This window comes from Streptomyces gardneri (genome assembly GCF_006539185.1).
GTDB lineage: Bacteria > Actinomycetota > Actinomycetes > Streptomycetales > Streptomycetaceae > Streptomyces > Streptomyces gardneri.
On record NZ_BJMN01000028.1, the window covers coordinates 1 to 56,341 of the forward strand.

53 protein-coding genes (1 of these 53 cut by a window edge) are annotated in these 56,341 nt (G+C 72.3%); 39 read left to right on the plus strand and 14 right to left on the minus strand.

Annotated features, from left to right (window positions below):
- Positions 1 to 150: 150 nt before the first annotated feature.
- The 12 genes from fbaA (at position 151) to SGA01_RS21450 (ending at position 13,335) form a co-directional block, all read left to right on the plus strand.
- The gene (gene fbaA / locus SGA01_RS21395) at positions 151 to 1,173 is read left to right on the plus strand and encodes a class II fructose-bisphosphate aldolase (RefSeq protein WP_024758827.1); all 1,023 of its coding nucleotides are present in this window, start codon (positions 151 to 153) and stop codon (positions 1,171 to 1,173) included.
- A 77-nt stretch (positions 1,174 to 1,250) separates the two neighbouring features.
- Positions 1,251 to 2,411, plus strand: coding sequence for a MalY/PatB family protein (locus tag SGA01_RS21400; RefSeq protein WP_141298049.1), 1,161 nt, complete (start codon positions 1,251 to 1,253; stop codon positions 2,409 to 2,411).
- Between the two features lie 212 nt (positions 2,412 to 2,623).
- Positions 2,624 to 4,078 carry an MFS transporter gene (locus SGA01_RS21405; RefSeq protein WP_141298050.1) on the plus strand — a complete coding sequence of 485 codons (1,455 nt, stop codon included), beginning with the start codon at positions 2,624 to 2,626 and terminating at the stop codon, positions 4,076 to 4,078.
- Between the two features lie 239 nt (positions 4,079 to 4,317).
- On the plus strand, positions 4,318 to 4,731 hold the full coding sequence (locus SGA01_RS21410; protein ID WP_141298051.1) for a DUF3151 domain-containing protein: 414 nt from the start codon (positions 4,318 to 4,320) through the stop codon (positions 4,729 to 4,731).
- Between the two features lie 295 nt (positions 4,732 to 5,026).
- Complete coding sequence (locus tag SGA01_RS21415) at positions 5,027 to 5,842, plus strand: DUF3152 domain-containing protein (protein WP_308699068.1); 816 nt, start codon at positions 5,027 to 5,029, stop codon at positions 5,840 to 5,842.
- A gap of 124 nt (positions 5,843 to 5,966) precedes the next feature.
- Positions 5,967 to 6,818 carry a tryptophan 2,3-dioxygenase family protein gene (locus SGA01_RS21420; RefSeq protein ID WP_141298053.1) on the plus strand — a complete coding sequence of 284 codons (852 nt, stop codon included), beginning with the start codon at positions 5,967 to 5,969 and terminating at the stop codon, positions 6,816 to 6,818.
- Positions 6,811 to 8,013: a kynureninase gene (gene kynU, locus SGA01_RS21425; RefSeq protein WP_141298054.1), complete on the plus strand. Its 1,203-nt coding sequence runs from the start codon at positions 6,811 to 6,813 to the stop codon at positions 8,011 to 8,013. The genes SGA01_RS21420 and kynU overlap by 8 nt, the downstream gene beginning before the upstream one ends.
- Positions 8,014 to 8,116: 103 nt before the next feature.
- Positions 8,117 to 8,986 carry an alpha/beta hydrolase gene (locus SGA01_RS21430; protein ID WP_141298055.1) on the plus strand — a complete coding sequence of 290 codons (870 nt, stop codon included), beginning with the start codon at positions 8,117 to 8,119 and terminating at the stop codon, positions 8,984 to 8,986.
- Positions 8,987 to 9,096: 110 nt separating this feature from the next.
- Entirely contained in the window at positions 9,097 to 10,005 is a 909-nt protein-coding gene (locus tag SGA01_RS21435) for an FG-GAP repeat domain-containing protein (protein WP_229918234.1), read from the plus strand.
- 77 nt (positions 10,006 to 10,082) lie between these two features.
- Positions 10,083 to 11,417 (plus strand): sensor histidine kinase, encoded by a 1,335-nt coding sequence (locus tag SGA01_RS21440; RefSeq protein ID WP_141298057.1) that lies wholly within the window; start codon positions 10,083 to 10,085, stop codon positions 11,415 to 11,417.
- Complete coding sequence (locus SGA01_RS21445) at positions 11,414 to 12,079, plus strand: response regulator (protein ID WP_141298058.1); 666 nt, start codon at positions 11,414 to 11,416, stop codon at positions 12,077 to 12,079. The genes SGA01_RS21440 and SGA01_RS21445 overlap by 4 nt, the downstream gene beginning before the upstream one ends.
- Positions 12,080 to 12,132: 53 nt before the next feature.
- The gene (locus SGA01_RS21450; RefSeq protein ID WP_141298059.1) at positions 12,133 to 13,335 is read left to right on the plus strand and encodes a cytochrome P450; all 1,203 of its coding nucleotides are present in this window, start codon (positions 12,133 to 12,135) and stop codon (positions 13,333 to 13,335) included.
- On the opposite strand, the gene SGA01_RS21455 is transcribed toward SGA01_RS21450, so the two are convergent.
- Together SGA01_RS21455 and SGA01_RS21460 are read right to left on the minus strand one after the other, a co-directional pair.
- Complete coding sequence (locus tag SGA01_RS21455) at positions 13,293 to 14,741, minus strand: hypothetical protein (RefSeq protein WP_141298060.1); 1,449 nt, start codon at positions 14,739 to 14,741, stop codon at positions 13,293 to 13,295. The two genes, SGA01_RS21450 and SGA01_RS21455, sit on opposite strands and share 43 nt — an antisense overlap.
- Positions 14,742 to 14,853: 112 nt before the next feature.
- Entirely contained in the window at positions 14,854 to 15,711 is an 858-nt protein-coding gene (locus tag SGA01_RS21460; RefSeq protein WP_176602605.1) for a diacylglycerol kinase family protein, read from the minus strand.
- A gap of 110 nt (positions 15,712 to 15,821) precedes the next feature.
- Between SGA01_RS21460 and SGA01_RS21465 the strand changes: the two genes are divergently transcribed.
- Positions 15,822 to 17,105, plus strand: a complete 1,284-nt coding sequence (locus SGA01_RS21465) for an adenylosuccinate synthase (protein ID WP_024760101.1) — start codon at positions 15,822 to 15,824, stop codon at positions 17,103 to 17,105.
- Between the two features lie 79 nt (positions 17,106 to 17,184).
- Here the strand turns inward: SGA01_RS21465 and SGA01_RS21470 are convergent, their stop codons facing one another.
- Positions 17,185 to 18,015 (minus strand): oxidoreductase, encoded by an 831-nt coding sequence (locus tag SGA01_RS21470; RefSeq protein WP_141298062.1) that lies wholly within the window; start codon positions 18,013 to 18,015, stop codon positions 17,185 to 17,187.
- 87 nt (positions 18,016 to 18,102) lie between these two features.
- Here SGA01_RS21470 and SGA01_RS21475 point away from each other — a divergent pair, with 87 nt between their 5' ends.
- The 4 genes from SGA01_RS21475 (at position 18,103) to SGA01_RS21490 (ending at position 21,507) form a co-directional block, all read left to right on the plus strand.
- Positions 18,103 to 19,017 (plus strand): LysR family transcriptional regulator, encoded by a 915-nt coding sequence (locus tag SGA01_RS21475; protein ID WP_167534151.1) that lies wholly within the window; start codon positions 18,103 to 18,105, stop codon positions 19,015 to 19,017.
- Between the two features lie 75 nt (positions 19,018 to 19,092).
- On the plus strand, positions 19,093 to 19,662 hold the full coding sequence (locus SGA01_RS21480) for a DUF6232 family protein (RefSeq protein WP_141298064.1): 570 nt from the start codon (positions 19,093 to 19,095) through the stop codon (positions 19,660 to 19,662).
- A complete protein-coding gene (locus tag SGA01_RS21485; protein ID WP_141298065.1) occupies positions 19,659 to 20,027 on the plus strand; it encodes a hypothetical protein in 369 nt (122 codons plus the stop codon). The genes SGA01_RS21480 and SGA01_RS21485 overlap by 4 nt, the downstream gene beginning before the upstream one ends.
- A 370-nt stretch (positions 20,028 to 20,397) precedes the next feature.
- Complete coding sequence (locus tag SGA01_RS21490; protein ID WP_141298066.1) at positions 20,398 to 21,507, plus strand: hypothetical protein; 1,110 nt, start codon at positions 20,398 to 20,400, stop codon at positions 21,505 to 21,507.
- A gap of 3 nt (positions 21,508 to 21,510) precedes the next feature.
- Here SGA01_RS21490 and SGA01_RS21495 read toward each other — a convergent pair whose 3' ends face one another.
- Together SGA01_RS21495 and SGA01_RS21500 are read right to left on the minus strand one after the other, a co-directional pair.
- Positions 21,511 to 23,388, minus strand: a complete 1,878-nt coding sequence (locus SGA01_RS21495) for a serine/threonine-protein kinase (RefSeq protein WP_141298067.1) — start codon at positions 23,386 to 23,388, stop codon at positions 21,511 to 21,513.
- A gap of 38 nt (positions 23,389 to 23,426) precedes the next feature.
- A complete protein-coding gene (locus SGA01_RS21500; protein ID WP_141298068.1) occupies positions 23,427 to 24,968 on the minus strand; it encodes a substrate-binding domain-containing protein in 1,542 nt (513 codons plus the stop codon).
- Positions 24,969 to 25,174: 206 nt separating this feature from the next.
- Between SGA01_RS21500 and SGA01_RS21505 the strand changes: the two genes are divergently transcribed.
- The 5 genes from SGA01_RS21505 (at position 25,175) to SGA01_RS21525 (ending at position 29,598) form a co-directional block, all read left to right on the plus strand.
- The gene (locus SGA01_RS21505; protein WP_141298069.1) at positions 25,175 to 26,116 is read left to right on the plus strand and encodes an NADP-dependent oxidoreductase; all 942 of its coding nucleotides are present in this window, start codon (positions 25,175 to 25,177) and stop codon (positions 26,114 to 26,116) included.
- Between the two features lie 122 nt (positions 26,117 to 26,238).
- Positions 26,239 to 26,460, plus strand: coding sequence for a hypothetical protein (locus SGA01_RS21510; RefSeq protein ID WP_055642655.1), 222 nt, complete (start codon positions 26,239 to 26,241; stop codon positions 26,458 to 26,460).
- 219 nt (positions 26,461 to 26,679) lie between these two features.
- Positions 26,680 to 27,531 carry an FG-GAP repeat domain-containing protein gene (locus SGA01_RS21515; RefSeq protein WP_141298070.1) on the plus strand — a complete coding sequence of 284 codons (852 nt, stop codon included), beginning with the start codon at positions 26,680 to 26,682 and terminating at the stop codon, positions 27,529 to 27,531.
- A gap of 187 nt (positions 27,532 to 27,718) precedes the next feature.
- A complete protein-coding gene (locus tag SGA01_RS21520) occupies positions 27,719 to 28,639 on the plus strand; it encodes a glycoside hydrolase family 19 protein (protein WP_141298071.1) in 921 nt (306 codons plus the stop codon).
- A gap of 167 nt (positions 28,640 to 28,806) precedes the next feature.
- Positions 28,807 to 29,598, plus strand: coding sequence for a DUF2785 domain-containing protein (locus tag SGA01_RS21525; protein WP_141298072.1), 792 nt, complete (start codon positions 28,807 to 28,809; stop codon positions 29,596 to 29,598).
- On the opposite strand, the gene SGA01_RS21530 is transcribed toward SGA01_RS21525, so the two are convergent.
- Positions 29,599 to 30,072, minus strand: coding sequence for a MarR family winged helix-turn-helix transcriptional regulator (locus SGA01_RS21530; protein ID WP_141298073.1), 474 nt, complete (start codon positions 30,070 to 30,072; stop codon positions 29,599 to 29,601).
- A complete protein-coding gene (locus SGA01_RS21535; protein ID WP_141298074.1) occupies positions 30,069 to 30,674 on the minus strand; it encodes a DJ-1/PfpI family protein in 606 nt (201 codons plus the stop codon). The genes SGA01_RS21530 and SGA01_RS21535 overlap by 4 nt, the downstream gene beginning before the upstream one ends.
- A 166-nt stretch (positions 30,675 to 30,840) precedes the next feature.
- On the opposite strand from SGA01_RS21535, the gene SGA01_RS21540 reads away from it, so the two are divergent.
- From SGA01_RS21540 to SGA01_RS21550, 3 genes are all read left to right on the plus strand, one after another.
- The gene (locus tag SGA01_RS21540; RefSeq protein ID WP_141298075.1) at positions 30,841 to 32,205 is read left to right on the plus strand and encodes an aspartate aminotransferase family protein; all 1,365 of its coding nucleotides are present in this window, start codon (positions 30,841 to 30,843) and stop codon (positions 32,203 to 32,205) included.
- Positions 32,206 to 32,289: 84 nt separating this feature from the next.
- Positions 32,290 to 32,997, plus strand: coding sequence for a GntR family transcriptional regulator (locus tag SGA01_RS21545; protein WP_141298076.1), 708 nt, complete (start codon positions 32,290 to 32,292; stop codon positions 32,995 to 32,997).
- Positions 32,998 to 33,122: 125 nt separating this feature from the next.
- The gene (locus SGA01_RS21550; RefSeq protein WP_055642664.1) at positions 33,123 to 33,773 is read left to right on the plus strand and encodes a putative DNA-mimic protein; all 651 of its coding nucleotides are present in this window, start codon (positions 33,123 to 33,125) and stop codon (positions 33,771 to 33,773) included.
- A 215-nt stretch (positions 33,774 to 33,988) separates the two neighbouring features.
- On the opposite strand, the gene SGA01_RS21555 is transcribed toward SGA01_RS21550, so the two are convergent.
- A complete protein-coding gene (locus SGA01_RS21555) occupies positions 33,989 to 34,711 on the minus strand; it encodes an SLATT domain-containing protein (protein ID WP_229918255.1) in 723 nt (240 codons plus the stop codon).
- Between the two features lie 270 nt (positions 34,712 to 34,981).
- On the opposite strand from SGA01_RS21555, the gene SGA01_RS21560 reads away from it, so the two are divergent.
- The 10 genes from SGA01_RS21560 (at position 34,982) to SGA01_RS21605 (ending at position 45,839) form a co-directional block, all read left to right on the plus strand.
- Positions 34,982 to 35,317, plus strand: a complete 336-nt coding sequence (locus tag SGA01_RS21560) for a YbaB/EbfC family nucleoid-associated protein (RefSeq protein ID WP_079037530.1) — start codon at positions 34,982 to 34,984, stop codon at positions 35,315 to 35,317.
- 80 nt (positions 35,318 to 35,397) lie between these two features.
- Positions 35,398 to 35,997, plus strand: coding sequence for a recombination mediator RecR (gene recR / locus SGA01_RS21565; protein WP_017240166.1), 600 nt, complete (start codon positions 35,398 to 35,400; stop codon positions 35,995 to 35,997).
- A gap of 44 nt (positions 35,998 to 36,041) precedes the next feature.
- Positions 36,042 to 36,701, plus strand: a complete 660-nt coding sequence (locus SGA01_RS21570; protein WP_055642666.1) for a DUF5063 domain-containing protein — start codon at positions 36,042 to 36,044, stop codon at positions 36,699 to 36,701.
- 35 nt (positions 36,702 to 36,736) lie between these two features.
- Positions 36,737 to 38,734: an NB-ARC domain-containing protein gene (locus SGA01_RS21575; RefSeq protein WP_141298078.1), complete on the plus strand. Its 1,998-nt coding sequence runs from the start codon at positions 36,737 to 36,739 to the stop codon at positions 38,732 to 38,734.
- Positions 38,735 to 38,764: 30 nt separating this feature from the next.
- Positions 38,765 to 39,205 carry a hypothetical protein gene (locus SGA01_RS21580; RefSeq protein WP_218037845.1) on the plus strand — a complete coding sequence of 147 codons (441 nt, stop codon included), beginning with the start codon at positions 38,765 to 38,767 and terminating at the stop codon, positions 39,203 to 39,205.
- The gene (locus tag SGA01_RS21585; RefSeq protein WP_141298079.1) at positions 39,202 to 41,121 is read left to right on the plus strand and encodes a tetratricopeptide repeat protein; all 1,920 of its coding nucleotides are present in this window, start codon (positions 39,202 to 39,204) and stop codon (positions 41,119 to 41,121) included. The genes SGA01_RS21580 and SGA01_RS21585 overlap by 4 nt, the downstream gene beginning before the upstream one ends.
- 115 nt (positions 41,122 to 41,236) lie before the next feature.
- On the plus strand, positions 41,237 to 42,508 hold the full coding sequence (locus SGA01_RS21590; protein ID WP_024760130.1) for an aspartate kinase: 1,272 nt from the start codon (positions 41,237 to 41,239) through the stop codon (positions 42,506 to 42,508).
- Complete coding sequence (locus tag SGA01_RS21595; protein WP_141298080.1) at positions 42,505 to 43,572, plus strand: aspartate-semialdehyde dehydrogenase; 1,068 nt, start codon at positions 42,505 to 42,507, stop codon at positions 43,570 to 43,572. The genes SGA01_RS21590 and SGA01_RS21595 overlap by 4 nt, the downstream gene beginning before the upstream one ends.
- Positions 43,573 to 43,836: 264 nt before the next feature.
- Entirely contained in the window at positions 43,837 to 44,565 is a 729-nt protein-coding gene (locus SGA01_RS21600; RefSeq protein WP_141298081.1) for a SigE family RNA polymerase sigma factor, read from the plus strand.
- Positions 44,562 to 45,839 carry a hypothetical protein gene (locus tag SGA01_RS21605; protein WP_141298082.1) on the plus strand — a complete coding sequence of 426 codons (1,278 nt, stop codon included), beginning with the start codon at positions 44,562 to 44,564 and terminating at the stop codon, positions 45,837 to 45,839. The genes SGA01_RS21600 and SGA01_RS21605 overlap by 4 nt, the downstream gene beginning before the upstream one ends.
- Positions 45,840 to 45,980: 141 nt before the next feature.
- Here SGA01_RS21605 and SGA01_RS21610 read toward each other — a convergent pair whose 3' ends face one another.
- Together SGA01_RS21610 and SGA01_RS21615 are read right to left on the minus strand one after the other, a co-directional pair.
- A complete protein-coding gene (locus SGA01_RS21610) occupies positions 45,981 to 46,721 on the minus strand; it encodes an SURF1 family protein (protein ID WP_141298083.1) in 741 nt (246 codons plus the stop codon).
- Between the two features lie 23 nt (positions 46,722 to 46,744).
- A complete protein-coding gene (locus tag SGA01_RS21615) occupies positions 46,745 to 48,589 on the minus strand; it encodes a S9 family peptidase (RefSeq protein ID WP_371866100.1) in 1,845 nt (614 codons plus the stop codon).
- A gap of 62 nt (positions 48,590 to 48,651) precedes the next feature.
- Between SGA01_RS21615 and SGA01_RS21620 the strand changes: the two genes are divergently transcribed.
- Positions 48,652 to 49,482 (plus strand): class I SAM-dependent methyltransferase, encoded by an 831-nt coding sequence (locus SGA01_RS21620; RefSeq protein WP_141298085.1) that lies wholly within the window; start codon positions 48,652 to 48,654, stop codon positions 49,480 to 49,482.
- Positions 49,483 to 49,501: 19 nt separating this feature from the next.
- Here SGA01_RS21620 and SGA01_RS21625 read toward each other — a convergent pair whose 3' ends face one another.
- Complete coding sequence (locus tag SGA01_RS21625) at positions 49,502 to 49,801, minus strand: DUF6191 domain-containing protein (RefSeq protein ID WP_141298086.1); 300 nt, start codon at positions 49,799 to 49,801, stop codon at positions 49,502 to 49,504.
- A gap of 49 nt (positions 49,802 to 49,850) precedes the next feature.
- Positions 49,851 to 50,882 carry an Lrp/AsnC family transcriptional regulator gene (locus SGA01_RS21630; protein WP_141298087.1) on the minus strand — a complete coding sequence of 344 codons (1,032 nt, stop codon included), beginning with the start codon at positions 50,880 to 50,882 and terminating at the stop codon, positions 49,851 to 49,853.
- 312 nt (positions 50,883 to 51,194) lie between these two features.
- Here SGA01_RS21630 and SGA01_RS21635 point away from each other — a divergent pair, with 312 nt between their 5' ends.
- Together SGA01_RS21635 and SGA01_RS21640 are read left to right on the plus strand one after the other, a co-directional pair.
- The gene (locus SGA01_RS21635) at positions 51,195 to 52,592 is read left to right on the plus strand and encodes a tetratricopeptide repeat protein (RefSeq protein WP_141298088.1); all 1,398 of its coding nucleotides are present in this window, start codon (positions 51,195 to 51,197) and stop codon (positions 52,590 to 52,592) included.
- A gap of 97 nt (positions 52,593 to 52,689) precedes the next feature.
- A complete protein-coding gene (locus SGA01_RS21640) occupies positions 52,690 to 53,697 on the plus strand; it encodes a YdcF family protein (RefSeq protein WP_141298089.1) in 1,008 nt (335 codons plus the stop codon).
- 40 nt (positions 53,698 to 53,737) lie between these two features.
- Here SGA01_RS21640 and SGA01_RS21645 read toward each other — a convergent pair whose 3' ends face one another.
- Positions 53,738 to 55,579 carry an alkyl/aryl-sulfatase gene (locus SGA01_RS21645; RefSeq protein WP_141298090.1) on the minus strand — a complete coding sequence of 614 codons (1,842 nt, stop codon included), beginning with the start codon at positions 55,577 to 55,579 and terminating at the stop codon, positions 53,738 to 53,740.
- Positions 55,580 to 55,715: 136 nt separating this feature from the next.
- Here SGA01_RS21645 and SGA01_RS21650 point away from each other — a divergent pair, with 136 nt between their 5' ends.
- Positions 55,716 to 55,997, plus strand: coding sequence for a hypothetical protein (locus tag SGA01_RS21650; RefSeq protein WP_141298091.1), 282 nt, complete (start codon positions 55,716 to 55,718; stop codon positions 55,995 to 55,997).
- A 40-nt stretch (positions 55,998 to 56,037) separates the two neighbouring features.
- Here the strand turns inward: SGA01_RS21650 and SGA01_RS21655 are convergent, their stop codons facing one another.
- Positions 56,038 to 56,341, minus strand: partial view of a serine/threonine-protein kinase gene (locus SGA01_RS21655; protein ID WP_141298092.1) — the 3' portion only. 860 nt of this gene lie beyond the right edge of the window; only the last 304 of its 1,164 coding nucleotides appear in the window; its start codon lies off the right edge, out of view — the gene reads right to left on this strand; its stop codon occupies positions 56,038 to 56,040.

Sequence of the window (56,341 nt, forward strand, 5' to 3'; positions counted from 1 at the left end):
CGGGGTGTTTCACGTGAAACACCCCGCCCCTTGGTGTGCCGCGCCCGTGGGAGCCAGGACGAGAGTCTGAAAGGATGGGGGCGACGATGACGTCGCCCCCAGGTCAGGGACAGCAACGCACACACCCCGCACATCACAAGGAGCGGACGAATGCCCATCGCAACCCCCGAGGTCTACAACGAGATGCTCGACCGGGCGAAGGCAGGCAAGTTCGCCTACCCGGCCATCAATGTGACCTCGACCCAGACTCTGCACGCGGCGCTGCGAGGCTTCGCGGAGGCCGAGAGCGACGGCATCATTCAGATTTCGACCGGTGGCGCCGAGTTCCTGGGCGGCCAGTACAACAAGGACATGGTCACGGGCGCCGTTGCCCTGGCCGAGTTCGCGCACATCGTCGCCGCGAAGTACGACATCACGGTCGCTCTGCACACCGACCACTGCCCGAAGGACAAGCTGGACGGCTACGTCCGTCCGCTGCTCGCCGTCTCCGCCGAGCGCGTCGCCCGTGGTGAGAACCCGCTGTTCCAGTCGCACATGTGGGACGGCTCCGCCGAGACCCTCGCCGACAACCTGGCCATCGGCCAGGAGCTGCTCGCGCTGGCCGCCGCCGCCAAGATCATCCTTGAGGTCGAGATCACCCCGACCGGTGGCGAGGAGGACGGCGTCACCCACGAGATCAACGACGAGCTGTACACCACCGTCGACGACGCCATCCGCACCGCCGAGGCCCTCGGCCTGGGCGAGAAGGGCCGCTACCTGCTGGCCGCGTCCTTCGGCAACGTCCACGGCGTCTACAAGCCGGGCAACGTCGTGCTCCGCCCCGAGCTCCTCAAGGACCTCCAGGCGGGCGTCGCCGAGAAGTTCGGCAAGGTCAACCCGTTCGACTTCGTCTTCCACGGTGGCTCGGGCTCGACCGCCGAGGAGATCGCCACCGCGCTGGAGAACGGCGTCGTGAAGATGAACCTCGACACCGACACCCAGTACGCCTTCACCCGCCCGGTCGCGGACCACATGTTCCGCAACTACGACGGTGTCCTGAAGGTCGACGGCGAGGTCGGCAAGAAGTCCACCTACGACCCCCGCACCTGGGGCAAGCTGGCCGAGGCCGGCATGGCCGTCCGTGTGACCGAGGCGTGCGCGGCGCTGCGCTCGACCGGCACGAAGCTGAAGTAATCGTTGAACGACGGGCCCGGTACCTCCCGAGGTGCCGGGCCCTCGTGCGTCCAGGACACTTCCCAGGGGAGGGCACGATGTACGACTTCGACCGTGAGATAGACCGGCACGGGACCTGGTCGGTCCAGTGGGACGGGATCGCGGACCGCTTCGGCGTCCCCGACCTGCTCCCCTTCACCATCTCCGACATGGACTTCGCCTCCCCGCCGGAGGTCCTCGCCGCCCTGCGCGACCGCGTCGACCACGGCGTCTTCGGCTACACGGACTGGCGGCTCGGGGAGTTCCGGGACGCGATCCGGCACTGGTACGCGAGCCGGTACGCGACCGGGATCGACCCGGAGGCGCTGGTGTACGCGCCGTCCGTGCTCAACCAGCTCTCGCAGCTCCTGCGGATGTGGACGGAGCCCGGCGACGGCGTCGTCGTGCACACCCCCACCTACGACGGCTTCCGCAAGGCGGTCACCGGGCTCGGGCGCGAGCTGCGGGGCGTGCCGCTCGGGGACCTCGACGCCCTGGAGCGGGAGCTCGCCCGCCCCGACAGCCGGATGCTGCTGCTCTGCTCCCCGCACAACCCGACGGGCCGGGTGTGGACGGAGCAGGAGCTCGCCGCCTTCGCCGAGCTGGCCGAACGGCACGGCGCGGCCGTCGTCAGCGACGAGATCCACGCCGACCTCACCACCGACGGCCACCGGCACGTCCCGTGGACCCGGGTGGCCGAACAGGGCCGGGGCCGCCGCTGGGCGCTCGTCACCTCCGGCACGAAGGCCTTCAACTTCCCCGCGCTCTCCGGCTCGTACGGGATCGTCGGCGACCCCGACGCCCGCCAGACGTTCGTCCGGCGCATGGAGACCGGCGAGGGCCTCGCCTCGCCCGCCGTCCTCTCGCTGACCGCCCACATCGCCGCGTACCGGCAGGGCGCGCCGTGGCTGGACGAGCTGCGCGGCTATGTCGCGGGCACGATGGAGCTGCTCCGGGAGCGGCTGGCCACGGGGCTGCCCGGTGTCGTCTGGGAGCCCCCGCAGGCCGGCTACCTGGCCTGGATCGACCTGCGCCCGCTCGGGATCGAGGAGACCCGGCTCCAGGAGGAGCTGGTGTCCGTGGAGAAGGTCGCGATCATGCCGGGCGGGGTGTACGGGACGCCGGGTTTCGTCCGGCTGAACGTGGGCTGCCCGCGGAAGAAGGCCGAGCGGGGCGTGGACGCGCTGATCAGAGCGGCGACCCGGCTGCGGACGCGCTGATCAGAGCGGCGACCCGGCTGCGGACGGGCTGATCCGGGCGGCGACCTGGCTGCGGACGGGCTGATCCGGGCGGCGACCCGGCTGCGGACGGGCTGATCCGGGCGGCGAACCCGCTGCGGACGGGCTGACGGCGCCGGCCGGAGTCCGCCCGGCGACTGCCCCGGCGGCCGCGTCGGCGAGCGGCGCCCGCGGCTTCGCGGGACCATGCAGGCATGGGTGAGCGGGACGTGCGGATGGCCTCGGGGACAGGCCGGTGGATCCTGTTCACGACCGTCCTCGGCTCCGGGATGGCGCTGCTCGACTCCACCGTCGTCAACGTCGCCCTCCCGCACATCGGCGAGGACCTGGACGCCGACCTCGGTGCCCTCCAGTGGACCGTCAACGCCTACATGCTGACCCTCGCCGGACTGATCCTGCTCGGCGGGGCGCTCGGCGACCGGTACGGGCGGCGCCGGGTCTTCGTGATCGGGGTGGTGTGGTTCGCGCTCGCCTCGCTGCTGTGCGGACTCGCGCCGAACACCGAGGTGCTGATCGCGGCCCGCGCGCTCCAGGGCGTGGGCGGGGCGCTGCTCACCCCCGGCTCGCTCGCGCTGATCCAGGCCAGCTTCCACGAGGACGACCGGGCCAGGGCGGTCGGCCTGTGGTCCGGCTTCGGCGGCGTGGGCGCGGCGATCGGGCCGTTCGTCGGCGGCTGGCTGGTGGACGGGCCCGGCTGGCGGTGGGTGTTCCTGCTGAACGTGCCGCTCGCCGCCGTCTGCGTGCCCGTGGCCCTGCGCCATGTGCCCGAGTCGCGGGACGAGACCGCGCACGGTCGCTTCGACGTGCTCGGCGCGTTCCTGGGCGCGGCGGCGCTCGGCCTCGTGACGTACGCGCTGATCGGCGCGGCCTGGTGGGCGGGGGTGGCCGGGCTCGTGCTCGGGGCGGGGTTCGTGGTGGTGGAGCGGCGGCGCGGCGAGCGTGCGATGGCGCCGCCGTCGATCTTCGCGTCCCGGCTGTTCACGGCGGTCAACCTGGTCACCCTGTGCGTGTACGCGGCCTTCGGCGGGTTCTTCTTCCTGGCCGCGCTCCAGCTCCAGGTGGTCTCCGGCTACTCGGCGCTCGGCGCCGGTACGGCCCTGCTGCCGACGACCGTGCTCATGCTGCTGCTGTCGGCGAAGTCCGGGGAGCTGGGGGAGCGGATCGGCCCCCGGATCCCGCTCACGGTGGGGCCGCTGCTGTGCGCCGCGGGAATGCTCCTGATGCTGCGGGTCGGGGAGGACGCCTCGTACGTACAGGACGTGCTGCCGGCCATGCTGGTGCTCGGCCTCGGCATGACGGCCCTGGTCGCGCCGCTGACCGCGACCGTCCTGGCCTCGGTGGACGTGTCCAGGGCGGGCCTGGCGAGCGGGATCAACAACGCGGCGGCGCGGGCGGCCGGGCTGCTCGCGGTGGCCGCGCTGCCGCTGCTCGCCGGGATGGGCCCGGAGGCGTACCGCTCGGCGGAGGAGTTCGACGAGACCTTCCGGCGCGCGATGCCGATGTGCGCGGGGATCCTGGTGGTGGGGGCGGTGCTCGCCTGGACGACGATGCGCACCCCGGCCGAACGGCCCGGATGCCACCCGGAGTGCCGCGTCCACTGCGGGGTGACGTCACCGCCACTGGACCCGGGGGCGAACGCCTCGGGCTGAGACACCCGCTGCTTCGGGCCGGGCAGCTCGGCCCGAGGGCACCGCCCGGGCCGCCGGGGCCGCTCGGGGGCGAGGACGCAGCCCGGGCCGCCGGTCCCGCTCGGGGGCGAGGGCGCCTCCCCGGCCCCCGACCCCTCAGACCCACCGACGCCGCCGACACCGCTCGGCCCGAGGCCGACCTCAGGTCGCCCGGGCAGCGCGGCCCGAGGGCGGGGGCGGGCACCCCCTAGGCTGTGGCCATGGCCATCCACGAGAACCTTCTGGGGGGACCGGCCCCCACCCACCTGCCCGACGACCCGGGTCCGCGCGAGCTGCTCGCGAACGGCACGGCGCCGGCCGAGGTCGCCGCGCAGTACCCGACCTCTTCGCTCGCCTGGGCCCAGCTCGCCGACGACGCCTTCGAGGGCGGCCGGGTCGTCGAGTCGTACGCCTACGCCCGTACCGGCTACCACCGCGGCCTGGACGCGCTGCGCCGCAGCGGCTGGAAGGGCCACGGCCCGGTGCCGTGGGAGCACGAGCCGAACCGCGGCTTCCTGCGCGCGTTGCACGCCCTCGCCCGGGCGGCCGGCTCGATCGGCGAGAAGGAGGAGTTCGAGCGCTGCACGACCTTCCTGCGGGACTCCTCGGAGACCGCGGCGGAGACGCTCGGCTGACCTGCCGGACCGCTTCCCGGACGACCTGATCCGTCCCGGTTTCCCCCTGTCCCACCGGGCGGGCGGAAATCGGGACAGACCCTCTCGACGTGTTCGAGCGTGTTCGAGGACGGACGAAGAGGGCCGGTACGATCCCCGGGACCGCAGGACCGAAGACGCCGGTTTCCGAGGCCCCAACTCCTCTTCCCCCACACCGGCCGACACAGGGGAGAAGTCTGTCGTGGGCAAGCGTGCCGCACCCGCAGGACGGCGAGGGACACAGAGCCGCCGGCGGGCCAGAGGCAGACGCGGCCCCGTGCGCCGGCTCGCGTTGCCGGTCCTGGTCCTGATGACCCTCGCGCTCGGCGGCGGAGCCGCCCTCGCCCACTTCAACGGCCGGACGGCCGACGATGCGGCCGCCCCCGCGCCGGAGCCGACGCCCGTGACCGAGGCGCCCACGACGGACGCCCCCACACCCCGGCCGACGACGGCGAAGCCGAAGCCGAAGGCCACGACGGCGAAGCCGAAGCCCAAGCCCAAACCGACCCCGAAGAAGACGACCGTGCCGCAGTCCGGCGCGGGGACGTTCACCACCGCGCAGGCCTCCGGCGACGCGGTCGGCACCGGCGGCTCGCTGCGCCGCTACCGCGTCCAGGTCGAGGACGGCATCGAGCTGTCGGCGCACGGAGCGGCCGCCGAGATCCAGCAGATCCTGGCCCATCCGCGCAGCTGGGCGGCGCACGGCCGGGGCCGCTTCCAGCTGGTCTCGCAGAACGCCGACTTCGTCATCCGGATCGCCACCCCCGACACGGCGGACGCCCTCTGCGCCCGGCAGGGCCTGAACACCCACGGCGAGCTGAACTGCGAGACCGCCGACGGCGTCGTCGTGAACCTCAAGCGGTGGATGCTCGGCTCGCCGACCTTCGCGGGGGAGGCGGCCGAGTACCGGCACCTGATCATCAACCACGAGGTCGGCCACGAGATCGGCATCCGACAGCACATGGGCTGCCCGGGTCCGGGCAAGCCCGCGCCCGCGATGATGCAGCAGATCAAGGGCCTGAACGGCTGCCGTTCGAACGCGTTTCCGTATGACGAAGACGGTAGCTACATCACGGGGCCGATCGTGTCATGATGCCGTTGGGACGGCGCGCGACGAAGCACGCCTCCCGAGGGGACCGGGGCTCCCGTGCCGCAGGGAAGAAGGCGCGCACGGTGGAGCAGACCGCTACCCGGTAGTTCGTATCGAGGAGACAGCAATGTCACTCCCCCCGGTTTCCCCCGATGCCGGAGCCGGTTCGGTCGACCCGAACCTCGACTTCGCGGGTACCACGCCGTACGAGGACTACGTCCAGGCGGACGTCCTCACCCACCTCCAGCACCTCCGCTCGGACGACCCCGGCGAGATGGTCTTCCTGGTCACCACCCAGGTCATGGAGCTGTGGTTCACGGTCATCGTCCACGAGTGGGAGACCGCGAGCCGCGCCCTGCGCGAGGACCGCGTCCCCGTCGCGATGGACGCGCTCAAGCGCTCGGTCCGCGAGCTGGAGGCGCTCAACCACTCGTGGCGGCCGCTCGCCCAGCTCACCCCCGGCCAGTTCAACGCCTACCGGGCCGCCCTCGGCGAGGGCTCCGGCTTCCAGTCGGCGATGTACCGCCGCATGGAGTTCCTGCTCGGCGAGAAGTCCGCGTCCATGCTCGTCCCGCACCGGGGCGCGCCCCGCGTACACGCCGAGCTGGAGAAGGCGCTCCAGGAGCCGAGCCTGTACGACGAGGTCCTCGCCCTGCTGGCCCGGCGCGGGCTGCCCGTGCCGCAGTCGGTCCTCGGCCGTGACCTCGCGCAGCGGTACGAGCCGTCCCCCGAGGTCGAGGCCGTCTGGGCCGGGATCTACGCGGACGCCGACCAGAACACCGAGCTCGTCCGGCTCGGCGAGGCCCTCAGCGACGTCGCCGAGCTGATCTGGCGCTGGCGCAACGACCACCTGGTCGCGACCCGGCGCGCGATGGGCGCGAAGACCGGCACCGGCGGCTCGGCGGGCGTGGCCTGGCTGGAGAAGCGGGCCCAGAAGAACGTGTTCCCCGAGCTCTGGACGGCCCGCAGCCATGTCTGAGTCGTACGAGGAGAAGGCAGCCCGGCTCGACGCGGCCGACGAGCTGGCCAAGTACCGCGAGAAGTTCGCCCTCGACGCGGGGACCGTCTACCTCGACGGCAACTCGCTCGGCGCGCTCCCCGCGCACGTCCCGGCCCGCATGGCCGATGTGATCACCCGTGAGTGGGGCGAGCTGCGCATCCGCTCCTGGGACGAGTCCGGCTGGTGGACCGCGCCGGAGCGGATCGGCGACCGGATCGCCCCGATCGTCGGCGCCGCCCCCGGGCAGATCGTGGTCGGCGACTCGACGAGCGTGAACGTCTTCAAGGCGGTCGTCGCGGCGGCCCGGATCAACGGCGACGATCGCGACGAGATCCTCGTCGACGCGACGACCTTTCCCACGGACGGGTACATCGCACAGTCCGCGGCGCGCATGACGGGTCACGAGATCGTGGCGTGCGACCCGGCCGACATGGCGGACGCGGTGAGCGACCGCACGGCCCTCGCGCTCGTCAACCACGTCGACTACCGGACGGGCCGGCTCCAGGACCTGCCCGGCCTCACCGCCGCGCTCCACGCGGCGGGCGCGCTCGCCGTCTGGGACCTGTGCCACAGCGCGGGCGCCCTGCCCGTCGGCCTGGACGCCCACGGGGTCGACCTGGCCGTCGGCTGCACCTACAAGTACCTGAACGGCGGCCCCGGTTCGCCCGCGTACCTGTACGTCGCCGAGCGCCACCAGGCGGCCTTCGACTCGCCGCTGCCCGGCTGGAACTCGCACGCGGACCCGTTCGCGATGACCCCCGGGTACGAGGCGGCCGCGGGCGCCGTGCGGGGCCGGGTCGGGACGCCGGACATCCTCTCCATGCTGGCCCTCGAAGCGGCGCTCGACGTCTGGGACGGGGTCGCCATCGAGGACATACGGGCCAAGTCCCTGGCGCTCACGGACTTCTTCCTGGAGTGCGTGCGGGCGTACGTGCCGGCGGGCCGCGTCGTCTCCGTGACGCCGGACGCGCACGGCGAGCGGGGCAGCCAGGCCGCGCTGAGCTGCGAGAACGCGCCGGCCGTCATGGCCGAGCTGATCAAGCGCGGCGTCGTCGGCGACCTGCGCCGCCCCGACGTCCTGCGGTTCGGCTTCACCCCGCTGTACGTCGGCTTCGCGGACGCGGAGAAGGCGGCGCGGGTCCTCGCGGAGGTCCTGGCAGACCTCCCCGCCTGAGGAACGACCGTCCGATGATCGCCTGATCTGCGGGGGCTCCGGTGCTGGTACCGTCCCCGCAGGTCAGGCCAATTCGGCCGCGTCACCGAGAGGTTGGAACAGCATGCCGGACCCCGCCGCGCGCGATGCCGCCGAAGAAGCGTCGGCCTTCTCGCACCCGGCCGTCCCCCCGGACGCCTCCGCCGCGTACGGCGACCACCCGGACCAGGTGGTCGACTTCTACGCCCCGCGCGACGGCCGCACCCGGGCCCCGCTCGTCGTCGCCCTGCACGGCGGCGCCTGGCGGGCGCCGTACGACCGGCAGCACCTCACCCCGTTCGTGGACTTCCTCGCCCGCCGCGGCTTCGCCGTGGCCAGCGTCGAGTACCGGCGCGGCAGCGACATCCCCCGCCAGGGCGGTACGTCCCCGGTCGCCGGGCGCTGGCCGGAGACCTTCGACGACGTGGCGGCCGCACTCGACGCCGTACCGGACCTTGCCGCCGTCCACCTGCCCCAGGCGGACACCGCCCGGATCGTCCTCACCGGCCACTCGGCCGGCGGCCACCTCGCCCTCTGGGCCGCCGCACGGCACGTCCTGCCCGCGGACTCCCCCTGGCGACTGCCCGCCCCGCCCGCGCTGCGCGGGGTCGTCGCCCTCGCCCCGATCGCCCACTTCGGGCGGGCGGTGGAACTAGGCGTCTGCGGCGGCGCGGTCACCGAACTCCTCGGCGGCGAGACGGAGTACGAGCGCCGAGCCCCCTTCGCCGACCCGGCCGCCCTCCTCCCGACGGGCATCGCCACCACGATCGTCCAGGGCCGCGAGGACACCGACGTCCCGCACACGGTCGCCGAGGCGTACGCGGACGCGGCGGCGAAGGCCGGCGAGGAGGTCGGCCTCACACTCCTCGAAGGCGTCGGCCACTTCCCCCTGATCGACCCGGCAGCGGACGCCTGCGCGGTGGTCTCGGAGGAGATCGCCCAGCTGGCCTGGTGACCGTCTCCGGAGTCGAACGTTCAACGCATTCCTCGTACAACCACGGGCCCCGATCACGAGTCTGATCAGGCACGGCACCGCCGTGTCCGATCTTCTCGTGGGAGTCCACCTTGCAGTTCCGTTCCACCGGCATCCGCCTCGCCTCAGCCGTTCTCGCCGTCACGGCCCTGGGCGCCGGCACCCTCGCCACCGCCCCGGCTGCTTCCGCGGCCGGCTCGGCCTCGACCAACCCGCACGACTACAACGGCAACGGCTCCACCGACGTCCTCGCCCGGGACGCCGACGGCGTGCTGTGGCGCGACGACCTGAGGGACCGTCCGTACTACGGCCTGATCAGGACCGAAACGACCACCCGTGTCGGCGCGGGCTGGGGGGCGTACAAGCAGATCGAGGCGGTAGGCAACGTGGGCGGCGCCGCCCACGGCGATCTGGTCGCGGTCGACGGCTCCGGCGTGCAGTGGCTCTACCTGGCCAAGGGCGACGGCACGTTCGCCCCCCGGCTGAAGGTCGGCCCGGGCTGGCAGGGCTACAACAAGATCGCCGGAGGCTCGGACCTCGATGGAGACAACCGCTCCGACCTGGTGGCCACGGACAGCGCCGGCGTCCTGTGGTTCTACAAGGGCACCGGCAGCTACGCGAAGCCGTTCGGGACCCGGGTCCGGGTCGGCGGGGGCTGGCAGGCCTACAACCACCTCACCGCCGTCGGGAACATCGCCGGCACCGCCGCCGGGGACTTGGTCGCCCGTGACACCTCCGGCGTCCTCTGGCTGTACCAGGGCAACGGCCACGGCGGCTTCTCCACCCGCGTGAAGATCGGTGCCGGCTGGGGTGCCTACTCCCAGCTCATCGGCGCCGGCGACGTCGACAACGACGGGCGGCCGGACCTGATCGCGTACGGGACGAGCGGCGAGTACGGCGCGCACGTCTACAGCTCGACAGGCAACACCACCGCCCCCTTCACCCGTCGGACGACGGACCTCTACAAGTACCAGGGCGACAACTACAGCAGCGTCGCCTGAGGCCTGCTCTAGTCCTCAAGGGGGACCCGGAAGGATCCGCATCCAGCGGGACGACCGGGTCCCCCACCCCCCGTACCGTGGTTCGCGTGACCCAGACACAGACCTCCGAGACGAGCCGCAGCCCCGAGCTCCACCTGGTGCAGGAAGCCCTCGGCGGGCTGCGGCAGGAACTCTTCCACGACGCCTTCGCCTACCGACCGCTGCCGCGCATGGACGTGGACAGCGGGCCGACCCGCTTCCTGCCGAGGCGGATACGGGTCTACACCGGGTTTCTCCCGCACGCCTTCGTCGCGTTCTGGGCCGTGATCGTCTTCGCCCTGGGGTACGACCGGATCTACTACGGCTTCGGTGCCGCGGCGCTCGTGGCCACCTGCGTGCCGGCCGCGATCGTGCTGCTCACCCTGGTCCGGCCGGTCCTCGCCTTCTGGGCCTCGCTCGGCGCGGCCCCCTTCATCGGGTACATCGCCGGTTTCGACGGCGGTTGGCCCTGGTCGGCGGCCTGCCTCGTCGCCCATCTGGTGATCCTCGTCGTGGTCGCCGCGCGCACCCGGCCCCGTACCGCCGTGTGGATGTGGCTGGTGACGGCCGGCTACTGCCTCTTCACCGAGATGTTCCTCGGCCGGGGGCGCAGCTCCGACTCGATCCCGCTGCTGTTCGTCGCGGCGCTCGCGCTGCTCACCGTCTCCATGTTCCAGGTCCGCCGCCAGGCCACCCGCGAGGTCACCGCCCAGCAGACCGTGACCGCCCAGGAGATCTCCAAGCGGACCGTCCTGGAGGAGCGCACCACCATCGCCCGGGAGCTCCACGACGTCGTCGCCCACCACATGTCGGTGGTCGCCATCCAGGCCGAGGCCGCGCCCTACCGGGTCGAGAACCCGCCGCCGGAGCTGGAGCAGGCCTTCCTCACCATCCGTGAGAACGCGGTCGCCGCGCTGACCGAGCTGCGCCGCATCCTCGGGGTCGTCCGCGCCGAGGACTACGAGGCCCCCGACGCCCCGCAGCCGACCCTCGGCGATCTCGACTCGCTCGTCCGCAATGTCACCGAGGCCGGGCTCGTCGTCGAGAAGACGGTGACCGGCGCGGTGCGGGAGCTGCCGCAGGGCGTGGAGCTCTCCGCGTACCGGATCGTCCAGGAGGCCCTGTCGAACGTGCTGCGGCACGCGCCGGGCGCGGCGGCGAAGGTCGAGGTCAGCTATGTCCTCGGGGGGCTTGGGCTGCGCGTCGCCAACGGGCCCGCGCGCGGGCTCGTGAAGCCCTCGCCCGGGGCCGGGCACGGCATCACCGGCATGCGGGAGCGTGTGACGATGCTCGGCGGGGAGATGACCGCCGAGGTGACGGCGGACGGCGGCTACGAGGTGGCGGCCTTCATCCCTGTGAGCCGTGACGAGGTCCGCGAGGAGGCCGGGGAATGAGCATCAAGGTGCTGATCGTCGACGATCAGATGATGGTCCGCGAGGGCTTCTCCGTCCTGCTCGGCGCGATGCCCGACATCGAGGTCGTCGGCGAGGCCGTCAACGGCCGGGAGGCGATCTCCCAGGTCGCCGCCCTCCGCCCGGACGTCGTCCTCATGGACATCCGCATGCCCGAGCTGAACGGCATCGACGCCACGCGGGAGATCGTCGCCGCCGACGCGGACGCGAAGGTCCTCGTCCTGACCACCTTCGACCTGGACGAGTACGTCTACCAGGCGCTGCGCGCCGGGGCCTCCGGCTTCCTGCTCAAGGACGCCTCGGCCCGCCAGCTCGCGGAGGGCGTGCGGGTGGTCGCGGCCGGCGAGGCGCTGCTCGCGCCGACCGTCACCAAGCGGCTGATCACCGAGTTCGCGAAGGCCCCCGGCAGCTCCCCGAAGCCGCCGGCGATGGCGCAGATCGGGGAGCTCACGGAGCGGGAGACGGAGGTGCTCGTGCTCATCGCGCAGGGCCTGTCGAACGTCGAGATCGCCGAGCACCTCGTCGTCGCCGAGTCGACCATCAAGACGCACGTGAGCCGGATCCTGGTGAAGCTGGGCCTGCGCGACCGGACGCAGGCGGCGGTCTTCGCCTACGAGGCGGGTCTGGTGCGCGTCGGCGGCTAGGCCCTGTCCGGCGGATCATGGCCGGGCCCGCGGCGAAGGGGTAGCGTCCGCTCATGGAAGCTGCTGACGTCGATGCCCTGTACGACCCCTGGTCCCCCGAGTTCGTCGCCGATCCCTACCCCGCCTACGCCCGGCTGCGCGCCGCCGGCCGCGCGCACTGGCACGGTCCCACCCGCCAGTGGCTGATCCCGCACTACGAGGACGTCTCGGCGCTCCTCCGGGACCGGCGGCTCGGCCGGACGTACACGCACCGCTTCACCCACGAGGAGTTCGGGCGGGAGGCGCCGGACGCCGCGCACGAGCCCTTCCACACGCTCAACGATCACGGGCTGCTCGATCTGGAGGCCGCCGACCACACCCGGATCCGGCGGCTCGTGTCGAAGGCGTTCACCCCGAGGACGGTGGAGAACCTGGCGCCGACGGTACGGCGGCTGGCTGCCGGCCTCGTCGGGGACCTGGTGGCGGCGGGCGGCGGCGATCTGCTCGCCTCGGTCGCCGAACCCCTCCCGGTCGCGGTGATCGCCGAGATGCTGGGCGTCCCGGAGGACGACGAGGAGCGGGCGCGGCTGCGGCCCTGGTCGGCGGCGATCTGCGGGATGTTCGAGCTGAAGCCCTCGGAGGAGACGGCCCGGCGGGCGGTCGCCGCCTCGATCGAGTTCTCGGACTATCTGCGGGAGCTGATCGCGCGGCGCCGCAAGAGCCCGGGGGACGACCTGATCTCGGGTCTCGTCGCGGTGGAGGGGCTGACGGAGCAGGAGATGGTCTCCACCTGTGTGCTCCTTCTGAACGCGGGCCACGAGGCCACCGTGAACACCACGGTCAACGGTTGGTGGACGCTCCTCAAGCACGACGTCCGCCCGGATCCCGAAAAGTTGTCCACAGCTGTGGAAGAAATCCTGCGCTACGACACCCCGCTCCAGATGTTCGAGCGCTGGGTCCTCGACGACATCGAGATCGGCGGCCAGATCATCCCGCGCGGCTCCGAGGTCGCCCTCCTCTTCGGCTCCGCCAACCGCGACCCGGCCCGCTTCGGCCCGACGGCCGACGAGCTCGACCTCACCCGCGCCGACAATCCGCACATCACCTTCGGCGCGGGCATCCACTACTGCCTCGGCGCCCCGCTCGCCCGCCTCGAACTGGAGGCGGTCTTCGGCGAGCTCCTCCGTCAGGCCCCGAACCTGCGGCTCGCGGCCGAGCCGGTGTGGAAGCCGGGCTACGTGATCCGGGGCTTCGAGGAGCTGCTCGTGGAGGTGTGAGCCTCCACGGGCGGGGCGAGCCGGTCGAGCAGCGCCGGGAAGCCCTTCCCGCCCGCCTCCCGGTACGGGCCCGAGGGCCACAGGGGGCGCCCGTCGATCCAGGGCACGATGAACGCGTCACCGTTCCGGGTGAGGTCCCGCCAGCCGTGCAGCCCGGCGGGGCCGACGGGCAGGGCCGGCAGCCCGCGGCGCGGGTGCTTCGGCGGCCCCGGCGGAACGAGCGGGAGCACCCCTTCGGGTGCCTCGTCCAGGCCGCCGTGCATCGAGAAGAACACCAGGACCGGGGCGCCGCCGTGCGGGTCGTAGAGGAGGACGTACCGGCGCGGGACGGGGGTGAAGGTGGTCGCGGCCCGGGCCAGCACCCGCACCGTGGGCAGGCCGGCGGTCAGCATCCGGTAGCCGGAGAACACGAGGCCGGCCAGGGAGACCGCCCCGGCGAAGAGCAGCTTCGGCATGTCCCGCTCCGACGGCCCGGTCAGCGCGACCGCGCCCATGGCCGCGCAGAACCCCAGCGCGATCAGCACCGACGTCACCCCGGCGATGCTCCGCAGGCTCCGCACCCGCCACCACGGCACCTCGCGCACGTCCGCCTCCGGGCGCGGCGCCTTGCCCGGGGGCTCGGCCTGCCGCTGGGCGTGGGCGGCGAGCACGGCGTACGTCGGCCCGGACACGGGCGGGCGGGCGTCGGTGGATACGGACGGCTCGTGTACGGCCGTGGGCGCCTGTACGACCGTCGGGTCCTGTACGTGCGCCGGCTCCGGTACGACCGTCGGGTCCTGTACGACCGACGCCTCCTGTACGACCGACGGCTCCTGTACGTGCGCCGGCTCGACCGCCGGCCCCTGCGGCTGCCTCGGGGTCGGCCGGTGCAGGAGCCCCTGCGCCTCCGCGAGCGCGACGATCCGGCGGCGCACGCGCTCGCCCCGGAGCGGCTTCGCCCAGATCAGCGGCCCGCCGCCGGGCGCTGCGAGCACCCCGCCCACGCGCGGGTCGCCGCACCACCAGAGCACGCCGTCCGGACCCGGCCGCACCAGTTCGTACCGCTGCCGGGTCGCGACCGCGGCCAGCGGCCACGTCTCGGGGCCGTCCGGCGCGCGCAGCACGAGGCTCGTCGCGTGCCCCTTGCCGCCGACCGTCGCGGCGGGGTGCGCCGACCAGGTGCCGGTGCCGAGCGTCCGCCGCATCCGCCGGGCGCCGAACAGCGTGGCGGCCCCACCGAGCAGCGAGACGATCCCGAGCGCGAGGGGCAGGTTGACCGCGCCGCGGGGCCAGGTGTCCGCGAAGAGCAGGCCGAGGCCGCCGGCCACCGCGATCGTCACGAGCCCCGCGACGATCAGCCCGACGGCTCTTCGCCGGGTCCGCTCCAGCGCCCTCGCCGTCTCCTCGACGTCCAGCGCACACGTCATCGCACGTCCCCCCGTCCGGTGAATGTCCCCCGGCGCGAGGCCCCACCCGGCATGCGCGCCAGGCCGTGATCCGAAATGTAGTCGAACAGACGCGACCGGACGGCGCTCCGGGTCAGGTCGCGGTACGGAGCTCCTGAGCCGCCTCCCGGGGCAGCGTCAGCCCCCAGGCGCCCGCCCGGGCCGTCCACGTCCGGCGCCGGACCGGTCCCGTGACGCGGCCGTCCGCGCGGTAGCGGAAGTCCGGGCCCGAGACGGTGAGGGTGCGGGCGGTCCCGTGGAGTGCCGGGGCGGCCGACGGGTGGACGATCACCTCCGCCGTCCCGGCGACCGAGCGGACCGAGACGCCCTCCACCGGCGTGTCCACGTCCGCGAGGAGCACCCCGTCCGCCTCCACCCGCAGCCGGTACGTGCGGACCGCGAGGGCCGTCGGGGCCGGGCGGACCAGCGTGCGGACCAGGGAGCGGCAGGTGCCCCAGACGGACGAGGTCGGCGCGCCCAGGTCGCGGACGGCCGGGACGAGCAGGTCGCCGAGGACGACCCCGTCGCTGTCGTCGACCAGCAGGTCCAGGCGGCGCACCGCCCCGTCGAGGACGGCCCGCGCGGCCGCCGGAGTGGAGCGCGGCACGCCGAGCGCGTGAGCGACTTCCAGGGCGTCCGGCGGGCCGATCGGGACGAGGGAGAGCGCCCCCTCGGCGAGCTCCCGCTCCCGGTGCAGCAGCGTCACCGTGCGGAGCAGCGCGCGGTCGTCGCCGAGCACCACGGGGTGCCGTGAGCCGCGCCGGGCCAGGGCCCGGGTGAATTCCTCAGGACTGTCCGGCAGGCAGATCTTCGCTTCTGCGCGCGCAGACAGGACATCCTTCGCGATCCGTACGGACTCGCCGTCACTTCGGCGGGCGACCGGGTCGACGATGACCAGCAGCTGGTCGTGATCCGACACCTCGGTCCTTCCTCGGGTAGCATCTTTGTGCAAGAGCCCCTTGCGCTATTGCGCCAGGGGCTTCGTCTATTCCGGGGCACACCGGTGAGGCGGCGTATGCCCCCTGACCTTGGACATGCCCCACCCGGAAGGGGTGTACGCCTGTGCCCGCACTTGTGCTGCTCGGTGCTCAGTGGGGTGACGAGGGCAAGGGAAAGGCCACCGACCTCCTCGGTGGATCCGTTGACTATGTAGTGCGTTACCAGGGCGGCAACAACGCCGGCCACACCGTCGTCGTAGGCGACCAGAAGTACGCGCTGCATCTTCTCCCTTCCGGAATCCTCTCACCGGGGTGCACCCCGGTGATCGGAAACGGTGTCGTCGTCGACCCGGCGGTCCTGCTCTCCGAGCTGAGCGGACTGAACGAGCGCGGCGTGGACACGTCGAAGCTCCTGATCAGCGGTAACGCTCACCTGATCACCCCGTACAACGTCACCCTCGACAAGGTGACGGAACGGTTCCTCGGCAAGCGCAAGATCGGTACCACCGGTCGCGGCATCGGGCCGACGTACGCCGACAAGATCAACCGCGTCGGCATCCGGGTCCAGGACCTGTACGACGAGTCGATCCTGGTCCAGAAGGTCGAGGCGGCGCTGGAGGGCAAGAACCAGCTCCTCGCCAAGCTGTACAACCGCCGCGCGATCGACGCCGCCCAGATCGTCGAGGAGATGCTCCAGTACGCGGAGCAGATCAAGCCGTTCGTCGCGGACACCACGCTGATCCTCAACAACGCGCTCGACGAGGACAAGGTCGTGCTCTTCGAGGGCGGCCAGGGCACCCTCCTGGACGTGGACCACGGCACGTACCCCTTCGTCACCTCCTCGAACCCGACCGCGGGCGGCGCCTGCACCGGCGCCGGCGTGGGCCCGACGAAGATCAGCCGGGTCATCGGCATCCTCAAGGCGTACACGACCCGTGTCGGCGCCGGCCCGTTCCCGACGGAGCTCTTCGACGCGGACGGCGAGGCGCTGCGCCGCATCGGTGGCGAGCGCGGTGTCACCACCGGCCGTGACCGTCGCTGCGGCTGGTTCGACGCGGTCATCGCCCGCTACGCGACCCGCGTCAACGGCCTGACCGACTTCTTCCTCACCAAGCTCGACGTGCTGACGGGCTGGGAGCAGATCCCGGTCTGTGTCGCGTACGAGATCGACGGCAAGCGCGTCGAGGAGCTGCCGTACTCGCAGACCGACTTCCACCACGCGAAGCCGATCTACGAAATGCTGCCGGGCTGGTCCGAGGACATCACCAAGGCCAAGACCTTCGCCGACCTGCCGAAGAACGCGCAGGCCTACGTGAAGGCCCTGGAGGAGATGTCGGGCGCCCCGATCTCCGCGATCGGTGTCGGCCCCGGCCGGACCGAGACGATCGAGATCAACTCGTTCCTCTAAGCGGTACGAAGCGGTACGAAGCGGTACGAGAGAAGGGCCCGCACCCCGGGAGACCGGGGTGCGGGCCCTTCCTCATGGGTCAGCCGTCGAGCCTCGTGTCCCGGCCGACCTTCTCCCAGGTGGTGAGGTCGCTCCGGACCTGCTCCAGGTGGCCCAGGATCGCGTCGATCGAGTCGTCGCCGAGGGCGAGCCGCAGCGGCGTCTCGTCGGCTTCCAGCGCGGCCAGGACCGCCGCCGCGGCCTTCGCCGGGTCGCCGGCCTGCGTGCCGCCCCCGGTCTCGACGAAGGCCCGGGTCGCGCCCACCGTGTCCGCGTAGTCGGCGATGCCGTCGCCGCTCAGGCTGTGGTTGCCGAACAGGCTCGTACGGAAGGCGCCGGGCTCCACGATCAGGACCCGGATGCCGAGCGGGGCGACCTCGGCCGCGAGCGCCTCCGACATGCCCTCCAGGGCGAACTTGGTCGCGCTGTAGGCGCCGAAGCCCGCCATGGACGCCTGCCCGCCGACGCTGCTGAGCTGCACGATCGCGCCCGAGCGGCGGGCCCGCATGTGCGGCAGGACCGCCCGGGTGAGGGCGGCCGGCCCGAAGACGTGCAGGTCGAAGAGGGAGCGCAGCTCGGCGTCGGCGGTCTCCTCGACCGAACCGACGTGCGTGCGGCCCGCGTTGTTGACGAGGACGTCGATGCGGCCGTGCCGCTCGGCGGCCTCCGCGACGACCCGGTCGACCGCCGCCGCGTCGGTGACGTCCAGGGCGACCGCGTCCACCTGGTCGGGGTGGGCGGCGACCAGGTCGTCCAGGGTCGCGGGGCGGCGGGCCGCGGCGACCACGACGTCGCCGGCGGCGATCGCGGCCTCGGTGAAGGCCCGCCCGAAACCGCTGTTGGCGCCCGTGATCAACCAGACCTTGCTCATGTCCGTACTCCCTCGAAGTCGTTCCCGGTGATGCAACAAGCCTGCGCCGAGGGCCCTTTGGCCGTCCAAGACCTCCTGTGATAACCCATGGGCATGACGACCAGTGATGTCCACGGCCGCGACCTGAGGTACTTCCTCGCGGTCGCCGAGGAACTCCACTTCACCCGCGCCGCCGAGCGGCTGTACGTCTCCCAGCCCGCGCTCAGCAAGCAGATACGGGCCCTGGAGCGGCAGCTGGGCGCCCCCCTCTTCGACCGCGACCGGCGGGGCGTCGCCCTCACCCCCGTCGGTACGGCCCTGCTGCCGCACGCCCGTGCCGCGCTCGCCGCCTGGGAGGAGGGGCGGGAGGCGGTGCGCCGGGCGCGGGAGGCGGCGGACGGCACCCTCGTCGTCGGCATGAGCACCAGCCCCGGGCGCGGCGGCCTGCTGCCCGCGATCCGCTCCCGCTTCACCGAGGCCCACCCGGGCGCCCGGCTGAAGCTGCGCCAGGTCGCCTGGGACGACCCGACGGCCGGGCTCGCCGAGGGTGGGAGCGACGTCGCCTTCGTCTGGCTGCCGCTGGCCGGCGCGGACCGGTTCCGCTGGGTCGTCGTGGCCACCGAGCCCCGGCTCGTCGCGCTCCCGGCGGCCCACCCGCTGGCCGCGCGCGAGAGCCTGGACTTCGCCGACCTCCTCGACGAGCCATTCCTCGCCCTGCCGGACAACGTGCCCGAACTGCGCGACCACTGGCTGGCGGTGGACGCCCGGGGCGGACGCCCGCCGGTGATCGGCGCCGAGATCGGCGGGGTGGACGAGACGTACGAGGCGCTCGTCGGCGGCCTCGGGGTCTGCCTGGTCGCGGCGGGCAACGCGCCCCTGCTCGCCCGCGAGGGCGTCGTCGTCCGGCCCGTCCGCGGCCTCACCCCCAGCCACCTCGTCCTGGCCTGGCGCGCCGACGACACCCGCCCCCTGGTGCGCGACTATGCCCGCGCGGCGGCCGAACTCCGCCCTCGGGAGGCCTGAACTCGCCTTGTTCGTAAGGGGAGTTGAGCGCTTAATGAGTCTCCACTCACGTGCGGTTCCGTCCCAGGGGGAAACATGGACACGACCGGACCACTCGTCACACCGCCGCCGCCGAACCGTCCACCCGCTCCGCCGCCCCGCGACGTCACCACCATCGACGTGAGCGTCAGCAGGAGCCTGCTGTGGGTGAACCGCGCGTGCTATCCGCTGGGGAACATCGCCCGCGTCCACACGTACGTCGTCGTGCCCGACCGCTGGGCCGCCGTGAAGCGGTTCCTGGCGATCGTGGTCATCCCGGTTCTGGTGCTGTCCGTGACCTCCGGCGAATCCGACGAGGGCGTGGACATCGCCCGGTTCGTCAGCCTCGCGGTCCTTGTCTTCGCCCTCGCGGACATGCTCATCGTTCTCTTCCGGCCGGAGCACTCGGTCCTGGCCATCGAGACCACGGGGGTGGCGATCGCCCTGCTCACCAGCCGCGACGCGAGCGTGCTCTCGGATCTCGTCCGCCGGATCGCGCTCGCGATCGAGAACCCGGACGCGGATTTCCACGTCCAGGTGGAGCAGCTGACGGTCAACATGAAGAACTACACCGGGGACACCGTCAACATCGTCGGAGGCCGCGACCACAAGGGGATCGTGAAGTGACGGCCGGCGACAACCACGGCGGAAACAACTACGGCGGCGACCAGGTCAACATCTTCGGCGGCGAAGGCCACACGGGCATCGTCCACCACCACGCCGGACCCCAGCAGCAGCCCACCCTGGAGGAGGCGCTGCGGACCGTCGTCGAGCTCATGCGGGTGCTGCGCGCGGAGGTGCCGCCCGAGGACCGGGGCTCCTTCGACGACGCCCTGCCCGTCCTCGCCGCCGACGAGGACGCCACCCCGCCCCCGGTACGGCGCCGGGCGCTGCTGACGGTCGCGGGCATCGCCGCGCTGCTCGGGACCGTCGGCACACCGCTCCTGGACGCGGCCCGTGCCGCCCTGGAACTACTCGGAGTAGGCGGCTAGAGGCTCTCCGAGCGCCGCGCTCACGCAGCGTATTCGGGTACCCCGGCCCCGAGTTGCCAACTCGGGGCCACGGGAGAAGAGTGGGTCCTGTGATTCCTGTGCACCGTTGAGTCGTGGAACTCCGGTCACCCAGGGCCGCCTTCAGAGGCCGGCCCCCGCGGACGAAGCAGCACCCTGACAGCCACCTGGATTCACCATGACCACAACCGCCCAGCGACGAGTCGTCCGAGCTGCGAGCGCGTCCCTTCTGGCGGCGGGCCTGGCGCTGTCGTCAGGCATGAGCGCCATGGCGGCATCCTCCGCGCCGGCGCAGGTGCAGGCCGCCGAAAGGGCCCAGCCGACACCGCCACCACCTGCTGAGGAGGAGCAGGTGCCGCCGCCTGTGGAGGAGGAGCAGGTACCGCCGCCCGTGGAGGAGGAGCAGGTACCGCCGACGGTGGATGAGCAGGTGCCTCCCGTCGAGGAGCAAGTGCCTCCCGAAGAGGAGCAGGTGCCTCCTGAAGAGGAGCAGTACAACCCCGACCAGGGGGAAGAGCAGAACCCCGCGGACGAGGAAGTGAACCCCGACGGGCAGCAGGGAGTGCTGCCCGCTGAGGGCGAGGAAGCGCCTCCTGCCCAGAACGTCGCGATTCAGACCCTGACCGCCGGCGAGCTCAAGCAGGCGCAGGACAACCTCGCGGCCACCAACCTCTCCGCCGCGGAGAAGGCGAAGGTCAAGAAGCAGCTGGACGACCTCCAGGCCATCATCAACGGGAACGGGTCGCAGCAGCAGAAGGACGAGGCCAAGGCCCTCGCCAAGGGGCTGGCCGAAGCGCTGAGGCTCAGCAAGGACGCGGACTTCCCGAAGGAGGACCGGGAGAGGTACGCGAAGCTCGTCCTCGGCGTCACCACAGCGCTGGAGAAGGTCAACGGGACGGGGTCCGTCGCCGAGCGGCTCGTCTACTTCAAGGTCCTCCAGGACCTGAACACCGTCCTCACGAAACTCACGGACAAGAACCTGACCGTGCAGGAGAAGGTGCTCTACTCCAAGTACGCGGACGTGCTCCTCGGCGGCGTGCTGGCCGCACAGCAGCCGGGCACCGCGCCGACGAAGCCGGAGGACAAGAAGAAGCTCCAGGAGAAGCTGCAGAAGAACGCCGCGGCGCTCAAGGTCTACCAGAGCGCGGACTCCTCCCCGGAGCAGCGGGCCGAAGCCAAGGCGACGCTCGACGAGCAGGCCCGGTCGGTGACCGACGCCAAGTACCTGGAGCTCGTCGAGGAGCTCAAGCGCCTGAAGGCACCGCAGGCCTGCCTCGACGTCGTGCAGACCCGGACGCAGCAGGCCGGCTGGCCGGACGGCTCCCTCTGGGGTCTGACCGACAAGTCCTGCGAGGACACCGTGAAGGCGGGTGCGGCGGACAGCAGCAGCGACTGGGCCGCGCTCTTCGAGTGCATCGTGAACGAGCCGTTCAGCACGTGCCCGGCCCGCATCCCCGAGTAAGCCCTACAACCGCACGAACTCACCCGGCTCCGCGTCCACCATCGGGTAGACGAGGAGCCGGTCCTTGCCCTCCCACGTGTCCACGACCACGTAACTGGAGCCGTTCTCCGGGCACTCGGAGTCGGTGTTGCCCGTCTCCTTGGTCTGCGGTCCGATGACGAGGAACGCGCCGACGCCCGCGAGGACGGACGTGGAGGCGCAGCTGACGACGTCGGTGGTGGCCTCGCCGGCGTCGTTCGTGCGCGGGAAGACGTCGGTGATGCGGATGACCGGCGTGCCGATGGGGCCCTGGGTGACCGTCACCTCCGTGCGGTAGCGGTCGTCGTTGTCGCCGTAGACCTCTCTCATGGGCTTGCTGCGCCAGCGGCCGAGGTAGCGGGCGGGGACGACGGCGGTGCCGGTGGGCGCCTTGCGGAAGGTGGCCTTCGCGGCGCCCGAGGTCCACTCCAGGACGTCGGGGGAGCGCAGGGTGAGGGTCTGGTGCGCGGCGGGGGTGCAGCGCTGGGCGGGCACGCTGGTCGTGACGTCGGACTCGCCGAGCACGACCTTGTCCTCGTCGGCCGAGACGAGCCGGGAGCGGCCCATGCAGAGCCGGCTCTCGGAGACCTGGACGTAGACCGCGCTCTTGGCGCCCGCCGCGCCCTGGGTGATCTCGATCCGGGCGGTCTCCCGGGGGTGGTCGGCGGTGCCCTGGATGACGCCCTCCCAGGCGCCGAGGAAGCTGCCGGGGACGATCCCGGCGGGCCGGGCGGAGACGCCGTCGGTCTGGCCCTTGCCGCGGTTCTTCTGCTCGTCGCCGCCGGTGTCCGGGTCGGGCCAGAAGGTGTACGTGGCGCCGGCCGCGGCGGCCACGACGAGGGTCGCGAGGGCGGTGATCAGGGCCGTACGGCGGCGGGGGCGGGGTGCGGTGCGGGCGGTGGGCGGCAGGGGGGTGGCGGGTGTCGGGTCACCGGCGGAGGCGAGCATCCTGGCTCCCCCTGCCTCCGGACCCGCCTCGGCCTCGAGGAGCCGGGCCGCGTGGCGGCCCAGCCGGGCCAGGACGTCCGCCGGGAGCCACGGGTCGGCGACGGGCAGCGTCTCGACGATCTCGGCCGCCGAGGGACGCGCCGCGGGGTCCTTCGCGAGGCAGGCCCGGATGAGGCCGGAGAGCTCGGGTGCGAGGTCCGTCAGGTCGGGTTCGTCGTGGGCGATGCGGAACATCTGGGCGTGGACGCCGCTGTCGGCCGTCCCGAAGGGGGAGCGGCCGGTCGCCGCGTACGCGAGGACGGAGCCGAGGCAGAAGACGTCCGACGCGGGGGTGACGCGGTCGCCGCGGACCTGCTCGGGCGACATGAAGCCGGGGGAGCCGACGACCGCGCCGGTGGAGGTCAGGCCGCCGCCGTCGGCGACGGTGTCGACGGCGCGGGCGATGCCGAAGTCGATGAGCCGGGGCCCGTCGACGGTCAGCAGCACGTTGGAGGGCTTGAGGTCGCGGTGGACGAGCCCGGCGTCGTGGATGTGGACGAGGGCGCGGGCGAGCCCGGAGGCGAGCGCCCGTACGGTCGCGGGCGGCAGGGGCCCGTACTCGTCGCCGACGACGGTCCGCAGCGACGGACCGGGGACGTACCCGATGGCCACCCACGGGGCGTCGGCGGAGGTGTCCGAGCCGAGCACGGGCGCCGTGCCCGTGCCGCCGACCCGCTCCAGGGCGGCGACCTCGCGGGCGAACCGCCGCCGGAACTCCTCCTGGGCGGCCAGCTCGGCGTGCACGATCTTGACCGCGACCGTCCGGCCGCCGGCCGAGCGCGCGAGGAACACCCGGCCCATCCCACCGACCCCGAGACGGCCGATCAGACGGAACGGACCGATGCTGACCGGGTCTTCCGCGTTCAATGGCTCCACGGCGACGAGCATGCCAGAACACGCCTCGGCCGTCTCCGTCAGCCGTCCCCGCAGACCTTCGTGCCCTTCGGGGTGGAGCAGGGCAGATGGCCGTGGGTGAGGACGACGTCCTGGCCGCTGCCCCGGATCAGGTAGTTGAGGAAGCTGGAGGTCAGCGAGTCGGCGGGCGGCCGGCCCCAGGTGTAGGCGTACTCGATCTCCCGGTACGGGTAGCTGGACACGCCGATCTCCTCGACGACCGGCCTGCGCCCGTCGATGGCCACCCGGTGCAGCCCCTTCAGGCCGCTGCCGCTGCGGAGTTCGGTGTAGCCGATGGCGCCGGGGAGCCGGGCGACGGTCGACAGGACCTGCTCGGTGGAGTCGAGCTCGCAGCGGACGACCTTCGACGCGGGGTCGTCGAGGCTCTCGCAGTTCAGGGAGGAGTTGGCCAGCTCGTTGCGGCCGAGGACCCGGCGCTGGAAGACCTCCCTGGTACCGGAGTTGGCGTCCCTGCTGATGAGCCGGACCGGCTGGTGCACGCCGGGGACGAGCTCGTTCCAGTCGGTGATCTCGCCCCGGTAGAGGCGGCGGATCTGGTCCAGGGTGAGGCTCTCCACGGGTATCCCGTCGTTGAGGACGAGCGTGAAGAGGGAGACCGCGACCATGCTCTCCCGCAGCTGCGGATAGCCGCCCGGCTTGCGCCCGTCGGAGAGGGCGACGACGGCGGGGGAGCCCTTGCCGTGGTTCGCCCCGGACGCCGCCAGCTCCCGTATCCCGGCGGTCGAGCCGTGCGCGGTCACGTTCACCGTCGAGCCCGGGCAGTCCTTCTCGTACTTCTTCGCCAGCTCCCGTACGACCGGCGCGAAGGCCGTCGAGCCGGTGACGGTGAGCGTGCCCGTGGCGCAGCCGATCGGCGGCGGGGTCCGCTCGCGGACGATGATCGTGGCGAGCGCGACGACACAGACGGTGAGGACGATCGTGACCGTCCGGGCGGCCCGGCTGAAGACGGGCGGCTTGTCGTCGGGGGTCGTGCTGTGGTTGAGGTGGACGTGTCCCTCGGCGATGTTGCCGTCGACCGAGACCGGGTCGCCGATGGGGCCGCCGGTGAGCAGGACGAGCAGCTTGTAGTGGGCGCCGCGGTTGAGCGGGACCTTGGGCAGCAGGACGGTGGTGGCGCCCTCCGCCGGGCCCTGCCAGCTGTCGGGGAAGTGGCTGAGGAGCCGGGGGTGGTCGGGCGCGGTGACGACGACCGCCTTCACCCGCCGGTTCCGGAACTCGACCGTGAGTCCGTGGTCGTCACCGTCCGTGTAGTGGTCGGCGCCGATCGACAGGGCCCCGTCGTTCTCGATCCGGAGGAGGACGAGGGTGGCGTCCCGCAGCTCCGGGCTCGCGTTGAAGAACCCGCGCCGGACGGCCGCGCCTGGGCCGGTCACCGCGCCGTTCGCGGCGGCGTTCCCGATGGCCGTGTCGAGCTGGACGCGGTAGCCGATCCGCCGCTGGTGCGGCACCCGCCGCTCGTACCAGACGGCACCGGTGGAGACGAGGACACCGAGGAGGGCGGTGACCAGGGCGATGAGGTTCTCAGCGGTGAGCCAGTCCACCCGCGCGACGGTACGCACGTGTGTGCGGTTCCACGGTCGGCGTAGCCCCCCGTCACCCGGAGTTCTCCCTTCCTTCAGGCGGGTCCCCGGGCGGGTCCCCGGGCGGGGCCCGGGCGGGTCCTTCAGGCGGGCGATCAGGGGTTGCCCGGGGCTCGCGGGCGTGGGTGTAATGGCCACGAGGGGGCCTGCCATCTGAGGAGTACCCCATGCGTGTCGTCGAAGTGACCGCCTACGGCGGACCCGAGGTCCTCAGAATGTCCCGCCGGCCCGAGCCGGAGGCCGGGGACGTCCCGGGGAGGGTCCGGGTGCGCCTGAAGGCGGCCGGTGTGAACCAGGCGGATCTGCGGATCCGCGCAGGCCACTACGCCGACTCGGTCGGCTCGCTCAAGCCCCCGTTCATCCTCGGGACCGACTTCGCGGGGAAGCTGCTCGACCCGGCGCCCGGGATGGCGGTCGGGACCCGTGTGGCCGGATTCGTGCCCTGGTACGACGAGCTGACCGGAGAGGGCACCTACGCGGAGGTCGTCCAGGTCGCCCCGGAGTGGCTGGCCCCGATCCCGGACGACGTGGACCACACCGTGGCCGCCTCCCTCCCGCTCGCCTCGGCCGCCGCCCAGCAGGGGCTCGACCGGATCGCGCTGCCGGCGGGGTCGACGCTGCTCGTGACCGGCGGGAGCACGGTGGTGGGCCGGCTGGCCGTCCAGTACGCCTCGGCGGCCGGGCTGCGGGTCGTGGCCGTGGCCCACGAGGGTGACGAGAGCGAACTGAAGATCCTCGGGGCGGAGCACGCCCTCCCGCGCGGCACCCCGGAGGACGTGATCGACAGGGTGCTCGCGGCCGTCCCTGAGCAGGTGGACGGGGTCTTCGACGGGGCGCTCCTCGGCGAGGACATCATTCCGGTGCTGAAGGACGGCGGCGTCTTCGTCGCGATCGCCCCCGACCGGGTTCCGGCCCCGCAGCGGAACATCCGCGTCGAGGCCGTCCGTGCGGTGCCGGACGCCACCCGGCTGGCCGAGAGCCTGCAGAAGGTGGCGGACCGGGAGCTGATCACCCGGGTGGCCGACGTCCTCCCCCTGGAGGAGGTCGCCGAGGCCCACCGCCGAGCGGAGTCGGGCCACCGCCCGGGCCGCATCATCCTGATGATCTGACCCTTCCCGGCCCGATCCGACCCCCGTCAACCTCGTCCGTCCGGGCCTCCTCGACCCGGGCGGACGAGGTTGACGGATGCGGAATCGCCGGTACCTGGGGCGCGGGGGATCGTTAGCGGGGCATGAACTCTTCCCAGCGTGTCCTCACCGCCCTCGCCCTCGCCGCCTCCGCCATCGGTCTCGGCGCGGGTGCCGCCGCCGCGGCCGACCCCCTGGCCGGCGCGACCGGCCTGCTCGGCCCGGTCAGCGGCGCCGCCACCCAGCCCGACTCCCCGCTGAGCGCCGTCACGGGCGGTGCGGCGACCTCGGCGCTCCCCGACGTCACCTCGGCCCTGCCCCTCTAAGGCGCCCGCTCCTCCCGCTCTCTCCCCGGCCGGCTCCGGGGCGGCACATTGCCGCCCCGGAGCCGTTCCGCGTGCTGTGGCAAGCTCTTGGACCCGGAGCCGTCTTTTCCGGTTTTCCGGGCCCGAATTTTGGTCCGAAAACAGTCGAACGCTGTGGCAGGATTCCAAGATCAGTGGCGTGTGAAGTACGCCGCCGTAGAATCCCAGGGGGGATTTTCGATGAACATCATTCGTCGTCGTGCGCTCAAGGGCGCGCTCGTCGCCACCGCCGTCGCCGTCGCGACCGCGACCGTCGCCGGCACGGCCTCCGCCGCGCCCGTCGCCGCGCCGGAGACGCCCATCTTCGAGATGTACGGCGTCCACAAGACGACCAACGACCTCTACGTGTGGAACCCCAACACCACCGGTGGCTTCAGCGCCGGGGTCCCGCTGGCGAGCGACGCCGGCGACATCGCCGACATCATCGTCGGCGACAACAACAACGACGGCTTCGGCGAAGTCGAGTGGACGCTCTACAAGAACGGGCGGCTGGACTTCTTCTCGTTCGAGGGCACGGACCCCGACGCGAACAACGTCGGCCGGGGCTGGAACATCTACAAGACGGTCCTCTCGCCGGGCAGCATCGGCGGCGCCCAGCAGGCCGACCTGCTCGGTGTCGACACGGCCGGTGTGCTGTGGAGCTACCTCTCCTACCCGGACGGCCGCCTCACCACCCGCACGCGGGTCGGCGGTGGCTGGAACGCGTACAACCAGATCGCGGGCCAGGGTGACCTGACCGGTGACGGCAAGGTCGACGTCGTCGCGCGCGACACGACGGGTGTCCTGTGGCTCTACAAGGGCACGGGCGACTACCGGGCCCCCTTCACCGGCCGCACGAAGATCGGCTCCGGCTGGAACACGTACAACCGGATCCTGTCGACCGGTGACATCAACTTCGACGGCAAGGCGGACCTGCTCGCCCGCAAGGCGGACGGCAAGCTGTTCCGCTACTCGGGCACGGGCAACGCCGCGGCCCCGTTCAAGGCGCCGGTCCAGATCAACACCGGTATGCAGAACTTCAACCTGCTCTAGTCGTACCGCTTCGCCGCGACTGACGGCGGCCCCGGGCCTCGGAACTCCGAGCCCGGGGCCGCCTCATGTGTTCCCGGGGCAAGTGGAACCCCAACTGTCACAAGTTCTGGTCTAGACCTTGACAGGTCCAGACCAATAGCGCTTCGCTGTGCTTCCCCGACCCGGCCCCACCCGGAAGGAAGCACGCATGCTGCGTAAGTTGGTCACCTCGCTGGCGGCGCTCTGTACGGCCGTTGGACTCGCCCTGCTCCTCCTCCCCGCCGCCTCGGCAGGAGCGGCAGCCGCCTGCGCGGCCGCATGGAACTCCTCCAGCGTCTACACGGGCGGGATGACGGCCTCGCACAACGGGCACAACTGGCAGGCCAAGTGGTGGACCCAGAACGAGACCCCCGGCACGACCGGCGAGTGGGGCGTCTGGGCCGACCAGGGCGCCTGTGGCGGCGGACCCACCACCCCGCCCACCACGCCGCCCACCACGCCCCCGAGCTCCGGATTCGTCGTCTCCGAGGCCCAGTTCAACCAGATGTTCCCGAGCAGGAACCCCTTCTACACGTACGCGGGCCTCACCGCGGCCCTCAAGTCGTACCCCGGCTTCGCCAACACCGGCAGTGACACGGTGAAGAAGCAGGAGGCCGCGGCCTTCCTCGCGAACGTCTCCCACGAGACGGGCGGCCTGGTCCACATCGTCGAGCAGAACACCGCCAACTACCCGCACTACTGCGACCGCAACCAGCCCTACGGCTGCCCCGCCGGCCAGGCCGCGTACTACGGCCGCGGGCCCATCCAGCTCTCCTGGAACTTCAACTACAAGGCGGCCGGTGACGCCCTCGGCATCGACCTGCTCAACAACCCCTGGCGGGTCGAGCAGGATCCGGCCGTCGCCATGCAGACGGGCCTCTGGTACTGGAACACCCAGAACGGCCCCGGCACGATGACCGCCCACAACGCCATGGTCAACGGCGCCGGTTTCGGGCAGACCATCTGGGCGATCAACGGCAGCCTGGAGTGCAACGGCGGCAACCCGGCCCAGGTGCAGAGCCGGGTCACCAAGTACCAGCAGTTCACCCAGATCCTGGGCGTCCCGGCCGGTGCGAACCTGTCCTGCTAGTCCAGCAGGGCGCGCTGATGTTCATGCAGGTGTTCACGCAGTAGATCCGTAGATCTGTGGGAAGAAGCGACCCCGTCCGGGACCTGTCCCGGGCGGGGTCGGTCATGTCCGGGACATGCCCCGTAATTGTCGGCGCGAGGTAGCGGTATGTGCATATTGTGCCGACCGTGACCGACTGGAACAGCATCTGCGCCGCCGACTACGCGATACCCACCGACCGTGACCTGGAAGAACTGACGGGAGAGCTGTCCCGTGCCCTCGCGGATCCCGATCCGGAGGTCCGCGACGGATCGGCCTACGCCGTCCTCGCGACCTGGATCGAGCGCGGGGTGATCGACGGGCCCCGGAGGCTCGCGCTCGGCGACGAGATGGCCGCCCGCTTCGGCGACCCGGAGGTCCAGGCCAGGACCTTCGCCCCGCTCGTGCTGGACATGCTCCTGGCGAAGGGGGACTTCAGGGCGGGCTGGGTGGACGCGTTCGCGCGCTGGTACCCGGCCGAGGAGGACCTGCGCGGTCACGACCCGAAGCTCGGCTGGCTGCACGCGGTCGCGCACGGAGCGGATCTCCTCGGCGCGTTCGGGCGCCACGCCGAGGTGGACCCGGCGCGGATGCTGAACCTCGCCGCCGCGCGGCTGACGGCGCCGACCGACCGGGTGTGGGACCAGCTGGAGGACGACCGGCTGGCGCGGGCGTCGGCCCGGGTCCTCACCCGGACCGACCTGGGCGAGCTGGAGTCGACCGCGTGGCTCGACGCGGTGGCCGACGAGTTCGGGTCGGACGACATCGGCGTCCCCGTCGCCGCCCACCTCTCCAACTGCCTGCGCACCCTGCGGATGCTGTACGTCCTCGCGGACCGGGGTGTGCGGATGGACCGCGACGGGGAGCCGCGGCCGCTCCGGCACGGCGAGGCGGTCAAGGCCCGCCTCGCCGAGGTCCTCGACCGGATCGTCAGGCGCTGATCACGGCGCCTCGGGGGCGGTGTAGCGCGCGCCGACGGCGTCCAGCGCCCCCGAGAGCCGTTCCAGCACCCGTACGGTCTCGTCGAAGGCCTCCTGGCCGCCCAACTCCCGTGCGAGCAGGGCCGCCAGCTCCGCGTGGCCCGGTTCGATGCGGCCGATCGCCGCCCGGCCCGCCTCCGTGGGCGTGAGGAGCTTGGCGCGCCGGTGGGCCGGGTTCGGCTCGTACGCCGCGAGGCCCTCCCGTACGAGCAGGTCCGCGATCCGCTGGACGCTCTGGCGGGTGATGCCCATGACGCGGGCGATCCCGGCGACCGGCAGCGGTTCGGGGAGGACGGCGCCGAGGACCTGCCACCAGGCGGCGGTCAGGCCGGCCGGTTCGGCCAGTTTCTCCGAGACGGCGAGGAACTGGCCGTTCAGGCGGAAGACGCCCAGGGCGGTACGGGACAGGGCGTCCTGCTGCTGCCTGTCGCTCACGAGTTCAGCTCGACGAAGGCCGCCGGGTCCGAGTCGTGGAAGAGGCGGTACCAGGCGTCCCGCTTGCCCTCGTACGCACCCAGCCGGGCGAAGATCTCCCGCGCGAACGCGACCGGTTCGGTCGGGCCCGCCGTGATCAGGTCCCCGTCCGTCACCGCGTCCGCGTCGACGTAGTGCTCACCGCCCTTGTAGCCGGTGGCGGCGAGGTAGAACGAGACGGCGCTGGTGTGCGGGCGGTCGTCGAGCAGGCCCTCCTTCGCCAGGCCCGCCGTGGCGCCGCAGATCGCGGCGACCGGCACGCCGGCGTCGAGGAAGGTCCGGGCCTTGGCCGTGAAGGGGGCGAGCTCCTCGCCCTCGTCGTACTTCTCGGCGCCCGGGAGGATCAGCAGGGCGCTGTCCTCGGGACGGAGGTCGTCGAGCGCGAGGTCGGGGACGATCCGGATGCCGGCGATCGTCGTGACGGGCTCCCCGGCGACCGGGCCGACGGTCCGGATCGTGTACCCGGCGCGGGTGAGCCAGGCCGTGGCGTGGCCCGTCTCCCAGTCGGCGAGGGTGTCGTAGACGGCGAGATGAACGGTCGTGGTGTCGCTCTCGGTTCCCATGACAGAAGACTGTCATGATGACAGCTTGCTGTCAATGGGAATGGGGCTTCCTCCGAGACTCCGCCCCGGCGCGAATCGGGACGGAGCAAGGTGTCGCGTCCGGCCCGGTCTCGGTGGACAAGATGGCCATGGCCCGCCCCACCTGCGATTCCTTACCCTCGACCGCATGACCCCTCATGTCGCCGCACCCGATCCCCAGGCCGGCGCGGCCGTCAAGGCCGCCGACCGCGCGCACGTCTTCCACTCCTGGTCCGCCCAGGGTCTGATCGACCCGCTCGCCGTCGCCGGCGCCGAGGGTTCGTACTTCTGGGACTACGACGGAAACCGCTACCTCGACTTCTCCAGCGGTCTCGTCTACACGAACATCGGCTACCAGCACCCCAAGGTCGTCGCCGCGATCCAGGAGCAGGCCGGCAAGCTCGCGACCTTCGCGCCCGCCTTCGCCGTGGACGTCCGCTCCGAGGCCGCACGCCTCATCGCCGAGCGCACCCCGGGCGACCTGGACAAGATCTTCTTCACCAACGGCGGCGCCGAGGCCGTCGAGAACGCCGTCCGGATGGCCCGTCTGCACACGGGCCGCCACAAGGTGCTCTCCGCCTTCCGCTCGTACCACGGCGCCACCTCCACCGCGATCAACCTCACCGGCGACCCGCGCCGCTGGGCCTCCGACACCGGCACCGCCGGCGTCGTGCGCTTCTGGGCGCCCTTCCTCTACCGCTCGCCGTTCTACTCCGAGAACGAGCAGCAGGAGTGCGAGCGCGCCCTCGCGCACCTGGAGGACACGATCGCCTTCGAGGGTCCGGCGACGATCGCCGCGATCATCCTGGAGAGCGTGCCCGGCACCGCCGGCATCATGACCCCGCCGCCCGGCTACCTGGCCGGCGTCCGCGAGATCTGCGACAAGTACGGCATCGTCTTCGTCCTCGACGAGGTCATGGCCGGCTTCGGCCGCACGGGCAAGTGGTTCGCCGCCGACAACTTCGACGTCGTGCCCGACCTGATCACCTTCGCGAAGGGCGTGAACTCCGGCTACGTGCCGCTCGGCGGCGTCGCCATCAACGCCGAGATCGCCGCGACCTTCGACAAGCGGCCCTACCCGGGCGGTATGACCTACTCGGGTCACCCGCTGGCCTGCGCCGCCGCCGTCGCCACCATCCAGGTGATGGAGGACGAGAAGGTCGTCGAGCACGCGGCCCACATCGGCGAGAACGTCCTCGGCCCCGGCCTGCGCGAGCTCGCCGAGCGCCACCCGTCCGTCGGCGACGTGCGCGGCCTGGGTGTCTTCTGGGCGATCGAACTGGTCAGGGACCGCGAGACGCGCGAGCCGCTCGTCCCGTACAACGCCGCCGGCGAGGCCGCCGCGCCGATGGCCGCCGTGGGCTCCACGATGAAGAAGAACGGCCTGTGGCCCTTCATCAACATGAACCGCGTGCACGCCGTCCCCGCCTGCAACGTCTCCGAGTCCGAGGTCAAGGAGGGCCTGGCAGCCCTGGACGTCGCGCTGTCGGTGGCTGACGAGTACACCGCGTAACCGCCCGTTCGCGTACGGGTGATACGGGGAGGTTCCCTCCGTTTGGACTAGGGTGTCCGAAGCCGGACGGAGGGGGCCGACCAGATGCCCGCGAGCGGAGCTGTCACCCGCAACACCTTGCGACAGCAGATCGCGGACGCGCTGCGTGACGAGGTGCTCGCGGGCCGTCTCCAGCCGGGCCAGGAATTCACGGTCAAGCAGATCGCCGAGCAGTACGGGGTGTCCGCGACGCCCGTACGGGAAGCCCTCGTCGACCTCTGCGCGCAGGGGCTCCTCGACTCCGACCAGCACCGCGGCTTCCGCGTCCACCAGTACTCGGTCGACGACTACCGGCGGATGGTCGAGGCCAGGATGCTCGTCGTCGACGGCATCTTCCGCCGCGACGCCGCCATGGTGCCGCCCCGCTCCGTGCCCACGGAACCCGACCTCGGGGTCGGGGTCGCGCTCGTCTCCGTACGCCGCAGGGGCGAGGCCGCGGCCCGCGCCGCCCGCGCCGGCGACCTGGACGTCCTCATCGGCTACGACATCCGCTACTGGCGTGAACTGGCCCGCCTGGTCGCCGCCAACGACTACATCGCCGAGTTCCTGCACCGGCTCCGCGTCCAGGCCTGGGTCTTCTCCGTGCCCTATCTGCGCTCCGAGCGGGACATGAACGGCTGGCTGTGGAGCGGCCACATCGATCTGGTGGACGCCATCACGCGCGGCGACGCGGAGGGGGCCGTCGAGGTCGTGCGGGACTACAACACGCACTCCCTCGAGTGGGCTGACCGCCTGGAGAACCGCGCGCGTTGAGGGGAACCTCCGGGTGGCGGCCGGGTTGAGGCGGCGGATCCGGGGGCAGTTCCTGAGCGGGTGGGCGTCGTCGGCGCCGCCGACTACCCTGGCCGTCCCTGCAACCGACGGAGAGCGAGCCTCCCTTGGCCTGTGACCTGTGGCTGGTCCCCCTTGTCGACCTGCTGTGCCACAGCCCCGACAACCCCTTCGCCGAAGAGATAGCGGCCTACGACGCCGTGCTGAGCGCGTCCGGCCTGCCGACCGTGCCCGTCTACGCGTACATGCCGGGGCTCTCCGGCGACGTCGCCCCGATCGCCGGCTTCGACTACGAGGCCCTGCACTTCCTGCGCCGCGCGTACCTGCTCCAGGTGTGCGGGCTGCCGGTCGAGCCGGTCGGCGAGCTCGGCGGGGACTACGAACAGCTCCTGGAGATGTTCGAGGCGACCGCCCAGCAGTCGCACCTCGTCTGGCACTACGACCACGCCGGCTCGTACGTGCCCGTCGACTTCCCGGCGCCGCTCTCCAGCGAGGAGCTCCTGGAAGGCGGCGGCCCGCTCGGCTCCTCGTACGGGCTGCTGCGCGAGCTCGAGTTCGTGGCGCCCTCGATCGGCATCGACCCGATGAACCCGCCGGCGCTTCCGCTGCCGCCGGAGCGGCCGACCTCGCTGGAGGAGCCGGCCGGACCGATTCCGTACGACGACAGTCCCTTCGCGCGGGAGCGTCACGTGTGGCTGGGGCTGCACGCGGCGGCGACCAGGAGCCTTGCACAGGGCTCGATGATCATCCTGAGCTGAGCTGAGCTGAGCTGAGCTGAGCTGAGGTAGCTGAGCTGGGCTGGCTGAGCTGGGCTGGCCGAGCCGAGCCGAGCGGGCCGAGTGGGCCGGGCGACGCCCGGTGGCCCGCCCTCGGGGGAATTACCCCCGAGGCCTCCCCGCGGCCCCTTCCGGAGCCTCTGAGGCCCTCCAGAGCCCCTCGGGAGGCCCCTCGGAGGCCCGAAGGCCCCTGAGGCCTAGCGGGCCTCCGGGGGCCGCTGGCGCGGCATGTTCGGCCGGGTGCCGGGCGGCAGCGGGAAGCGGCCCGACGGGTGGGAGCTCTCCGTGCGCGCGGGCACCACGCCCACCGACTGGAGCATCAGCGGCGCCGGGCCCGAGCGGAACTCGACCATCCAGTCCGCGGTCTCCGCCCGTACGAGCTCGGTCACGTCCTCCGAGAAGCGGCGCAGCACGCCGAGACATCGCTCGGCGGCCTCGCTGGCCGTGCCCTCCGTGGGGCCCAGGACCTCGCGGACGCTCTCCGAGGCCCAGTCGAACTGGAGGGCCTGGAGACGGCGCTGCACGGCCTGTGCGGTCGCCACGTCCCTTATCCAGCCGGACGTCAGCCCGAAGTACCGGTCGCAGGCCAGGCAGGCCGCGCCGATCAGCAGCGACAGATAGCCCCAGCCGGCCGCGCCCTCGGCCGCCCCGGTCAGGTCGAGCAGCGGCAGCGCGGCGCCCGCGATCACGCCGGCGGCGGTGCCGAGCCGCAGGATCCGGGCGCCGCGGCGCTTCCAGACGCGGTCGGAGAGGTACCACTCCGCCGTGCGCAGGGCATTCGACTCGACCCAGCGGTACAGCTCGTCGAGCCGCTCGGCGGGCTCGCCCCAGTCGCCCAGGGGGAACGGCGTACCGGTGAGATCGCGGTCAGGCCGCTCCGTGACTTCCCCGTTCTCCCCGGACTGACCCGGTGGCTGCATGTCCGGCTGCTGGCTCACCGGGGGACTCCTCTGTTCAGCTCAGCGCGCGTGTCCTTCTGTGACGTGCGGTGCACGTGGTGCCTGCCCTTCCTACCGCCGAATGGTGGGCGATGGGCCCGGAATCCCGGGATTTCCGCCCGCAAGAGGGTGTTGATCAGGTAGAGAAGCCCGCAGTTTCTCACCCGAAAGAGTGATGGAGGCAGGGCGGGCGGCGAACACGTAGGCTCGGGCGTACCCGACATTCGGACGTAACGAACCTCAGGAGTGCCCGTGATTCCCGGTGGTGGCCAGCCCAATATGCAGCAGCTTCTCCAGCAGGCCCAGAAGATGCAGCAGGACCTCGCTCGCGCGCAGGCGGAGCTCGCCGCGACCGAGGTGGACGGGCAGGCGGGCGGTGGCCTGGTCAAGGCGACCGTCACCGGCTCCGGCGAGCTGCGCGGCCTGGTGATCGACCCCAAGGCGGTCGACCCGGAGGACACGGAGACGCTGGCCGACCTGATCGTGGCCGCCGTCCACGCGGCGAACGAGAACGCGCAGCAGCTCCAGCAGGCGAAGCTGGGCCCGCTGGCGCAGGGCATGGGCGGCATGCCGGGCCTGGGGTTCTGACTCGTACACCCCGTACACCTTCAAAGGCGCACTTCCAGCCACTACCGTAAGAATCAAGCACCCCCGAGAAGGGCGTTCCGTTGTACGAAGGCGTGGTTCAGGACCTCATCGACGAACTGGGCAGGCTGCCCGGCGTCGGTCCCAAGAGCGCGCAGCGGATCGCCTTCCACATCCTCCAGGCGGAGCCCACGGATGTACGGCGGCTGGCGCACGCGCTCCTGGAGGTCAAGGAGAAGGTCAGGTTCTGCGCGGTCTGCGGCAACGTGGCACAGCAGGAGCAGTGCAACATCTGCCGGGACCCGCGGCGCGACCTGACGGTCATCTGCGTGGTCGAGGAGCCGAAGGACGTCGTGGCGATCGAGCGGACCCGCGAGTTCCGGGGGCGGTACCACGTCCTCGGCGGCGCGATCAGCCCGATCGAGGGCGTCGGCCCTGACGACCTGCGCATCCGGGAGCTCCTCGCACGGCTCGCGGACGGCGCGGTCACCGAGCTGATCCTCGCCACCGACCCGAACCTGGAGGGCGAGGCCACCGCGACGTACCTGGCGCGGATGATCAAGCCCATGGGCCTGAAGGTGACCCGCCTCGCGAGCGGACTCCCGGTCGGCGGCGACCTGGAGTACGCCGACGAGGTGACCCTCGGCCGCGCCTTCGAGGGGCGGCGACTGCTAGATGTATGACGAGGACCGAGCCCACGCAGGTGCGCCCCGAGGAAGGCTTCTCGATGTCTGACGCCACGCTTCACTCCGTCACGCAGGACCCCGACGACTTCGCGGTCCAGATCGCCGACTCGATCGAGAGCTTCATCGTCGCGACCACGGAGGTCGCGAAGGGCGACGAGCCTGACAGCGCGGTGCCGTTCATGCTGCTGGAGATCTCGCAGCTGCTGCTCGCGGGCGGGCGGCTCGGCGCGCACGAGGACATCGTCCCCGACGAGCGGTACGAGCCGGACACCGGTCCGGAGCCGGACGTGGACGACCTCCGCGAGCGGTTCGCGGTCATGCTGGACCCGGTCGACGTCTTCTCCGAGGTCTTCGACCCGTACGAGCCGCGCAAGGCCCCCGTGCCGGCGCGGATCTCCGACAACATCGCCGACATCGTCACCGACCTCCGGCATGGCCTGGCGCACTACCGCGCGGGCCGCACCAGCGAGGCACTGTGGTGGTGGCAGTTCTCGTACTTCTCCAACTGGGGCCCCACCGCATCGGCCACCCTCCGCGCCCTCCAGTCCCTGGTCGCGCACGTCCGCCTCGACCAGCCCCTGGCCGAGCTGGACGGCCTCGACACGGACGAGGACCTGACGGAGGACGACCTCGCGGAGGAGGCGGGCCGCGTGATGCTGGAGGAGATCGCGGCCCCGCTGGGGCTGCGGTCGAAGAAGTAGAGGTCTGTGTCGTCCCCTCCTGCCATCATGGGCTGATGACTGGGGGAGCGGGCAGGGCCGACGCGTCCGGCGACCGTTCCGTCGCGGCGGGCGGGGGAATCGGGCGCGTCAACACCGGTGACTTCGTCACCCAGGTGGAGAACGCGACGCTGCTGCCGCCGGAGGCGCTCACCGTCTCCCCGGCAGGGCTGGTCCATCTCCCCGAGCGGACGCAGCTGTTCGTGGGCCGCGCCCGTGAACTCGCCCTGCTGGACGAGGGCGTGGGCATCCAGGTCCTCTGCGGGCTCGGCGGCATCGGGAAGTCGACGCTGGCGGCGCGCTGGGCGGCGGACCGGGTGGCCGACCACACCGTCGTCTGGTGGATCACGGCCGAGACGCCCGCCGAACTCGACGCGGGCCTCGCCGACCTGGCGCGGGCCATGCAGCCCGGTGTCGTCGGCGTCCTGCCCGAAGACGCCCTGCGCGAGCGGGCGTTGCAGTGGCTGGCCACGAACCACGACTGGCTCCTCGTCCTCGACAACGTCTCCACCCCGGCCGACCTCCGCCCGCTGCTGGCGCGGGTCGGGAGCGGCCGGATCGTCGTCACCTCACGGCGGGCGAGCGGCTGGCAGGACGTCGCGCGGACGGTGGTCCTGGACGTCCTGGATCCGGAGGAGGCGGCGGAGCTCTTCACCGGGGTGTGCGCCTCCGACGACGGACTCGGCCCGCTCTGCGCGGAGTTGGGTCATCTGCCCCTCGCGCTGAAGCAGGCGGCCGCGTACTGCGCGGAGGCCGGCATCACCCCGCGTACGTACCAGGGGCTGCTCGCGGAGTATCCGGGGGAGATGTTCGCGGCTACGGCGGAGGGCGGCGAGGCGGCGCGGACTCTGGCCCGGGTCTGGCAGGTGACCCTGGACCGGCTCACGGACACCCCGCGCGCCGCCCTCGTACTCCGGATCATCGCCTGGTGGGCGCCTGAGGGGATCCCACGCCGGCTCCTGGATCCGCTGGGGACACCGCTGGAGGTCACGGAGGCGGTGCGGCGGCTGGCCGCGCACAGCATGATCACGCTCAGGGGCGGGGAGCTGAGCGTGCACCGGCTGGTGCAGGCGGTGGTCAGGGCGGACCCGAGGGAGTCGACGGGGGTGGCGCGCGAGCTGGCCACAAGGGTGTTGCACGCCGGCATATCCCTCTCGGGGATCGGTGCGGATCGGCACACCGCGGTGCACGTGGAGGCGTTGGCCGGACACACAGCCCCGGCCGACGACACCGACGTGGCAGCCGAGTTGTTCGAGACGGTCGCCTTGTACCTCGGCAGGGTCACGGCCGCCGACCGGGCCCTGCCGCTGTTCGTACGGGCCCTGGACTCCCTGCGCAGGATCCACGGTCAGGACCACCCGCGGACGCTGGAGGCGCTGCAGATCCTCGCTCTGACCGTGGACATGTCGGACAACGGGGCCCAGATGGCCGCGGACATGCTGACGGAGGGCCTCGCGGGCCAGCTGCGTGTCTTCGGGCCCGACGATCCCCGCACGCTGGCGGCCCGCGGACATCTGGCCCGGGTGCTCGGGGCGAGCGACCCGGAGCGGGCGCATGCGTTGCTCCGGGAGAACGTCGAGCACTGCCACCGTGCCTTGGGGCCGATGCATCCGCAGACGATCTCTGCCCGGTACGACCTGGTGATCGGCTCCGCGTCCGCCACGGGCGCCGACGTGGCGGCGCTGGAGGAGCTCGTCGCCGATGCCGGGCGAGCGTCGCCCGAGGATCCCCTCCTGCGGGACAACATCAAAAGCTCCCTCATCATGCGGCTCGCGGTCGCCGGAGACACAGATCGTGCGCTTGTCCTCTCGGCGGAAGCCATCGAGGACTCCCACCGTCGCTACGGTCCCGAGGACTCGCGCACGCTCATGGCGCGCGTGGTCGAGGCCGACGTCCTCCAGCACGGCGGGCAGGCGGAACGTGCCCGCATCCTGATCGCCGCACTGCTGGAGGACTGCCTGCGGACCGTCGGGGAGTGCGAACTGACCCAACTTCTCCGTGTGATGCAGGCTTAACCTCCTGCGGAGCGCTGTCATCATGGGTGCATGGCAGCGCAGATACGGTCGAAGGCAGTGCTGTGGAGCGGTGCCGGCATCGGTGTCGTCGGGATCGGCGCGCTGATCGCCGTCGCGGTCACCGACCTCGGGAAGGCCGACCAGCTCGCGAGCGTCGTCGGCGCCGTGCTGGCGGCCGCCGGTCTCGGGCTCACCCTCTGGGGGCAGTTCGGGAATGGCGGCGTGACCACACCGGCCCCGACCGCCCCGGTCGTGACCGCCTCCGGCGCCGGTTCCGTCGCCGCCGGCGGGAACATCGGGTCCGTGGTGACGGGCGGCAGCGGTACGAGCCCGGCGCCCGCACCCGCACCCGCGGCACCGGCACCGGCCCCGGCACCCGCGCGGCCCGCCCCCGGCTCCGTCACCGCCTCCGGTGACCGGTCCGTCGCGGCGGGCGGCGACATCGGGAGTGTGTCCACGGGCGACGCGTGAGCGGGGACGTATCCGCCTCGGGGGACCGGTCCGTCGCGGCCGGTGGGGACATCGGGTGGGTGCACACCGGGGACCGGGTGACCGTGCTGCCGGCGGAGGCCCTCGGGCCGTTGGTCTGCCCGCCCGGACTCGTCAGCGTGCCCCGCAAGGCCGCCCACTTCGTGGGGCGCGGCGAGGAGGGCGACCTGCTCGACCGGGAGGCGGAGACCGTCGTGATCTGCGGCCTCGGCGGGGTGGGCAAGTCCTCGCTCGCCGCCCGCTGGGCCCTCCGGCAGGCGGCACACCGCAACCCCGTCTGGTGGATCACCGCCGAGAGCCGGGCCGACGTGGACGCCGGGCTCGCGGCCCTCGCCGTCGCGATGCAGCCCGCGCTGATCGACGTACTCCCGCAGGAGGCCCTGCGCGAGCGGGCGTTGCAGTGGCTGTCGGCGCACGACGGCTGGCTGCTCGTCCTCGACAACGTCACCGACCCCGGAGACGTGGCCGATCTGCTGGCCCGGGCCGGCCGCGGGCGGGTCGTCGTCACGAGCCGTACGACCGACGCCTGGTACGGGATCGGGCGGGTCCTCACGCTGCCCGTCCTGCCGGCCGCCGAAGCCGTCGAGCTGTTCACCCGCGTCGCCACCCACACGGGCCCCCGCGACACGACCGGCGCCGAGCGGCTCTGCGAGACCCTCGGCCAGCTGCCGCTGGCCGTCGAGATCGCTGCCGCGTACTGCGGCCGCACGGCCACGCCCCCGCTCGCGTACCTGGCGGAGCTGGGCCGGAGCGGCGGCCCCGGCGACGCGGAGGAGGCCGTCGCCCGCACCCTGCGCGTCACGCTCAACCGGCTGTCCGCCACGGTCCCGTACGCGTCGGGGATCCTCCGGATGGTCGGCTGGTTCGCCCCCGACCGGATTCCCGCAATGCTCCTGCCGCCGTTCCCCGGCACCCGGGAGGCGCTCGGGGAGCTGGCCGCGCACAGCATGATCACCCTGCACGAGGACGGTTCGGTGTCCGTCCACCGGCTCGTGCAGGCCATCGCCCGCCGTCCGCCGCCCGGGGGCGAGCGCGAGTGGCCAGGGGTGACCGAACGGGCCCGCAGGCTCGCGCAGACGGCGTTCGGTCACGCCGCACCGCTGGACAGCGTGGAGCCGGCCCACTGGGAGACGTGGCGGGTGCTGGTGCCGCACGTCGAGGCGTATCTGCGGCACACCGACCCCGCGGAGGACAACGACGCCCTGCTTCCCGTACTCGGCGCCGCGGGCGCGTACCTGAGCCTGAACATGCGGTACGAGGAGGCGGCCGACGTGTACGAGCGCACGCTGGCCGGCTGTGAGCGGCTGTTCGGCGCGGACGATCCGGCCACCCTCGGCCTGCGCGGCGCACTGGCCGAGACCCTCGCCTCGGCGGGACGCGCGGACGAGGCGATCGAGGCGGCGGCCGAGCTGGTGCGGAGCATGACCGACGTGCTGGGGCCCGACGACACGAACACGCTCAAGGCGAGGTGCTGCCTCGCGACGGCCCATGTGAAGGCCGGGCTGATCCACAGGGCGGTCTCCCTTCAGGAGAGCGTGCTCGTGGACATGGCCCGCGTCCTGGGCGCGAAGGACCGGGAGACGCTGCTGGCCTGCTCCGAGCTCGCCGGGATCTACCGGGCCGCCGACCGGATCCACGACGCCCTCGCGCTGGGCGCGCACGCGGCGGCCGTGATGAGCGTCGTCTTCGGCGAGGAGGACCTGGACACCCTGATCACCCGGATCAACCTGACCGGGCTGTACGCCGGAGCGGGGGCGACGGACCGGGCCCGCGCCGACTACGCGGAGCTGCTGGCCGTCTGCGTACGCCTCCTCGGCGACGACCATCCGTACACCGTGCACGTACGCGACGCCCTCGACGCGCAGGGGCCGGACGGCGCCGCGCAGGGGTCGCAATGATCACCCAGTGAGCTTCGAATCTCACCATGCGATATCACGCGGGCCTTTTCCGGTCCCTCGTTAGACTGAGCCGATCGCAGCGCCGGCTGCGGCACACACTGAGCGAGGAGCGCACGTGGGCCTTGTCGTGCAGAAGTACGGAGGCTCCTCCGTTGCCGATGCCGAAGGCATCAAGCGCGTCGCCAAGCGGATCGTGGACACCAAGAAGGACGGCCATCAGGTCGTCGTCGTGGTTTCCGCGATGGGCGACACGACGGACGAGCTGATCGATCTCGCCGAGCAGGTATCCCCGATCCCTGCCGGGCGAGAGTTCGACATGCTGCTGACCGCCGGAGAGCGGATCTCCATGGCCCTGCTGGCCATGGCGATCAAAAACCTGGGCCACGAGGCCCAGTCGTTCACGGGCAGCCAGGCAGGTGTCATCACCGACTCGGTCCACAACAAAGCGCGCATCATCGATGTCACGCCGGGCCGGATCCGTACCGCCCTCGACGAGGGCAACATCGCCATCGTCGCCGGCTTCCAGGGTGTGTCCCAGGACAAGAAGGACATCACCACCCTGGGTCGTGGTGGTTCCGACACGACCGCCGTGGCGCTCGCCGCCGCGCTCGACGCCGAGGTCTGCGAGATCTACACCGACGTCGACGGTGTCTTCACGGCCGACCCGCGCGTCGTGAAGAAGGCGAAGAAGATCGACTGGATCTCCTTCGAGGACATGCTGGAGCTCGCCGCCTCCGGCTCCAAGGTGCTGCTGCACCGGTGCGTCGAGTACGCGCGCCGCTACAACATCCCGATCCACGTCCGCTCGTCCTTCTCGGGACTGCAGGGCACGTGGGTCAGCAACGAACCGCAAGGAGCCCAGAAGGTGGAGCAGGCCATCATCTCGGGTGTCGCCCACGACACCTCCGAGGCGAAGATCACCGTTGTCGGCGTGCCGGACAAGCCGGGTGAGGCCGCGGCCATCTTCCGCGCCGTCGCGGACGCCGAGATCAACATCGACATGATCGTGCAGAACGTGTCCGCCGCCTCCACGGGCCTCACGGACATCTCCTTCACCCTCCCCAAGGCCGAGGGCCGCAAGGCTCTCGACGAGCTGGAGAAGGCGAAGAGCGCGATCGGTTTCGACTCGCTCCGCTACGACGACCAGATCGGCAAGATCTCCCTGGTCGGCGCCGGTATGAAGACGAACCCGGGCGTCACCGCGGACTTCTTCAAGGCGCTCTCCGACGCGGGCGTGAACATCGAGCTCATCTCGACCTCCGAGATCCGCATCTCGGTCGTCACCCGCGCCGACGACGTCAACGAGGCCGTGCGCGCCGTCCACACCGCCTTCGGTCTGGACAGCGACTCGGACGAGGCCGTCGTCTATGGAGGCACCGGCCGATGACGCCGAAGCCGACGCTCGCGGTCGTCGGTGCGACCGGAGCCGTCGGCTCGGTGATGCTCCAGATGCTCACGCACCACGCGGACGTCTGGGGCGAGATACGTCTGCTCGACACCCCGGGGGCGGCCGGCTCCAAGGCCGCCGTCCGCGGGGTGGAGTGCGAGGTCCTCGCGCTCGACGAGGACTCCGAGGAGTCCCTGGACGGCGTCGATTTGGCGCTCTTCCTCGTGCCCGAGGAGGTGGCCGCCCGGTGGGCGCCCGTCGCCGTCGCCAAGGGCGCGGTCGTCGTGGACACCTCCGCGGCCTTCCGGGGCGACCCGGACGTGCCGCTCGTCGTCCCCGAGGTCAACGCCCACGCGGCGCGCGTACGCCCCCGGGGCATCGTCGCGAGCCCCGGCTGCACCACGCTCGCGCTGATCGCCGCCGTGGGCGCGCTGCACGCCGAGTTCGGGGTCGCCGAACTGGTCGTCACCGCCCAGCAGGCGGCGAGCGGCGCCGGTGCCGGACAGGCGGGCGTCGACGCGCTCCGCGCGCAGCTGGGTCTGGTGGCCGGCGACGGCGAACTCGGTACGCAGCCCGGCGACGTCCGACGGGCCGTCGGCGAGAACTCCGGACCGTTCCCCGGGCCCCTCGCGCTCAACGTCCTGCCCTGGTCGGGCACGGCCGGCGAGGACGGCGCCTCCTCGGAGGAGGAGCGCGTCCGGGACGAGACCCGCAGGGTCCTCGGCCTGCCCGGGCTGCGGATCGCCGCGACCTGTCTGCGCGTCCCCGTCGTGAGCGGCCACTCCGTCTCCGTCCACGCGCGTTTCGAACACCCCGTCACGGTCGGGCGTGCGCACGAGGTCCTGGCGACCTCGCCGGGGGTCGTGCTGTACGACGATCCCGCGGCGGGCGACTTCCCCACCCCGGCCGACGTCGTCGGCACCGATCCCGCGTGGGTCGGACGGGTGCGGCGCTCGATGGACGACGAGCGCGCCCTCGACTTCTTCGTCTGCGCCGACAACCTCCGCAAGGGCGCCGCGCTCAACGCGCTGCAGATCGCGGAATCGGTTGTCACGGATTTGTAGGATCTGTGAAGGCGCTGTGAGCAAAAAGGCGTCAGATACCTCTTGAACTGCGGTGATTCCGTGTTCGACGATGCTCTTCCCCCGCGTTGCAACCACGAGTTGGGCGGGGCGCGTCTCTGCGTTCACTCACCATCGTGTGGCGCGGAGCACGCTGCGAAAGCGGGGCATCGGGGGAGAACGGTTACGCATGAGGACAAACGGGTCACCGTCGATTTCGGTGGCGAACGCGTACAACCCTGGCGGGGGGAGGCGTGTCCAACAGGCGTGGCAGAGGTACTCGACATCGCGACCATCGCTCCGCTGCGCGGCGCGGGCACAGCGGTGCTCCCCGTGCGGAGCGCCGCCGTCATCCCCGTACGCGGTTCCGTGGTCCGTCCGTTCGGTCGGCCGCGAGGGCCCGGCGGGATGCCGGTGATCGCTCCCGTGCCCGCAGGATCCCGCACAAGAGCGGTGGACGGCATCCCGTCTCCCCGCACGAGCGCTGAAGGGGACATGGCCGCCGGCACCACCGTCGACCACCTGACCGAGACCTACCGCGCCCACTACCGGTCGCTGCTCGGCCTCGCGGCGCTCCTCCTCGACGACACGGCCTCCTGCGAGGACGTCGTCCAGGAGGCGTTCATCCGCGTCCACTCGGCCCGCAAGCGCGTCCGCGAGCCCGAGAAGACGCTCGCCTACCTGCGCCAGACCGTCGTGAACCTCTCCCGGTCCGCGCTGCGCCGCCGCATCCTCGGCCTCAAGCTGCTGTCCAAGCCGATGCCGGACATGGCCAGCGCGGAGGAGGGGGCGTACGACCAGCTGGAGCGGGACGACCTCATCAAGGCGATGAAGGGCCTGCAGCGGCGGCAGCGCGAGGTGCTCGTGCTGCGGTATTTCGCGGACATGACGGAGGCCCAGGTCGCCGAGACGCTCGGGATATCGCTGGGATCGGTGAAGGCGTACGGTTCGCGAGGCATCGCGGCGCTGCGCGTCGCGATGGAGGCGAACGCATGAGCCACGAGAAGGACGAGCCCCGCGCCGAGCGCGAAGCCCGTGCGGCCGAGCGCGACGCCCGTGATGAACGTGACGACCTGAGTGGACGACGGATGCTGAACATCGAGCCCGGTTCCGAGCCTGATGCGGAGCCCGATGCGGAGCCCGACCCAGGGGCGGACACGGATGCCGACAGCGGGCTCGGCGACGAGCTCGCGCTGCGGCGGCTGCTCCACGGCGCGGTCGCGGGCCTGGAGCCCACCGCGGGCTCGCTGGACCACCTGCGCCGTGCCGTGCCCGCGCGACGCGCCCGCAAGCGGCAGGCCGTCGTCGGCGCCGCCGCTGCCGCCGTCCTCATCGGGACGGCCGTGCCCGCCTTCGTGCACGTCGCGAACTCGGGCGGGATCACCGCCGCCAACCCCGTGAACGCGGGCCACGGCCAGGACGCCCAGGGCGGCACCGGAGCCGAGACGGGCGTCGAGGGCGGGAAGACCTCCCAGTCCCCGGCGTCCCAGGTCTCCCCCAGCCAGGCCGCGGCCGACGGGGCCACGGGCAAGCCCCAGCAGTCGGGGAGCGGCACGAGCACCCAGGGACCGCAGGTCACGCAGAACCCGGTGCCCGGCGACTCGCCGCAGTGCGAGCCGGGTCAACTCGGCGTCAGCTCGACCCAGACGAGCGGCCCCGACGGGTCGGGGAGCGTGTACGGCACGTTCCGCGTCGCCAACGTCTCCGGGCAGAGCTGTGTCGTCGACGGCAGCGGCATCGTCAGCTTCGAGGCCAGGGGCGCCGCCGACCCGGGCAAGATCTCGGTCATCCGGCACACCGCCGGCGACGGCAGCGGTCTGCCCGATCCCGCGCAGGAGGCCACCGTGCTCCTCCTGAAGCCCGGCGGCTCCTACGAGGTGCGGTTCGCCTGGCTGCCGAGCGAGACCTGCCCGACGTCCGGTGGCACCCCGACGACCGCGCCGACCCCGACGACGCCGACGACCCAGCCGACCCCGACCGAGCCGACCCCGACGGTTCCGCCGACGACGGTTCCGCCGACGACCACGCCCCCGACGACGGAACCGGCCACCCAGGACCCCAGCGCGGGGACGGGCGGCACGGACACCGGGACCGGTACGGACGCGGAGGGCGGCGTCGCGCCGCAGCTGCTCCAGGAGGACGGCACGCCGGCGGACGGCAGCGTCTCGGTCAGCCACACGGCGGAGCCGGGCGGCCCCGTCGCCGTGGCGACCGTCCCGAACGCCTGCGCCGGCACGATCTACCGCACCGGGATCCTCGCCGGCCCCTGAGCGGAACCGGCCCCGAGCGGAACCGGCCCCCGAGCGGAGCCGGCCGCTGACCGCGGACACGGGAAAGGGCCTGGAGGCCGGCGATCGGTCCTCCAGGCCCTTTCTCGTGGGCGCATGCCCTGGGCGTTTCCGTCGGGCCCCCTAGAGGCCCAGTGCCTCGTCCCGGGAGGCCTCCGCCTCACGGCGCGCCAGGCGGAACCACATGAAGAGCACGAAGCCGGCGAAGACGAACCACTCCGCCGTGTAGCCGAGGTTCTGGAAGGCCTTCACGTCCAGGCTCGTCCCTGCCGCGGCGGACGCCGGGACCGGTGTGAGACCGGCGGGGGAGTCGGTGAGGGTGATCCAGGCGTCGTAGACGTCGTCCGTGACCACGTTCACCAGGGCCGCCGCGCTGATCATGCCGAGCTGGCCCTCGGGCAGGCCGCCCGCCGCGTGGGCGCCCTTCGTCCCGGGGTTCTCCGAGGCCTGGAGCGCGCCCACCACCGTGACCTCGCCGGACGGCGGGGCCGGGGCCTTCGCGCCCGTGGGGAGCCAGCCGCGGACCACCGGCAGCGACCGGCCGCCGTCCGTCTTCAGCAGCGTGAGGACGTACGAGCCGGTCCGGCCGTCCAGGTCGCGCTCCGGGACGAGGAACTGCTCCCCGAACCGCCCTCGCGCCTCGGCGGACCGCCCCGAGGTCTCCTTGTCGACCGGCAGGAGCGTGGCCAGCGGCGCCGCCTTCAGCGAGCTCGCGGCGGGCCGCTGCTCGGCCTCCTGATGGGTGTCGACGCGATCCTCGAACTTGCCCAGCTGCCAGGTCCCCATGAACACGCAGAACGGGATCGCCAGCAGGACGAAGACGTTGATCCCCCACCAGCGGGGCGTTGTCAGGAACCGGTACACACCCCCACGGTACGCAAGCGGGCTCAGGCTCCCGACGGCCGGGTGCCCAGGTGCTTCGCGGCGAAGGCCAGGTCCAGGGCGACCTGCTTGATCCGCTCCTCCACGACGAGCGAGCCGTGGCCCGCGTCGTACCGGTACACCTCGTGGACCGCGCCCCGGGCCGCGAGCCGGTCCACGTAGTTGTCGATCTGCCGGATCGGGCAGCGCGGGTCGTTGACGCCGGCCGAGATGTGGACCGGCGCCTTCACCGCGTCCACGTACGTCAGCGGCGACGAGGCCGCGTACCGCTCGGGCACCTCCTCGGGCGAGCCGCCCAGCAGCGTCCGGTCCAGCGCCTTCAGGGCCTCCATCTCGTCCTCGTACGCCGTGACGTAGTCCGCGACCGGGACCGCCGCGAGACCGACCGCCCAGGAGTCCGGCCGCGTCCCGAGACCGAGGAGCGTGAGGTAGCCGCCCCACGAGCCGCCGGAGAGGACCAGCCGCGTCGGGTCGGCGAGGCCGCTCGACACCGCCCACTCGCGGACCGCCTCGACGTCCTCCAGCTCGATCAGACCGACCCGGTGCTTCAGCGCGTCCGTCCACTCCCGGCCGTACCCCGTCGAGCCCCGGTAGTTGACCCGCACCACCGCGTAGCCGTGGTCCACCCAGGCCGCCGGGCCCGAGGCGAAGGCGTCGCTGTCGTGCCAGGCGGGACCGCCGTGCACCTCGAAGACCGTGGGGAACGGCCCCTCGCCCTCCGTCGGGCGCTGCACGAGCGCGTGGACCCGGCCGCCGGGCCCGTCCACCCACACGTCCTCCACCGGCACCGAGGGCGGCGCCTTGGGGCCGGGAGGGTCGAGGACGACCGAGCCGTCCGTGGAGCGCACCACCGGCGGCTCGGCCGCCGAGGACCAGAGGTACTCGACGCTGCCGTCGGGCCGGGCCGTCGCCTCCGACACCGAACCGGCCGGGGTCTCCACCCGGACCAGGGCGCGCGTGGCGATCTCGTACCGGAAGAGTTCGCTGCGGGCCTCGAAGCTGTGCACGATCAGCAGTCCGGAGCCGTCCGGATACCACTCGGCCGACACGTCGCCCGGCAGGTCGAGCCGCAGGTCGGTCTCGGTGCCCGCTGCCACGTCCCAGAGCATCGGCTCCCAGCGGCCGCGCCGCTGGTGTCCGACGAGCAGCCGGGAGTCGCCCGCCACCGGCGCGAAGCCGAGGACCGCGAGCCCGAGCTCCTCCGTGCCGCCCTTGGTGTCGTCCAGCTCGGCCAGCACGCTCGCGTCGGCGGCGCGCAGCACCCGCAGCGCCGAGTGCATCGCGTCCCCGTGTTCGGTGTGCTCGATCGCGATCAGCGAGCCGTCGTGCGAGAGGTCGCCGACCCCGGCCGACTCCCGGTGCCGGTAGATCTCGACCGGGGCGCCGGCCCCCGGGCGTACGAGATGGACCGTCGAGCCGTCCTCGTCCGTGGAGCGGCCGATCACCAGCGTGCCCTCGCGGCCGATGGCGAGGCCGCCCGGGTAGGAGGCGTCGAGGCCCGGCACGGCGGGCTCGTCGGCGCCGCCCGCGAACGGCTGGCGCATCCACACCCCGAACTCGTCCCCGTCGGTGTCCGCGAACCACCAGATCCACGCGCCGTCGGGGGAGAGGGTGCCGTCCGTCGTGCCGTTCGGCCGGTCCGTGACCTGCCGCTGCTCGCCGCTCACCCGGTCCCAGGCGTACAGCTCGTACGTCCCCGTGGCGTTGGAGACGAACAGCGAGCGGTCCGGGGCCTCCTCGGCCCACTCGGGCAGGGAGACGCGCGGTGCGCGGAACCGCTGCTCCCACACCGGGGTCTGCTCCCACGCCGGGATCTGGGTGAAGTCCTTGCTCTCAGTCATGACACCCATGATGCGCCGAGCGGCCGACAATCCGGTCGCGTCGTCCGCAACCTGTGGATAACCTCGCCGACATGTACTCCCCGACCCCTGAGGACTGGCGCGAGGCGAATCGCGCACGCTGGGACGAGCGCGTCCCGATCCACGCCTCCAGCGCGTTCTACGACCTCGACTCCTTCCGCACCGGCAAGGACGCCCTGCGGGACTTCGAGCTCGCGGAGGTCGGTGACGTCACCGGACGCTCCCTGCTCCACCTCCAGTGCCACATCGGGCTGGACACGCTCTCCTGGGCCCGGCACGGCGCCGCGCACGTCGTCGGCCTGGACTTCTCCGAGCCGGCCGTCGAGACCGCCCGCTCGCTCGCCGCGGACCTCGGGCTCCCGCAGGACCGTGCCGCCTTCGTCGCCGCCGACGTGTACGACGCGGCCGGGGCCGTCCCCGACAACGCGTACGACATCGTCTACACCGGTGGCGGGGCGCTGAACTGGCTGCCCGACATCGAGCGCTGGGCGGAGACCGCCGCCTCCCTCGTCACACCGGGCGGCTTCCTCTACGTGGCCGAGTTCCATCCGCTGACCGACTCGCTCGACGACGAGACCGGCACCCGGATCGTGAACGACTACTTCATCCGCGAGCCGTGGGTGGACACCGCCCCGGGCACGTACGCGGACCTCGACGCCGACACCGTCCACAACCGCAGTGTGGAGTGGGTGCACCCGGTCGGAGAGGTCGTCACGGCGATCGCGCGGGCGGGCCTGAGGATCGAGTTCCTGCACGAGCACGACGCCTCGCTGTATCCGCGCTACGGCGCGCTCCAGCGGCACGAGGACGGCTACTACCGCTTCCCGGCGGACCGTCCCCGGATCCCGCTGATGTACTCGATCAAGGCGTCCCGCCCGGCCTAGGCAAGGCGTCCCGCCCGGCCTAGGGCCTGTCCTTCGCACCGATCCGGATGACGGCGCGCCCACCCTTCAGATCCACCGTCGAGTGGTGCGGCGGGGCGCCGTCCTCCTCGTCGTCGCGCATCACCAGGGCGCTCTGCCGCTCCTTGAGCTCGTTCTGCTTGCCCTGCGAGAACGTCGCGTGCAGCTGCTCGAAGCCCGTGGAGGAGACCTGGCCGGTGCGCTTGCCGCGCCCGGTCGCCCGCAGCAGCTGGTCGGCGAAGGCGACCACGGTCAGCAGGATGACGAGGCCGGGCAGTGTGACGAACACGGCGAACTCCATGCCGCCATCAGAACACGCGAGCCCGTGCGGCGGAACGGGCCGACCGGCCTCAGATCGTCACGTCGGGCCGTATGTGGTGGGTGCGCCGACCGTCCGGTCCGAGAACCTGCGCCCCGATCTTGCGGGTGCGCAGTGAGACCTGGGTGCCCGTGATCCGCAGCGTGGGGGCGGCCCGTACGAGCGTCGACGTCATCTCGTGCAGCTCCTCGACCGTACGGAGCCACGTCGCGATCGCCAGGTTGTGCGGCCCCGTCACCGAGGTGATCAGCAGGGTGTGGCGCAGCCGGGACAGCGCGGCCACCGTCGAGGACACCTCAAGGGGCTGGACGTCGGCCGTGACCAGCGCCCACACCGGGCGCCCGGAGAACCTCGGGGCCGGCAGGCAGTGATGGTGCAGCGCGCCGGCGGCCATGAGGGCGTCGAGCCGGCGCCGTACCGTCGACTCGCTCGTGCCGCACTGCCGGGCCAGCTCGGCGGCGCTGCGGCGGGCGTCCCCGGCCAGCTCCGCGACCAGTGCGCGGTCGAGGTCCGTGAGGGACATCCGGGGGCGGGCGCTCTGGCGGGGCCGCTTCTCGCCGCCCGTGACGTCCGTGAGGAGCCGGACCTGCCCGGGGGCGAGCTGTTCGATGCGCGAGCGGTACGGGCGGTTGTGCAGCCGGGTGACGACCTGCGTGCGGGAGCGGAGCACTCCGGGCAGGCGGCGCACCCGGCCCGCGAGGTAGACGTCGAGGGCGTAGAGGTCCGGGCAGACCACGAGCAGCACCAGGTCGGCCTCGCCGGTCACCTGGTGGACGCCGAGGGTGTACGGATCGTCCGTGAGCTCGATCGCGGTCGCGTCGGCGGCACCCGCGGCGCATTCCAGCTCGACCCAGGCGTACAGCGTGGAGTCCCTGCTGCGGGCGACGAGCAGCGAACTCCAGGCCCAGCCGCCCTCGGTGAGGTGGTCCCAGCGCCGGGCGAGCGTGTCGGGGCTCGACCCCAGGACGGCCGAGAGCTGTGTCCAGCTTGCGCGCGGAGCGAGCTGCAATGCGTGGATCAGCGACAGATCCGGCTCTCCCAGGACGGATTCCCCGGTATGCATATGCCTCCTTGGCCGATCCCTGGGAAACCGTGGGTATGGGCACCAGGGCGCCCCAGGATGTGGACTGGGGCATATGCATTCAAGCCTTGGTGGCGATTGTTCGCCATTAAGGCTGGCATAAGTCACAGACATGGACAGGAACAGGACAGGACAGAACGGGACAGGGTGGTACGGGGGATGGAATCCATGGGGCACATGGGGAATCCGAAGAGCCCGCGGAATACCAGGAATACGAGGAGCGCGCACAGGTCGAGCAGTACGCGCAGGACGAGCAGTACGAGCGGTACGAGGGGGATGCCGGAAAGCACACGCATGGCAGGGGCCACGACGGAGTCGCCGGAATCGGAGCTGCTGTGGGGTGAGCCGGTCAGTCCCGACCAACTGGCCGCCGCCGAGCAGGGCTACGAAAGCTGCGGCGCCGCCGAACGCCTCCTGTGGGAGCGGCTCTCCGTCTTCGAGGGCGCCTTCGGCCGGGAGGCCGTCCAGGAGGTCTGTGCCTCCGGCACGCTGCCCTCGGGGGAGATCCAGACGGTCCTCGACCGGCTCTCCCCCCTCGCGCTCCTCCCCGTCGACGACCTGTTCGACGGTGAGGACGGCGCCCCCCGCTACTGGATGCCGCACCCGATGCGGGCCGTCGGCGCCCGCCGCCTCACCGCACGCGGCGACCGCTGGGCCGTCCTCCTGCACCACCGGAGGTGGTGCGTGAAGCTGGCCCGGCAGGCCGCCGACTGGTGGCAGAGCGGTCGTCAGGTCGACGCCAGGAACCTCGCCCTGAGAGAACTCCCCGACCTGGCCGCCGCGATGGACCCGACGACCGCCCCGCTCTCGCCGAGCGCCGAGGCCGACACGTCCGTCGAGATCGCGGTCTCCCTGTGGTTCCTGTGGGTGGCCTGCGGGCGGGTCGCCGAGGGCCGGACCCGGCTGCGGCACGCCCTCTCCCTGCACTTCGGCCCGACGCCGGCCCGCGCCCTGTGGCTCGCCGCCTATCTGGAGCTGGAGTCGGGCCGCCCCGAGGACGCCGACCCGCTGCTCGTCCAGGCCTGGGCCGCGGCCGTACGCGACGGGGACGACCGGTGCCTCGGGATGCTGGCCCATCTGCGCGGCGCGACCGCCCTCTTCCAGGGGCGTACGCGTGAGGCGGCGGCCGAGTTCCGGGAGGCGCTCGCCCTCATGGAGGAGCGCCCGGAGTTCGGGCCGAGCCGGGAGCTGTGCTGGGTCGCGCTCGCCCTGACCCTCAGCCGGACCGACCCGGAGGCCGCGCAGGAGGCCCTGGACCAGGCGGTTCTCGACACGGCGGCCCGCCGCGCCTGGACGGGGCGCGACCTGTGGGCCGATGCCTGGGCGCACCACGCGCGGGCCGAACTCCTCTCCTGGGACGGCGAGCGCGAGCGGGCCGCCGAGCACGCCCGGCGCGCGCTCCGCGCCCACCTGTTCCTCGGGACGGCCGTCGGGGCGGCCTGCGCGGCCGAACTCCTCGCCCAGATGCGGGTCATGGTCGGCCGGATGACCTCCGCCGCCCATCTCCTCGGCGCGGCCGACCTGTTGCGGGCCTCGGTCTTCGAGGAGACGTACCGCCCGGCTGAGTACTGCGCGACCTCGCGCGACCGCAGCGAAACGCTCCTGCGGGGGCTGCTCGACGACCGGGAACTGCGCCGCGCGTACGAAGAGGGCGCCCGACTGGGCCTGTTCGCCCTGGCGGGAGAGGAGTGAACGCACAGGAGCAGCGGCACCGGAGGAGACGTACCGGAGCAGCGGCGCCGGAGCAGTGACACCGGCGGGTGTCGGTCCCGATGCCTACGATGTCGGAATGATCGCCTTCGTCGTGGCCGCAATCTTCCTGCTGCTCTTCGGGGCCGGGGTGCTGCGCGACCGGCGCCGCTTCGGCAACGCCGTGTACCTCGGCCTGGCCGTCACGTTCCTCGGGCTCGGCCTCCTCGCGGAGATCGACGCCGCCCCGCCCGGCATCTCCGAGACCGTGATGATCCTGGTGCTGCTCGTGCTGGGCCTCGGCCCCGTCGTGCTCGCCGTGCTGCTCTGCGCGAACGGCGTCAAGATGGTCCGCAAGGAGGGCAGACGCCCGGCGAACCTGCTCTCGCTCCTCGCGGGCCTCGGCATGTTCGGGGTGATGGGCCTGATGGTGGCCGCGGCCGTCACGCACTCGGAGGCACTGGGCCTGATCGCCGTCACCACCCTGCTCGTGGTCGGCTACGTCTCGTTCCTGTTCCTCTGCTTCGTCGGGTACGCGTACCTGTACGGACGGATGAGGCTCCGCCGCGACGCCGACTACGTCGTGGTCCTCGGCTCCGGGCTGATCGGCGGCCGCCGGGTGCCGCCGCTCCTCGCGAGCCGCCTGGACCGGGGCCGGCAGGTGTACGAGACGCTGGCCGCGCGCGGCGGGGACGCGCCGGTCCTCATCACCTCGGGCGGCCAGGGGCCCGACGAGGCGCTGCCCGAGTCCCACGCCATGGCCGACTACCTCGTCGAGCGGGGCTTCCCGGCCGGGGCGGTCGTGCGCGAGGACCGCTCGCGCACGACCGAGGAGAACATGCTCTTCAGCAAGGAGCTGATGGAGCGGGACCGCCCCGGCTCCTCCTGCGTGATCGTCACCAACAACTTCCACGCCTTCCGGGCCGCGCTGATGGCCCGGCGGGCGGGGGTGGACGGCCAGGTCGTCGGCTCGCCCACCGCCGCCTACTTCTGGCCGTCGGCGACCATGCGCGAGTTCGTCGCCGTCTTCCTCCAGTACAAGGTGGTGAACCTCGGGATCTGCACGGCGCTGATCCTGCTCGGCGTACTGGCGTGGTTCGTCCGCTGACCGCCCGGCGCGCTCCGGGCCCGGTGAGCCCCGTGGCCGCTCACGGCGTGACGATCGGGAACTGCGGGTCGGGCGTCGTCACGTACGACAGGAGCCGTGCGAGCAGCGCCGGATCGCCCTCCGCGCCGACCCCGAGCTCCTGGAGGCTCTGGCCGGCCAGCACGCCGAGGAGCTGGGCCTTCGCCAGCGTGAGCGTCAGCCCGGCGGGCGTCCGGGGCGCGCCCGTGACCACCCGCTGGGTGAGGGCGCCGTTGTGCAGGGTGAGCCGGTGGCGCGTCCCCGCGCCCGTGGGGCCGTCCAGCACGAGCAGGTCGACGGTCAGGTCGTCGTGCCAGGCACGCGGCCCGTCGATCCGTACGGCGATCGAGTCGACGAGCATGGGGACGGTGAGGGCCATCGCCATCTCGGGGTTCGACGTGTCGAGGTCCGTCTTCACGATGCCCTCGCGCAGCTCGAGCGCCGAGGTCAGGTAGAAGTTGCGCCAGGGGCCGTTCTCGGCGCCGTACCCCAGCCGGTCGTAGACCGAGGCCAGGGCCTCCTTCGCCTCGATGCTCCCGGGCTCGGCGAAGACCAGATGGTTGAGCAGGGTCGCCGCGAACCGCAGGTCGTCCGCGTCGACGTACTCGCGGGCCTTGACGAGCATCTCGGCGGGGCCGCCGGCCAGGGCCACGTACCGCTTCGCGCTCTCGACCGGCGGGTGCTCCCAGAGGTGGGCGACATTGCCGTCGAACCAGCCCAGGTAGCGCTGGTAGACCGCCTTGCTGTTGTGGCTGAGCGAGCCGTAGTAGCCGCGCGCGTGCCAGGACGTGGCCAGGGCGGGCGGCAGCTCGATCCGCTCGGCGACCTCCGGGCCGGTGAGGCCCTCGTTGAGCAGCCGCAGCGACTGGTCGTGGAGGTAGGCGTAGAGGTCCCGCTGCTCGGTCAGGAACTCCACCACCTTGTCGTGGCCCCAGGTGGGCCAGTGGTGGGAGGCGAAGCCGACGTCGTACTGCCCGTGGAAGAGCTCGACCGCCTCGTCGAGGTAGGCGGACCAGACGCGGGAGTCGCGGACGACCGCTCCGCGCAGGGTCAGGATGTTGTGCATGTTGTGCGTGGCGTTCTCGGCCAGGCACAGCGCCCGCAGGTCGGGGAAGAGGAAGTTCATCTCGGCCGGGGCCTCGGTGCCCGGCGTCAGCTGGAAGACGATCCGCACGCCGTCGATCACCACCTCCTGGCCGGTCCCGGTGACGTCCACGGTCGGCGGGATGAGGCTGATGGTGCCGAGGGAGGTGGTCTGGCCGAGCCCGGCGCCGATCTGCGCGTCCGGGGCCTTCGGGAGGTTCGCCCCGTACATGAAGGCCGCGCGGCGGGTCATCGCGTTGCCCGCGTACACGTTCTCGCTGACCGCGTGCTCCAGGAAGCCGGCCGGGGCGACGATCGGCACTCCCTCCTCGGTGCCGTGGGGCAGGATCCCGCGGGCGCCGCCGAAGTGGTCGGCGTGCGAGTGGGTGTAGATCATGCCGGTGACGGGCCGGTCGCCGCGGTGCTCCCGGTAGAGCGCGAGCGCGGCGGCGGCGGTCTCCGTGGAGATCAGCGGGTCGATGACGATGATGCCGCGCTCGCCCTCGACGACCGTCATGTTCGACAGGTCGAGGCCCCGCACCTGGTAGACACCCTCGGTGACCTCGTACAGGCCCTGACGCGAGCAGAGCTGGGCCTGGCGCCACAGACTGGGGTGCGCGGTGTCGGGGCAGTCCGCCTTGAGGAAGTCGTAGACGTCCCCGTCCCAGACGATCCGGCCGTCGGCGGCCGTGACCGCACCGGGGACCAGGGCACCGATGAAGCCCCTGTCCGCGTCGTCGAAGTCGGTGGTGTCCTCGAAGGAGGGCAGGGTGTCGCTCATGGACGAGGTGCTCCGTTCCGCGAGGGCGGTGATCGGCGTTCCGATCCATCTGAACACCGGGTCACTACGACCGCACTTCGGAGCGGAAGGGCGGGAGAGGCGCTCCGTACCTACTCTGGAGGTACGGAGGTGACCCATGTCGCGACGCCACCACTTCCACATCGACTACCTCGGGCACTCGGTCTCCGTGACCGTCCAGACCGGGCACACATCCGTCGTCGAGGTGCTCGTCGACGGCAAGGAGACGGGGCACGCCACGACGAAGGACGACCGGCCGGTCACCGTCCCGATCGAGCTGCCGACCGACCCGCCGACCGCCGTGTACGTACGGGCGACCTCCGGGCCCGGCGTACCGCGCTGCCTGCTGCTCGCGGCGGCGGACGGCGAGCCGCACGTGATGGCGCCGAGACTGTACTGAGGAGCGCCGAGGAGTCCCGAGGAGTACGGCGGAGCCCGGCTCAGGAGAGCCAGGCCATGCCGATCACCAGGAAGACGACGAAGGCGATGGCCCCGGCGACGGCGGCCGTCTTACGGGGCCGGCGGCGGGACAGCTCGGCGAGCGCGCCGCCCGTGCCGCCGCCACCGGCCGCCGGCCGCTCGCGCCGCCGCGAGGCCGGCGGGGCGGCGGAGACGTGCTGGGTCGGCGGCTGCGGGGGGCGTGCGGACGGCGGAGCCTGGTGGACGGGCCGCGGGGCCTGATGGGCAGGCTGCGGGAGCTGATGGGCCGCCGGCGGAAGCTGATGACCGGGCTGCGGGACCTGC

What these genes read in the sequence shown, in the direction of transcription:
- SGA01_RS21545 (WP_141298076.1), top strand. Translation starts at nt 32,290, where the DNA reads ATGCCCGCGAGCGGAGCTGTCACCCGCAACACCTTGCGACAGCAGATC.
- SGA01_RS21570 (WP_055642666.1), top strand. Translation starts at nt 36,042, where the DNA reads ATGTCTGACGCCACGCTTCACTCCGTCACGCAGGACCCCGACGACTTC.
- SGA01_RS21400 (WP_141298049.1), top strand. Translation starts at nt 1,251, where the DNA reads ATGTACGACTTCGACCGTGAGATAGACCGGCACGGGACCTGGTCGGTC.
- SGA01_RS21595 (WP_141298080.1), top strand. Translation starts at nt 42,505, where the DNA reads ATGACGCCGAAGCCGACGCTCGCGGTCGTCGGTGCGACCGGAGCCGTC.
- SGA01_RS21410 (WP_141298051.1), top strand. Translation starts at nt 4,318, where the DNA reads ATGGCCATCCACGAGAACCTTCTGGGGGGACCGGCCCCCACCCACCTG.
- SGA01_RS21420 (WP_141298053.1), top strand. Translation starts at nt 5,967, where the DNA reads ATGTCACTCCCCCCGGTTTCCCCCGATGCCGGAGCCGGTTCGGTCGAC.
- SGA01_RS21515 (WP_141298070.1), top strand. Translation starts at nt 26,680, where the DNA reads ATGAACATCATTCGTCGTCGTGCGCTCAAGGGCGCGCTCGTCGCCACC.
- SGA01_RS21630 (WP_141298087.1), bottom strand. Translation starts at nt 50,882, where the DNA reads ATGCATACCGGGGAATCCGTCCTGGGAGAGCCGGATCTGTCGCTGATC.
- SGA01_RS21645 (WP_141298090.1), bottom strand. Translation starts at nt 55,579, where the DNA reads ATGAGCGACACCCTGCCCTCCTTCGAGGACACCACCGACTTCGACGAC.
- SGA01_RS21615 (WP_371866100.1), bottom strand. Translation starts at nt 48,589, where the DNA reads ATGGGTGTCATGACTGAGAGCAAGGACTTCACCCAGATCCCGGCGTGG.
- fbaA (WP_024758827.1), top strand. Translation starts at nt 151, where the DNA reads ATGCCCATCGCAACCCCCGAGGTCTACAACGAGATGCTCGACCGGGCG.
- SGA01_RS21640 (WP_141298089.1), top strand. Translation starts at nt 52,690, where the DNA reads ATGATCGCCTTCGTCGTGGCCGCAATCTTCCTGCTGCTCTTCGGGGCC.
- SGA01_RS21445 (WP_141298058.1), top strand. Translation starts at nt 11,414, where the DNA reads ATGAGCATCAAGGTGCTGATCGTCGACGATCAGATGATGGTCCGCGAG.
- SGA01_RS21480 (WP_141298064.1), top strand. Translation starts at nt 19,093, where the DNA reads ATGGACACGACCGGACCACTCGTCACACCGCCGCCGCCGAACCGTCCA.
- SGA01_RS21430 (WP_141298055.1), top strand. Translation starts at nt 8,117, where the DNA reads ATGCCGGACCCCGCCGCGCGCGATGCCGCCGAAGAAGCGTCGGCCTTC.
- SGA01_RS21580 (WP_218037845.1), top strand. Translation starts at nt 38,765, where the DNA reads ATGGCAGCGCAGATACGGTCGAAGGCAGTGCTGTGGAGCGGTGCCGGC.
- SGA01_RS21540 (WP_141298075.1), top strand. Translation starts at nt 30,841, where the DNA reads ATGACCCCTCATGTCGCCGCACCCGATCCCCAGGCCGGCGCGGCCGTC.
- SGA01_RS21405 (WP_141298050.1), top strand. Translation starts at nt 2,624, where the DNA reads ATGGGTGAGCGGGACGTGCGGATGGCCTCGGGGACAGGCCGGTGGATC.
- SGA01_RS21470 (WP_141298062.1), bottom strand. Translation starts at nt 18,015, where the DNA reads ATGAGCAAGGTCTGGTTGATCACGGGCGCCAACAGCGGTTTCGGGCGG.
- SGA01_RS21605 (WP_141298082.1), top strand. Translation starts at nt 44,562, where the DNA reads ATGAGCCACGAGAAGGACGAGCCCCGCGCCGAGCGCGAAGCCCGTGCG.
- SGA01_RS21455 (WP_141298060.1), bottom strand. Translation starts at nt 14,741, where the DNA reads ATGACGTGTGCGCTGGACGTCGAGGAGACGGCGAGGGCGCTGGAGCGG.
- SGA01_RS21575 (WP_141298078.1), top strand. Translation starts at nt 36,737, where the DNA reads ATGACTGGGGGAGCGGGCAGGGCCGACGCGTCCGGCGACCGTTCCGTC.
- SGA01_RS21650 (WP_141298091.1), top strand. Translation starts at nt 55,716, where the DNA reads ATGTCGCGACGCCACCACTTCCACATCGACTACCTCGGGCACTCGGTC.
- SGA01_RS21635 (WP_141298088.1), top strand. Translation starts at nt 51,195, where the DNA reads ATGGCAGGGGCCACGACGGAGTCGCCGGAATCGGAGCTGCTGTGGGGT.
- SGA01_RS21555 (WP_229918255.1), bottom strand. Translation starts at nt 34,711, where the DNA reads ATGCAGCCACCGGGTCAGTCCGGGGAGAACGGGGAAGTCACGGAGCGG.
- SGA01_RS21510 (WP_055642655.1), top strand. Translation starts at nt 26,239, where the DNA reads ATGAACTCTTCCCAGCGTGTCCTCACCGCCCTCGCCCTCGCCGCCTCC.
- SGA01_RS21450 (WP_141298059.1), top strand. Translation starts at nt 12,133, where the DNA reads ATGGAAGCTGCTGACGTCGATGCCCTGTACGACCCCTGGTCCCCCGAG.
- kynU (WP_141298054.1), top strand. Translation starts at nt 6,811, where the DNA reads ATGTCTGAGTCGTACGAGGAGAAGGCAGCCCGGCTCGACGCGGCCGAC.
- SGA01_RS21535 (WP_141298074.1), bottom strand. Translation starts at nt 30,674, where the DNA reads ATGGGAACCGAGAGCGACACCACGACCGTTCATCTCGCCGTCTACGAC.
- SGA01_RS21620 (WP_141298085.1), top strand. Translation starts at nt 48,652, where the DNA reads ATGTACTCCCCGACCCCTGAGGACTGGCGCGAGGCGAATCGCGCACGC.
- SGA01_RS21625 (WP_141298086.1), bottom strand. Translation starts at nt 49,801, where the DNA reads ATGGAGTTCGCCGTGTTCGTCACACTGCCCGGCCTCGTCATCCTGCTG.
- SGA01_RS21520 (WP_141298071.1), top strand. Translation starts at nt 27,719, where the DNA reads ATGCTGCGTAAGTTGGTCACCTCGCTGGCGGCGCTCTGTACGGCCGTT.
- SGA01_RS21475 (WP_167534151.1), top strand. Translation starts at nt 18,103, where the DNA reads ATGGGCATGACGACCAGTGATGTCCACGGCCGCGACCTGAGGTACTTC.
- SGA01_RS21505 (WP_141298069.1), top strand. Translation starts at nt 25,175, where the DNA reads ATGCGTGTCGTCGAAGTGACCGCCTACGGCGGACCCGAGGTCCTCAGA.